Source organism: Aeromonas aquatilis (assembly GCF_054052405.1).
In genome coordinates, this window is the sequence record NZ_JBSTYP010000009.1 from 57,050 (window position 1) to 104,122 (window position 47,073).

Genomic DNA, 47,073 nt, shown 5'->3' on the forward strand with positions numbered 1-47,073 from the left:
GCCGCCGAAGAGCGCATTCTCGACGCCCTGCTGCCCAACCCGCGCAACACCTGGGGTGAGGAGGAGAAAGCCGACAACTCCAACACCCGCCAGATCTTCCGCAAGAAACTGCGGGAAGGTCAGCTGGATGAGAAAGAGATCGAGCTGGAGCTCTCCGCCTCCCCGATGGGGGTCGAAATCATGACCCCGCCGGGCATGGAAGAGATGGCCAACCAGCTGCAGGGGCTGTTCCAGAACCTGGGCCAAGCCCAAAAGAAGAAGCGCAAGATCAAGGTCAAAGAGGCCATGAAGGCGCTGATCGAAGAGGAAGCGGCCCGTCTGGTCAATCCGGAAGAGTTGAAGCAGAAAGCGATCGCCGCGGTCGAGAACAACGGCATTGTCTTCCTCGACGAGATCGACAAGATCTGCAAGCGCGGCGAGAGCTCCGGTCCCGATGTCTCCCGTGAAGGGGTTCAGCGCGACCTGCTGCCACTGGTTGAAGGTTGCACCGTCAACACCAAGCACGGCATGGTCAAGACCGATCACATCCTGTTTGTCGCCTCCGGCGCCTTCCAGATCGCCAAGCCGTCAGACCTCATCCCCGAGCTGCAGGGTCGCCTGCCGATCCGGGTCGAGCTGACCGCACTGACCACTGATGACTTCGAGCGGATCCTGACCGAACCGAACGCCTCCCTGACCGATCAGTACAAGGCGCTGATGGCCACCGAAGGGGTCAACATCGAGTTCACCCAGGATGGCATCCGCCGTCTGGCCGAAGCGGCCTGGCAGGTTAACGAGCGTACCGAGAACATCGGTGCCCGTCGTCTGCACACCGTGATGGAGCGCCTGATGGAAGATATCTCCTATGACGCCTCCGAGAAGTCCGGCGAGACCTTTGTCATCGACACCGACTACGTCAACGCCCACCTCGGTGCGCTTGTCGAGGATGAGGATCTGAGCCGCTTTATTCTGTAAGCGCAGTTCTGTTTGTAAAAAAACGCCTCCAGAAATGGGGGCGTTTTGCATTTTAAGACCCAGCCCCTGCTCTCTATGTCCCACTCGCACCCAGCAGCAAAACACTCAACTGGTATACCTATTTTTGTATATCTTTGAATTTTATCGAATTACCCCTGACGAGATATATAAATAGACGCTTGATTTACATCAATTGCCCGCCCCGACTGACTGGGTAGCCTAGCCCCAGAATGATGTTTTATTACTCCAAACTAGAGGCAATCATGAGCAAAGTCAGACTGGTCGTTGTGGGCAACGGCATGGTGGGGCACCGCTTCATCGAAGAGTTGATCGAGCGGGCCGAGCCGGGCCGCTACGAGATCACCGTCTTCGGTGCAGAACCCCGTCCCGCCTACGATCGCGTCCATCTCTCCTCCTACTTCTCCCATCACACCAGCGAAGATCTCTCCCTCGTCAAACCCGGCTTCTACGACAAGCACGGCATCCGCCTGCTGCTCGGCGAAGCGGTGAAAACAATCGACAGGGCCAACCGCGAAGTGCACTCCAACAAGGGCACTGTGGTCAGTTACGACAAGCTGGTGCTGGCCACCGGCTCCTACCCCTGGGTGCCGCCCATTGCGGGCAGTCAGCACCACGAGTGCTTCGTCTATCGCACCATCGAGGATCTGAAAGCCATCCGCAGCGCCGCCAAGAGCGGCAAGAACGGGGTGGTGATCGGGGGTGGCCTGCTTGGTCTCGAAGCCGCCGGCGCACTCAAGGCGCTGGGTCTTGAGACCCACGTGGTGGAGTTTGCTCCTGTGCTGATGGCCGAGCAGCTAGACGGTCAGGGCGGCCAGTTGCTGCGCCGCAAGATTGAATCCATGGGCGTGCAGGTACACACCAGCAAGAGCACCAGCGAGATCCTGATGCATGGCGGCGAGCAGGCGAAACACCGCCTCGCTTTCGCCGACGGCAGCCAGCTTGAAGTGGACGTGGTGGTCTTCTCCACCGGCATTCGCCCGCAAGATACCCTGGGCCGTTACGGTGATCTCGCTATCGCCGAGCGCGGCGGCATCGTCATCGACGATCACTGCCTGACCTCCGACCCCGACATCTACGCCATCGGCGAGTGCGCCGCCTGGCAGGGCCGCTTCTTCGGACTGGTAGCGCCGGGCTACAAGATGGCCCAGATCACCGTCGACCATCTGCTCGGCGGCGACAGCCGCTTCGAGGGGGCGGACATGAGCGCCAAGCTGAAACTGCTCGGCGTCTCCGTCGGCTCCATCGGCGATGCCCACGGCCGCACCCCGGGCAGCCACAGCTATGTGTTTCAGGACGATCAGGCCGGCGTCTACAAGAAGATCGTGGTGAGCGAAGACAACAGCCGATTGCTCGGCGCCGTGTTGGTGGGTGACGTGGAAGATTACGGCAACCTGCTGCAGATGATGCTCAATGCCCTGCCGCTGCCGAGCCACCCGGATACCCTGATCCTGCCCGCCTACGCCGGTGCCAAGCCGACGCTGGGGGTGGATGCCCTGCCGGAAAGCGCCCAGATCTGCTCCTGCTTCGACGTCTCCAAGGGCGACATCGCCAAGGCGGTGGCCGAGGGTCACACCACCCTGGCAGCCATCAAGCAGCACACCAAGGCCGGTACCGGCTGCGGCGGCTGTGTGCCGCTCATCAGTCAGGTACTCAACGCCGAGCTGGTGAAGCAGGGCATCGAGGTCAACAACCACCTCTGCGCCCACTTCCCCCACTCCCGTCAGGAGCTGTTCCATCTGGTCAAGGTGGAGGGGATCAAGAGCTTCGACGAGCTGCTGGCCAAGCACGGTCAGGGTTATGGCTGCGAGGTGTGCAAACCGACCGTCGGCTCCATTCTCGCCTCCTGCTGGAACGAACATGTGCTGAGCCCGCGCAATATCCCGCTGCAGGACACCAACGATATCTTCCTCGGCAACATGCAGAAGGACGGCAGCTACTCCGTCATCCCGCGCATGGCCGGTGGGGAAGTGACCCCGGAAGGGCTGCAGGCGGTGGCCGAAGTGGCCCGCGACTACAAGCTCTACACCAAGATCACCGGCGCCCAGCGCATCGGCCTGTTCGGGGCCCAGAAGGATGATCTGCCCGCCATCTGGCGCAAGCTGCTGGCGGCGGGCTTCGAGACTGGTCAGGCCTACGCCAAGGCACTACGCATGGCCAAGACCTGCGTCGGCAGCACCTGGTGCCGCTTCGGCGTGCAGGACAGCGTCGGCCTCGGGGTCTTCCTCGAGAACCGCTACAAGGGCATTCGCACCCCGCACAAGATGAAGTTCGGTGTCTCCGGCTGTACCCGCGAGTGTGCGGAAGCGCAGGGCAAGGACGTCGGCATCATCGCTACCGACGCGGGCTGGAACCTCTATGTGGGCGGCAACGGTGGCATGAAGCCGCGCCACGCCGATCTGCTGGCGTCTGACCTCGACCGCGAGACCCTCATCAAGCTGATAGACCGCTTTATGATGTTCTACGTCACCAGCGCCGACAAACTGCAGCGCACCTCGGTCTGGCTCGGCAATCTGGAAGGGGGCGTCGACTACCTGCGCGAGGTGATCGTCGATGACAAGCTGGGGCTGGCCGAGACGCTGGAGCGCGATATCCAGACTCTCATCGACAGCTACGAGTGCGAATGGTCGCGCACCCTCAATGAAGAGGAGGCGCTCAAGCGCTTCAGCCACTTCATCAACAGCGACAAGCGCGATCCGGACGTTCAGTTCGTTGCCGAGCGAGACCAGCACAGACCCGCCACTCCGGCCGAGCGCATCCCCGTCTACCAGATCGAGGTGGAAACCAAATGATGAAACTTGCCTGCCAACTCAACGGCATCCTGATGGGCTGCATGGACGTTTGCGCCCTGCTCGATAGCCAGTCCATCCAACTCGAGGTGGAGATTAAGCGATGAAACTTGCCTGCCAACTCAACGACATCCTGCCGGGAACCGGCGTCTGTGCACTCATTGAGGGTCGTCAGATCGCTCTGTTCCGCCCGAGCGCGGCGGCCGAGGTGTTCGCCATCGACAACCGGGATCCCTTCTTCGCCGCCAACGTGCTGTCGCGGGGCTTAATCTGCGAACACGACGGCGAGCTCTGGGTCGCCAGCCCGCTCAAGAAGCAGCGCTTTCGTCTGAGCGATGGCCACTGTTTCGACAATCCTGCGATGTCGGTTCAAAGCTACCCCGTTGAAGTGCGCGACCAGCAGGTCTGGGTCGCCGTCTAAAACCGATTTCACTCTCTTTCGGGCTGCCTGTGGGCAGCCCTTTCAAGGACTCACAAGATGTACACGGAAACCATTAACAAGTGCGCCGCCAACGCGGCCCGCATCAACCGCTTCGAGCGCAGCGACAAGCTCGGCTTCTGGCTCAGCTCCGCCATGGCGGGGGCCTATGTGGGCCTCGGCATCATCCTCATCTTCACTCTCGGCAATCTGGTGGATCCGAGCATCCGACCGCTGGTGATGGGGGCCACCTTCGGTATCGCCCTGACGCTGGTGATCATCGCGGGCTCCGAGCTCTACACCGGCCACACCATGTTCCTCACCTTCGGGGTGAAAACGGGCAAGATCACCATGGCCGACCTGCTGCGCATCCTGCCCCAGACCTGGGTGGGCAACCTGCTGGGCTCCGTCCTGGTGGCGCTCATCTACTCCTACGGCGGCAGCCTGCTGCCGGATGCGGGCAGTCTGGCCCACAAGGTGGCACTGGCCAAAACCCAGGCCCCGGCGCTGACCCTGTTTATGAAGGGGATCCTCTGCAACTGGCTGGTCTGCCTCGCCATCTGGATGGCGCTGCGCACCGAAGGGGCGGCCCGCTTCATCGCCATCTGGTGGTGCCTGCTGGCCTTTATCGCCTCCGGCTACGAGCACTCCATCGCCAACATGACCCTGTTCGCCCTCTCCTGGTTTGGCGCCCACTCCGATGCCTACACCCTGGGCGGCATCGGCCACAACCTGCTGTGGGTAACCCTGGGCAACACCGTCTCCGGCGTCCTCTTTATGGGCCTCGGCTACTGGTATGCCACCCCGAAAGCTGAGCGCCCAGTCGCGGTGAGCGAGACCACCAGCACCGCCAACCAGACCCGAACCGCCTGATCCGGAGGCCCCATGGACTACTTGCCCATCTTTTGCCGACTCGACAACAAACCCGTGCTGCTGGTCGGCGGCGGCGAGGTGGCGGAGCGCAAGGCACGCCTGCTGCTGGATGCCGGCGCCCACCTCACAGTCGTAGCGCCCGAGCTCGCCCCCGAGCTGGCGGAACTGGCTGCCAACGGCGACATCGAGTGGCTGGCCGGTGAATTTGCACCGCAGCAACTGGCGGGCAAGTGGCTGGTGGTGGCCGCTACCGATCGGCGCGAGGTGAATGCGCTGGTTTACCAAAGCGCCAATCAGGCGCGGATCTTTGCCAACGTGGTGGATGACCCGAAACGCTCCAGCTTCATCATGCCGTCGATCATCGATCGCTCACCGCTGATGGTGGCCATCTCCTCCGGCGGCAAGGCACCGGTGCTGGCCCGCTTGCTGCGGGAAAAACTCGAAGCTCTGCTGCCGCAACATCTGGGGGCCGTGGCGACCTTTGCCGGCAGCCTGCGGGAGCGGGTCAAGGCCCGCTTTGCCACCATGGGGGAGCGGCGCCGCTTCTGGGAGCGGCTGCTCGGGGCCGATCGGCTCGGTCAGGCGCTGGCGCGGGGCGATAGCGCCTCTGCCAACCAGCTGGCCGACAACCTGTTTGCCGACGAGAGCCAGAGCGCTGGCGAGGTGGTGCTGGTGGGAGCCGGCCCCGGTGATCCGGGCCTGCTCACCCTGCACGCCCTGCGCCAGATGCAGCAGGCTGACGTGGTGGTCTATGACCGGCTGGTCTCCGACGAGGTGATGGCGCTGGTGCGCCGGGATGCCAAGCGGATCTTCGTCGGCAAGCAGGCGGGCAACCACTGCGTGCCGCAGGAGGGGATCAACCAGCTCTTGCTGGAGGAGGCGCAGAAGGGGCAACGGGTAGTGCGGCTGAAGGGGGGCGACCCCTTTATCTTCGGCCGTGGCGGTGAGGAGCTGGAGACGCTGGTCGGCAGCGGCATCGGTTTTCAGGTGGTGCCGGGGATCACCGCGGCCAGCGGCTGCGCCGCCTACGCCGGCATTCCGCTGACCCATCGCGACCACGCCCAGAGCGTGCGCTTCGTCACCGCCCACGGCAAGGGGGGCGCCCGGGATCTCGACTGGCCGCTGCTGGCCAAAGATCGGCAGACGCTGGTCTTCTATATGGGGCTCTCCTCCTGCGCCACCATCCGCAAGCAGCTGCTGGCCCACGGCAAGGCGAGTAATACCCCGGTGGCGCTGATCGAGCGCGGCACCCAACCCTGCCAGCGGGTCATTCGCGGCACCCTCGATGAGCTGCCCGCGCTGGCGGTGGGGGTCGCGAGCCCGGCGCTGATCATGGTGGGCTCGGTAGTGACCCTGGCCGACCGACTCGCCTGGTTTGGCGAGGCCCCGCAGCGCCAGCGAGCCCTCGCCTGAGGGAGACTCGGCAACTCACAATGAGGCCACCAGCAGGTGGCCTCACTTTTACCCCCTCTTCTCACATCACGGTCATAACCTGTTGTTTTAAGTCTGGTATCCTATGGGCATTGAGCCCTTGGCTACCATCTCAGGAATTCATCCCATGTCTCTTCCCATCAAGAACAGCGCCCGGCAGCGCGCGGATGACAGATCCCGCATTCTCACCCTGCTGCTGCGCGATGATGCCCTCACCGACAGCCTGCTCGACCCGCAGGTGATGCAGGATGCCGAGCAGCGCGATCAAACCAGCGAACTCACAATGCTGGTCAACGGGCTGCCCGCCGCCGACGTCGCCGATGCGCTGGAGTCGCTGCCGCCCGATGAGCGTCATGCCCTGTGGGCACTGGTGGAAGAAGAGAAGCGCGGCCAGATTCTGGTCGAAGCGTCGGAGACGGTGTGGGACAGCCTCATCAGCGGGATGAGTGACAAGGAGCTGCTGCACGCCCTGCGCACCCTGGATATCGACGACCAGATCTATCTGGGCCAGTACCTGCCGCGCAACCTGATGGGACGGCTGCTCACCTATATGGCCCCCGAAGAGCGGGATCGGGTGCGGGAGGTGATCCGCTACGGCAAGCACACCGTCGGCGCCATGATGGACTTCGAGATCATCACCATCCGCCCCGAGGTGACGCTCGCCACCGTGCAGCGCTATCTGCGGCTGCGCGGCAAGATCCCCGCCAACACCGACAAGCTGTTCGTCATCGATCGCCGCAACCACCTGCTGGGGGAGCTGGCCCTAACCACTGTACTGCTGCACAAACCCGCCACCTTGGTGAGCAACGTGATGGAGCGGGATCCGGTCACCTTCGATCCGGAGGATAACGACGAAGCGGCGGCCCGTACCTTCGAGCGGGATGACCTGCTCTCCGCCGCCGTGGTAGATGGCAAGGGCAAGCTGATGGGCCGCCTCACCGTCGAAGAGGTGGTGGATCTGGTCTATGAGGAGAGCGACACCGACCTGCGCCGGATGGGCGGTATCAGCGAGGATGAAGACGTGTTCGCCCCTGTCAACAAGGCGGTCAAGACCCGCTGGGCCTGGCTCGCCATCAACCTTTGCACCGCCTTTGTCGCCTCGCGGGTGATCGGCCTGTTCGAGCACACCATCTCCCAACTGGTGGCACTGGCGGCGCTGATGCCCATCGTCGCCGGGATCGGCGGCAACACCGGCAACCAGACCATCACCATGATAGTGCGGGCGCTGGCGCTGCAGCACATTCAGGCGGGCAACCTCTCCTTCCTGCTGCTGCGGGAACTTGGCGTCGCCTTTATCAACGGGCTGGTGTGGGGCGGCACCATGGGCATTGCCACCTATCTGCTCTATCAGGATGCGGCGCTCGGCGCCGTGATGACCCTGGCCATGATGCTCAACCTGCTGGTGGCGGCGTTGATGGGGGTGATTATCCCCATGACCATGACCCGCCTCGGCCGCGACCCGGCGGTGGGAGCCAGCGTGATGATCACCGCCATCACCGACACCGGCGGCTTCTTTATCTTCCTCGGGCTGGCGACTATTTTCTTGCTGTAACCAGCCACCCAATCCATAAAAAACAGGCCCACCGAAGTGGGCCTGCTGTTATCTGGGTGGTCGGGAATATCGCGATAAAGGGCGCTACTCCCGCTCCTTCACATAGGGTGTGCCGAGCGCCTTCGGCGCCACCGCACGGCCGATAAAGCCGGCCAGCAGGAACACGGTCAGGATGTAGGGCAGCGCCTCGATGGCCTGTACCGGGATCGGGAAGTCGCCGATGGTCACCCCTTGCAGACGGATGGCGACCGCATCAAGGAAGCCGAACAGCAGGCAGGCTGCCATGGCATTCCAGGGGCGCCACTTGCCGAACACCAGCGCCGCCAGCGCCATAAAGCCCTTGCCCGCACTCATGTTGGGGATGAACTGGGCCGTCTGGGCTACCGCCAGATAGGTGCCACCGATGCCGGCCAGCAGGCCGCCGATGATGAGCGCGGTGTATCGCATCCGCACCACCGAGATACCGGCGGTATCTACCGCTGCCGGCGCCTCGCCCACCGCCCGCAGCCGCAGACCGAAGCGGGTACGGAACATCACCCACCAGGCCAACGGTACGGCGGCGAACGCCACGTACTCCAGCAGGGAGTGGCCGCTCAGCAGCTCGCTGTAGAGCTGGCCAATCACCGGCACATCCCACAGCTCCTTGGCATAGGGGAAGTCGATGGGAGCGAAGCGGGCATCACCGGAGAGCGCCGGGGTCTGGCCACCCTGATCGAACCAGTAACGGCCCAGAGTGACGGTCAGACCGGCCGCCAGAATGTTGATGGCCATCCCGCTCACCACCTGATCACCGCGGTGGGTGATGGTGGCAAAGCCGTGCATCAGGGCAAACAGCACCGAGATGGCAATCCCGGCTCCCAGTCCCACCCAGGCGGAACCGGAGACCGCAGCCGCCGCACCACTGGCGAACGCCGCCGCCAGCAGTTTACCTTCCAGCGCAATGTTGACCACCCCGGAGCGCTCGCAGAACATGCCGGCCATGGCGGCCAGAATGAGGGGTGGCGCGGTACGAATGGTCGCATCCAGCATCAGGATCAGAATTTCAAACATGATCAGGCCCCCTTAACTTGCGCAGAGCGGTTGGCAAACGCCAGATAGAGCTGCTCGATGCGCGGACGCATCATGTGCTCCAGCGCGCCGCAGAACAGGATCACCAGACCCTGCAGCACCACGACGATGTTGCGGTCGACACCGAATTCGAAGCTGAGCTCGGCGCCCCCCTGATAGAGAAAACCGAACAGCAGGCTGGCGATGATGACGCCGACCGGGTGGTTGCGCCCCATCAGCGCCACCGCGATACCGGTGAAGCCGAACCCTTCCACGAAGTTGAGCTTGATCTGGTGCAGTTCACCCTGCAGCACGTTGAGGGCGAAGAAGCCCGACAGCATGCCGGAGATCACCATCGCCAGGATCACCACCTTGGGATAGGAGATACCGGCGTAGGCGGAGGCACTCTGGCTGGCGCCGACCGAGCGGATCTCGTAGCCCCAGCGGGTGTGCCAGATAAAGACCCACACCAGCGCCGCACAGATCAGCGCCCAGAAGAAGCTGATGTTGAGCGGGCTGTTCGGCATCTCGACGCCAAACAGGCTCGCCAGCCCGGTCATCTTGGGCAGCCAGCTCGCTTCGGCAAACACACGACTCTCGGTCGCCATCGAACCGGGCGGCTTGAACACCTCCACCAGCAGATAGGCCATCAGCGATGCGGCGATGAAGTTAAACATGATGGTGGTGATAACGATGTGGCTGCCGCGCTTGGCTTGCAGCCAGGCCGGAATAAAGGCCCAGGCCGCACCAAACAGACCACCGGCAATGATGGAGAGCGGCAACAGCAGGGAGAACGGCAACACATCGCCGAGGGTCAGGCAGACCAGACCGACACCCAGACCACCGATATAGGCCTGACCTTCACCGCCGATGTTGAACAGGCCGGCGTGGAAGGCGACCGCTACCGACAGACCGGTGAAGATAAAGCCGGTTGCGTAGTAGAGGGTGAAGCCAAACCCTTCACCGGTACCGAACGCGCCGTACCACATAATCTTGGCGGCATCGACCGGGTTGATCTCGAGGTAGTAGAACAGGATGGCCGACACCAGGAAGGCCAGCAGGATGTTGACCGCAGACACGACGCCCACGGAGACCCAGGCAGGAATACGTACTTGGCTCATCAGTGGGCCTCCTTGGCAACTTCATCCGGCACTATGTTCGCCATCATCAGGCCGATAGTGCGCTCGTCCGCTTTGGCGGCATCCAGCTCGCCGACGATGCGACCGTCGGCAATAACCAGAATGCGGTCAGAGAGACTCATGATCTCGTCCAGCTCCACCGAAACCAGCAGCACAGCCTTGCCCTTGTCGCGCATGGCAATGATCTGCTGGTGGATATACTCGATGGCGCCGATGTCGACCCCGCGGGTCGGCTGGCCGATCAACAGCACATCCGGGTCCTGCTCCACTTCACGGGCGATCACCAGCTTCTGCTGGTTGCCACCGGAGAAGTTGGCGGTCTTGTGATCGGGATGAGGCGGGCGCACGTCCCACTTCTCCATCTTGGCCTGACAATCCTGCTGGATCGCCTCCTTGTTTTGCAGCCACCCCTTGTTGTACTGCGGACGGCGGTGATAACCGAGGATGAAGGCCTCTTTCGCCTCGAAGCGGTTGATGAGACCCATCTTGTGGCGATCTTCCGGCACATGGCCGAGGCCAAAGTTGCGTACCATCTCGGGATCGGCCGCATGATCGGCGCTCACCTTGTGCACGCCGCTGCGGCTGCTGATGGTAAAGCCGCCCTTGCTCGGCTTGATGATGCCGCCAAGCAGGCTGAGCAGCTCGGACTGGCCGTTGCCGGAAACCCCGGCGATGCCCACCACCTCACCGGCGCGCACCTCGAAGCTGACCGATTTGACCCGCTCCACCTTGCTGGCGTCGAAGTAGCTGAGCCCCTCGACCTTCAGCTTGGCTTCGCCCGGTTGGGTCGGCCCCTTGTCGACCTTGAGGCGCACCTTGCGGCCCACCATCAGTTCGGCCAGCTGCTCCTTGTCGGTATCCTTGGTAGCAACGTGGGCCACCATCTCGCCGCGGCGCATGATGGAGACCTGATCCGTGATGGCCAGGATCTCGCGCAGCTTGTGAGTGATGAGGATGATGGTCGCCCCCTGATCCCGCAGCTTCTCCAGCACCTTGAACAGGTGATCCGCCTCTTGCGGGGTCAATACCCCAGTCGGCTCGTCGAGGATCAGGATGCGGGCGCCGCGATAGAGCGCCTTGAGAATTTCGACCCGCTGTTGCAGGCCCACCGGCAGATCTTCCACCTTCTCGTGCAGCGGCACCTCGAGACCATAGTCCCGCGCCAGCTCGCCGAGCAGCTTCTCTGCCGACGCCACGCTCTGCTGAAGGTGCCAGCCATTTTCAGCGCCGAGGATGACGTTTTCCAATACAGTGAAGTTATTCACCAGCATGAAGTGCTGGTGCACCATGCCCACACCTGCGGCAATCGCATCTTGTGAACCGTGGGGTTTGAAAGGTTTCCCGTCGATCAGCATCTCGCCTTTATCGGCATGATAGAAGCCGTAGATGATGCTCATCAGAGTGGATTTACCGGCGCCGTTTTCACCAACGATGCCGTGTATACTGCCTTTGCGAACCTTAAGGTCGATCAGCTTGTTGGCGTACACTTCGCCGAACCGCTTATCGATACCTCTTAATTCGATGGCATAGCGATCTGTCTGGTCCATGATGCAGCCCTGCGTTTCATGAAATAAGACTAAAAACCGGCCCGTGCGGGCCGGTGGTGCGTTGAGAGTCGTAGCAACTATCTAATTAGTATTTGCAGGTGTTATCGCTCATGTAGTCATGAACCTTGACCTTGCCAGCGATGATTTCAGCCTTGATGGCATCCACCTTGGCTTTCATCTCCGGGGTGATCAGCTTCTCGTTGTCTTTATCGAGCGCCCAATCCACACCGCCTTCGGCCAGACCCAGGTTCTTGATACCCGGCTTCCACTCGCCTTTGGCAGCGTCATCCCAGGTTTGGTAAGCGGCCAGACCCACAGACTTGACCATGGAGGTCAGCATGGTGCCCGGTTGCAGGTGGTTCTGGTTGGAGTCTACGCCGATGGCAAACTTGCCGCTGTCCTTGGCTGCCTGATAGACACCGATACCGGTGCCACCTGCGGCGGCATAGACAACGTCAGCGCCCTTGGCGAACTGGGACTTGGCCAGCTCGGCACCCTTGGCCGGGTCAGCAAACGCGGCCGGGGTGGAGCCCGCCATGTTCTGGAACACTTCGATCTTCGGATTGACGTACTTGGCGCCCTGCTCGTAACCGCACTGGAATTTGCGGATCAGCGGGATATCCATGCCGCCCACGAAGCCGACCTTGCCGCTCTTGGAAGCGATGGCAGCCAGTGCGCCCACCAGGAAGGAACCTTCATGCTCCTTGAAGATGACGGACTGGACGTTCGGCTTGTCAACCACCATGTCGATGATGGTGAACTGGGTTTTCGGGAATTCGGTCGCAACCTTCTCTACCGCAGAACCCATGTTGAAGCCGACCGCCACGATCGGGCCGTTGCCACGGCTGGCCAGACGACGCAGACCCTGCTCGCGCTGGGCTTCGTTCTGGGGTTCAAACTCTTTGACCTTTACCCCTTTGTCCTTGTTGTAAAGCTCAACGCCGTTACGGAACACGGCTTCGTTGAATGATTTGTCATACTTGCCCGCGGTGTCATAGATCACAGCCGGCTCGGAAGCGGCCTGAGCAGAGAGAGCAGCGAGAGTGAGGGAGGCCACAGTGGCCAGCTTGAGCACTTTAGTCACGATCGTATCCTTGATTGTTATTAAGTGAGGGAACTTGCTTGCCTGTCAGAGCAGGCTATCTAGCACGCAGGCTTACTCTAAGTCAGCCCCGATGCGGGTCAAGCAAATGATAAGGGAAAAACGTTTGCGTTAACGGTTTGAATTATAAGCAAATAACCTTATAAGCAGTTGTTTTTTAGCTACTTTTCAGTTTTTTATGCTACCAATCAAAAGACCCAAACGACATTTCTCTTATTGTTCAGCAAGTTACTGTAAACCGTTTTCCCCTCTTATTCATCCGCCCCCCCTGTCAGCCCGTGATCCGGCTCGCAAAATCGCCACAAACAGCGCGAGCAAGGGTTGGCTACAGCTGGAAACCTCCTCGCCATCCTCTTTCTGCGCCAGCCAAAAATGGCTGCACCGGCGCTCCCGCGAGCGCCCATCTCACCCCTCCCCCCGAGTTTGGATTTGGTCTGGCAGGGGGATGGCCGTATAATCCCCGCCTGTATAAATAAACAGGAGTGGTGATGGACGTTTCAACCCTGCTCGACGGGCTCAATGACAAGCAAAGAGACGCGGTGGCGGCCCCCCGCAGCAACCTGCTGGTGCTGGCCGGTGCCGGTTCGGGCAAGACCCGGGTGCTAGTGCACCGTATCGCCTGGCTGATGCAGGTGGAACGCTGTTCACCCTTCTCCATCATCGCGGTCACCTTTACCAACAAGGCGGCGGCCGAGATGCGCGGCCGGGTCGAGAAAGTGATCGGCGACTGCGTGCGCGGCATGTGGATTGGTACCTTCCACGGTATCGCCCACCGATTGCTGCGGGCCCACCATCTGGATGCGGGCTTGCCGCAGGATTTCCAGATCCTCGACTCAGACGATCAGTACCGCCTCATCCGCCGGGTGCTCAAGGCGCTCAACCTCGACGAGAAGCACTGGGCCCCGCGCGCCGTGATGAGCTACATCAACGGCAAGAAGGACGAGGGTCTGCGCCCCGGCGACATCGATCTCTACGGCGACCCCGTCACCCGCACCTATCAGCAGATCTACAAGACCTATCAGGAGACCTGCGATCGTTCCGGTTTGGTGGACTTCGCAGAACTCTTGCTGCGCGCCCACGAACTGTGGCTCAACAAGCCGCATATCCTCGAGCACTACCGCGACCGCTTCCAGAACATCCTGGTGGACGAGTTTCAGGATACCAACGGCATCCAGTACGCCTGGCTGCGGATGCTGGCGGGCAACAGCGGCAAGGTGATGATCGTCGGCGACGATGACCAGTCCATCTACGGCTGGCGCGGCGCCAAGATCGAGAACATCCAGCGCTTCCTGACCGACTATCAGGGCGCCGAGACCATCCGCCTCGAGCAGAACTACCGCTCCACCGCCAATATCCTCAAAGCAGCCAACAGCGTGATCGCCAACAACGCCGAGCGCCTTGGCAAGGAGCTGTGGACCGAAGGGGCCGAGGGTGAGCCGATCTCCCTCTACGCGGCCTTCAACGAGGTGGACGAAGCGCGCTTCGTGGTCGGCCGCCTCAAGGATTGGAAGGAGAAGGGGGGCTTGCTCGCCGACTGCGCCATCCTCTATCGCTCCAACGCCCAGTCGCGGGTGCTGGAAGAGGCGCTGATGCAGGATGCCATGCCCTATCGCATTTACGGCGGCCTGCGCTTCTTCGAGCGGCAAGAGATCAAGGACGCCATGGCCTACCTGCGGCTTATCAACAACCGTGGCGATGACGCCAGCTTCGAGCGGGTGGTCAACACCCCGACCCGCGGCATCGGCGATCGCACCCTCGAGATCCTGCGCGGCAACGCCCGGGATCAGGGGCTCAACCTGTGGCAATCGGCCAAGGCCCTGCTCAATGACAAGGTGCTGACCGGTCGCGCCGGCAATGCGGTGCGCGGCTTTGTCGAACTGATCGACGCGCTGGAGGAGCAGGTCTCCCTGCTGCCGCTGCACCAGCAGGCGGATATCGCCATCCAGAACTCCGGCCTCAAGGCGATGTATCTGGCGGAAAAAGGCGAGAAATCCCAGGCACGGGTAGAGAACCTGGACGAACTTGTCACCGCCTGCCGCCAGTACCAGCGCCCGGATGAGCTGGAAGATATGAGCGATCTCTCCGCCTTCCTCGCCCACGCAGCGCTGGAGTCCGGCGAGAATCAGGCGGACGAATATGCCGACGCGGTACAGCTGATGACATTGCACAGCGCCAAGGGCTTGGAGTTCCCGTTGGTGCTGCTGGTCGGTGTCGAGGAAGGAATGTTCCCCAGCCAGCAATCGACCGAGGAGTCGGGCCGGCTGGAAGAGGAGCGCCGCCTCTGTTACGTCGGCATGACCCGCGCCATGGAGAAGCTCTACATCTGTTATGCCGAGAGCCGCCGCATCTATGGCCGTGAGATGTTCCACAAGCCGAGCCGCTTTATCCGCGAGATGCCTGCCGAATGTCTGGAGGAGATCCGGCTGCGCACTCAGGTTAGCCGCCCCACCCAGTACGGCCGCTTTAGCCAGAACGAGGTGCAGCAGAGCTTTGACGCCAGCGGCATCAAGCTCGGCCAGCGGGTGCTCCATCCGAAATTCGGCGAAGGGGTGGTACTCAACTTCGAAGGGGTTGGCCAGCAGAGCCGGGTGCAGATCCAGTTCGATGACGTCGGTGCCAAGTGGCTGGTGACGGCGTATGCCAGATTGGAAGCGCTTTGATTTTTCCCGTCTTTTGATACAACCAACCCGGCTTAGGCTGGGTTGGTGTAGCTAGAGCAGAAGATGCGAACATCCGAATACTCTGTGAGAGTCGAATGTTCCATCCTTTCCCCGAACAACACCAAAACTATGTCTATAAAAATAAATCCCGATCACATCCGTCGTATTCTCTCGAAATCCAGCTTTATGAATGCGAAGGCAATCAGTGGTGAGCTTTGCGCCTGCTGGCCAGAGCTATACCCACCAGAGCTACGCACTAGAATCCAAACGGCAGTTGACCAACTTTTAATCAGCCGCCCCAAAATGGTCGCACCAAATCTCCGTAACGATTGGCGCGAAGGGTTAAGTAACCGTCGTATTTTTTGGCTAGATACGGGGAACTGTTTAAAGCCGAATCGTGGATTTAAGATAACAAAACCCATACGGTCACTCGCAGATAAAATTATCAACACAGAACATGAAAAGTTCGATTCAAATAATATAGATACTCATGAGCGTCACAATAAAAATATACAAGATGCAATCACACAGACTAAGTCAAGTAACCCCAAAACCGTCGCAAAAGCAATGATCAAGGCTGATCGCCATTTTTATGCAGGATTTGATATTGAAGGATTAGTTGAAAATATCTGTCTCACTTTACATCGATGCCAAGGTGATAAAAAGAGCATTACTAAGTCATCCGTTAATATGGAAAAAAATGCCTACCACCAAAATAAGAAATTACAAATAGTCCCTGATGCTAAGCCTGATATTACTAAGTTAGAAGATATCACTGAAGCTCCAAAGCTTGATAGGTTGATCAAGCCTATAGCCGCAAACCAGTTACTCTCATATCCTAAAAATGAAACAGCTAATGCTAGCAAATCAGAGCGCCTACGAATTGAGACGACCGGAAAAGCGATCCTCACTCAAGCAGAGCAGGAGCGTTATAATCTATTTTGGGTCGTATCAGGTATGTTAAACCGTGTTGTTGGTTGGTCGGTATTCGATGTGGATCATGCAGAATCGATATTTAGTTACGGGATAGCGGCGATACATCCTGATAACCTTCAGATCCTTGAAAACGGCCTTAACCGCTCTAAAAATTGGCGAAGTCACCGTAGATTTACAATGATTGAACAGGTAGATCATATCCGTATGACTGTGGCTAGACGTTCAGATCCACTGACCAGTGCAGAGAGACAGAGCTTAGAACTTGCGCTGAACATGTTAAACCTAATCTGGAATACAAAGGCTGTAGTATAAAACCTGATTATATTCATCCTTACTGTTAGCTTTATAACATTTAAAATCAAAGCGATACAGTTATATTTTTATAATGATGTTATAGCCTGTATTCGCAAATTTATTTTCATACAGCCAGTATTATGGTACTCGTCAAGTAATTCTGTAATAGGTTTGTTATAATTTCCCTTACCGCTAATCAACCAACTTCTCCCGACCTCTAGTGCCCCTTGGCCATAGAAATAAAAATAGCGGGGCACTCCTACCATTTTATCAAGTGCTTTATTGATCTGGGACAGATAGTAATTACATATCAAAACCTTAATATATCACATATTTGAAATTCAAAAGTAACTGTGCTTCCATATGTATTGGTTATATAATCCCACACATCAGCCTCTTGAAGGTTATTTTCTTTTATAAGCTCACCAATCCTTTCACAATGCTTCCTAATTACAAATTGGTGATTTTTATTGTCGTCCATTTTATACATATCAAAACGAAATATAATGGTTTTAAGACATTTTATAATTTCATTCATACAAAAAGCCTCCTTATTAATCACGAACAGCACTATAGATTGAATTTTTAACAAAAATTTTTCTGAGCAAGGAATAGTTGATATAACTATCCCTTGTTCTACAACCCGCTCATTTGACCAGCTTGCTCTCCATCACCCCTTGCTTGCCCTCCTCTTCACTGACCTGACTAAGCTTGGAGCGGGCCATTAGCAGGCCCATCTTGACCTCTTGCCAGACGTAGTAGTTTTTACCCGCCTCGGTGCTGAGGGTCAGGGTGGCATCGTTCTCCGACTTGGAGGTGATGGTGTGGCTGCCCGGTGTCACCTGCTTGAGGATGTAGGTGTGGGCCACGGTATCGCCGACCGCCACGCCATCCACCAGCAGCGGCATTTTGACGGCAGCACCGAAGGTCTCATTGCGATAGATATAGAGGTTGGCCGCATCCTTGGGCGCCACAAACTGCTTGGCCTGCGCATCTGCGGTGGCATCGGCCATGGGTACGGAAGCACAACCGGAAAGCAGCGCCGCCGACAGCAGGGCGGCACTCATCATTATTTGCCTGAACATAGTTTTTGTTTTTAGTGAGTTAACGGGAAATAAAGGGTCGCATGAGGCTTTATGGCCGGGCAATCACTCAAACCACCGCCGGTGTGACGGGATTCAATATTCCGACAATTAACCGGCATGGTGTGGCACTTTGACTGTGCTACGAGCCGCGGCATACTGCCCCGTCAAAGATGGGAGTCATTAATGTCTAAATGGATACCGACACTGCGCCGGATGGGGCGCTGGTTTTTGCGAAAAACGGCGCTGGCGCTGCTGACCAGCCTGCTGTTTATGATTTCGTTCACCCTGTTTCAATACGTATCGTGGTGGCCCGCACTGACCGAGGATACTTCCCTCCAATGGGGCGGCTTCTCCTCCAGTCATACCTTGGCTGAGCTGATCCCGGCCATGCTAGAATTCAGCGCCGTGCTCGCCTGTGTTTACTTACCCCTTTTTTTGCTGATACCCCGCCCGCTGTTGTTGCCGCTCTTTGCCGGACTCTGGTTGTGGCAAACCTATGACCTCGCCTTTATGACGGCAACCGCTTCGACCTGGCTGCCATACGAGATCATCTGGAGCTTTATCCTGCCCCACACCCACTGGCTGCTGCTCACGCTGCTGTCGCCTCTGCTGCTGATCCGCCATGCAGACAGCCGGCTATTTGCGGCGGCTCCAGCCAGCCAATCAGAAATGAGCCTCCATGCTGGCAGGCCGTAAGCAACGGGATCTTTCGATGACGCTTCGCTAATCGAACCTACACGATGACTCAAAGCAGCTTGAGGCGATGTAATTGATGGGTGGGTAAAGCAGAGAGGGGAAATCAGAAACCCGGCCGCCAGATGGGCGCGACGGCCGGGTGAATTGTAAAGAGTAGGGTGACAGGGAAAGGGATCAGCCTAGTCTAATCAACTCGATGGGGGCGTAGCGCTCACCGGAGTTTGCCAGCAGCACGCACTTCTCATGCTCCGCCTGATAGGGGGTCATGTGGTCGGTGTGGGCCTCTTTCAGAAAATCGACTGCGCCAGTGGCGGCAATCATCACGCGCTGACCCTGGTTCAGCACATTGCGGTTACGGTCATAGATCTTCATCTCATTCTCCTTTTCTTGTGTCCTGGCGGATGCGCAGGCGTCTGTCCAGGACAACGGCATTCAGCCTACGCCCCTGAAAAAAGGTGATTTATGTCACAGATCAAAAAAGGGGAGATAAGGGACTCACAGGTTCAAAAAGCGAGCATGGCCGCTTGGCCAGCGGTTGTCGCGCGAAGTAGCGCTGCCCTGCCCTTTTTGTCACCAAGGGCTCGAACCCGCCAGCGGTTGGGGTATATTGGTGGCCGATTAGCCAGTTTCATTCACCGTGGCCGCGCACGCGGGCCGCTGTTTCAACAAGATGGAGAGTGCTCATGAATCGCGATATCACCGCCCAGTTCATCAAGATGCTGACCAATCTGGATCACTGTCTGGCCAAGGCCGAGGCCCACGCCGCGGCGAAGCAGTTCAACGTGGACAACTTCTTCGGCGATCGGCTGATCGTCGATATGCTGCCGCTAGCCAAGCAGGTGCTGATCTGCTGCGATTCGGCCCGCACCGTGGTCGCCACCGCCAGCCACAGCGAGCTGCCGGCCATGGGCGATGAGCCCAAAACCATCGCGGATCTGCGCGCCCATATCGGCAAGACCATCACCTATCTGCAAGGCAAGCTGGACGCGGACTACAGCCAGTATGCCAGCGGCCGTTACGTGCCCCACTGGGCGGGCGGCAAGGGGATGGATGGCCATACCTGCGTCCACGAGTACGGCATTCCCAACTTCTACTTCCACCTCACCATGGCCTACGCCCTGCTGCGCCGCGCCGGGGTCGATCTCGGCAAGCGTGACTATCTGGGCGGGCTCAACCTGCAATAAGCGCTGCACGCCACAGGCGGCGAACAGATAGCAAAAGCCTGCCACGCGGCAGGCTTTTTTATATCGGGTGGTGCTGGGCTAGTGCGCAGAAAGGCTCCGCCCTAGAAGGGGCCGTTGCGCTCGCGCAGCTTGTCGGGCAGGCCGTCGTGATCCCCCAGCTCGCGCTCGGGCACGTCGTCCCAGTTCAGCTTGCCGAGGGTGATATTGCGCTCGGGATGCACGGCGTAGTGGATGCGGTTGTCCTCCCGATCGGTGTCGCCGATGCAGAGCAGGCGGACAGTCTCTTCGGTGTTGTTGATAAAGGCGTGGGCCAGCCCGTCACCGGCCTTGAAGCCGACCGAGTCGCCCGGTTGCAGCCGATAGAGCACGCCGTCGAGCCAGACATCGGGGGTGCCTTCCAGCACGTGAACAAACTCGTCCTCGGTCTTTTCGGCATGGGGCCAGCTGGTGCGATGGCCGGGCTCGACGATCTCGTGGTGGATGCCGATGCGGCTGAAGCCAAAGTGCTTGCCGAGGGCACAACCGCGCGACAGGGGCTCCTGACTGCCGGAGTAGTAGCGCGGCGTCTGCTCTTGCAGCTCGCTCCAGTGTTTGATGCAGGGGTGGCGATTCATCGTAATTCCTTATGCTGTGGGGGCGCTCAGAAAGGGCCGTTGCTTTCGCGCAGCCGGTCGGGCAGACCATCGTGATCCCCCATGTCGCGCTCGGGCACGTCGTCCCAGTGGCGCTTGCCGATCTGGCGGTTGTACTCGGGGTGCAGGGCATAGTGGATGCGGTTATCGGCGCGATCCCTATCCCCCACGCAGAGCAGCCGCACCGGCTCATCCGTGTTGTTGATAAAGGTGTGGGCCAGCCCGTTACCGGCCTTAAAACCGACCGAGTCGCCCGGTTGCAGCCGATAAAGCACGCCATCGAGCCAGACATCGGGCGTGCCTTCCAGCACGTGGACGAACTCGTCTTCGGTCTCTTCGGCATGGGGCCAGCTGGTGCGATGGCCGGGTGCCACCAGCTCGTGGTGAATGCCGATGCGGCTAAAGTCAAAATGCCGACCCAGCGCGCTGCCGAGGGACATCTGTTCCTGACTACCGGGATAGCATCCCGGCTCCGGTTCTTGCAGCTCGCGCCAGTGTTTGATGTTGGGGTGACGGGTCATAGCGATTCCTTTTCTATGAGGATGTGGTCACGGAAGGGTCATCCTAACTGCCAAAATGTGGGGGAGAAAAGCAGAAATCGGTCGGCCCGTTGCACAGCGGATGGTGTGGTGGCGGACTCGGCTACGGGCTGAGCGCCCTGCTGGCAAGGGCTGCGAGCCATTGGCGGCGGCCCGCCAACGGGCCAATAAAAGAGGGAGCCACTGGCTCCCCTCTCGATGATGTCGGTGCTTACTTGCCAAGATTGTCGGCCAGCTGCTTGGCACGATTGGCCGCCCACTGGTCGATCATCTTCTCCATCTCCCCGGCGGTGATGGGCTCATCCTTGTGGGTGGTATCCGTGCTCTCGCGGGCATCCATCACCCGTACCAACAGCTTGCCGCTTTGGGAGTCGAGCAGTTGGGCCATGCTGCCCACCTTGAGCAGATAGGGCTCCTTGCCGATCACTTCGCGGGTGACGTTGATGGCGATCTTGGCGGGCAACAGGTCACGCAGCTTGGGGTCGGGGCGGGTCAGGTCGAAGTTGGTGACGGCGGCCTGGATCCGCATGACTTTCGGGCCGGGGGCGGTGGCAATCTTGACGCCCTGCTTGATCAGTTCGCTCTGGAACTTGTCGTGGTAGTAGCGGCCAATCTGGTTCTGTGCGTTGGCGGTCAGCAGATACCACTGACCGTTCTCCTGACGAATAAACTGCAGCGGATCGAGCAGCACCTCATTGTATTGGCGCAGATCAGCACCCGGCTCCTTGTAGACCCGCTGATTGGGGTTGCTCTCGTTCGGCTGGAAGGCGCTGAAGGGGACAGTTTGCAGCGACTGCAAGCTGTAGGAGACCTGATTCTTGACAGCGCAGCCGCCCAGAAGGGCCGCCGCCACGGCAACCATCACGACCTTTTTCATATTTGCTCCTGCATTTTACTGTTTGTTTTTGCTGTGGATTTCGCACCAAATGGCTGGAGAACCCGTGCCGGATGCAGCCAATGTCACAGACAAATAACCTATTCATCACCTTCCCACAAGGGACAGATCAGGATTGTTCAGCTCACATCCAAGTTGTCACAATTGCGGAACTTTTGTACAGGATCAGCCAGGGTATGAGCGGCAGTCTGGCGAGGGTTCGGTTGTTTAATCCGGCTACTTGGGCTGCGGAAAGCGCTCAGTTTTTTCAAACGATGGGGGCCCGTGAGCGGCGTGAGTTGAACGGGGGAATGCCCTGGAACGCGAGATGACCGATCATCAGCCATCTTGCGCAAACTTGCCTGCCGCCGGACAAGCGGCAGGCTCATTCATCAGTTATCGAGATCCCAGGGGCACTGCTTGACCAGCCCCTCTTTGCCGCTGGCGACGATCGCCTGCTGCACCATCCGTTTGTAGCGATTCTTGATATGGGCGGGCAACGCGGGCACCAGCAGCCGCTCGTCGAACTCCGGCAGCGGGCGATCCGGCAGCACCGCCTGCTCCTGCGGGCTGAGGGGCGGCCGGGAGGCCATATTGCTGGCCGAGATGGTGGGTGTGCCCACCAGCATCTGGCGTTGCAGCGGTGCGCTCAGCAGAAAATCCACAAGCAGGTAGGCGGCCTTGAGCCGTGCGGGATCATCGCCAACATGGCGAGCGATGGAGATCGCATCGAGGGCATAGATAGCCCCCTCCTGCACCATGGCGATCCGCCACTGCTGCTCGTTCTGCTTGTTGCACGCCACCAACTCCAGCCCCCAGGTGGTGGCAAAGGTCTGCTGGCGCAGATCCTCACAGCGGTTGGCCTGATTGAACCAGAAGCCGCGACTGGCTCGCAGCCGCTGCGAGAGTTGCTGCTCCACCTCTTGCTGCAAGGTCTTGTCGGCCAGCATCTCGCCACTGGCAAACAGGGCGGGCGACTTGCCCAGCGAGAGCAGCACCGAAAAGAGCAGCGGCTCGAACTGGTCGCAGAACTCGGCAAACTGGCCCGGCGGCGAGCTGTTGGCGAGCACCTGCCAACTGGTGGGCGCTTGCGGCACCTGCTTGCTGTCATAGGCGAGGCTGAACATGGCATAGGAGAAGGGTACCGAGTAATTGCGCTCCCCCTGCTTGTCATACTCGGTGTTCTTGAGGGCGGGCTTCACCTCGGCGTAGTGTTGCAGGCGGCTGAAATCGATGGGGAGCAGCAGCTTGAACAGCGGCTGGTGATGGGCCTTGTAAAAGTAGCTGGTCGGCAGCACCACATCGGCGCTGCGGGTGCGCAGGGCGCGGTAGACGCTGTCGAAATCGGTCAGCAGCGGCTCGATCCGGCTGACCGTCGCCTCCACCCCATGGGCTTTGGCATAGTCGGCAAACTGTTGTTCATAACCCGCTGGCAGATAGCCCCACTCCAGCAATTTGAGCTGAACCGGGGCCGCCAGCGCCGGGGTCATCCCCAACAACCAGCAAAGAGGCAGTAGACGCATGACCGGGCACTCCTGACAGGTAAACCTTGTTGGAGTATAGGCCCATGCGCCGACTCGTCAGGCCACCAGCTCGGCCCCCATGCTCGCCAGAATGGAGAGGCTGACCACCGCAAACAGCACGCCGGTCACCAGATTGAGCGGCCGCTGCACCCGCAGCAGCAGGCGCTGGGCGCGATCGGTGGAGAGGCTCCACGCCAGCAACCCGAACCAGCAGAGGGAGATGATGAAGAGCTCGCCCACCAGCAGGCTGCGGGTCATTCCGTCCACCTCTGGCGTCACCATGGCGGCCAGCAGACCGATAAAGAACACCAGCGCCTTGGGGTTGAGCAGGTTGGTGGCAAGGCCAGTGCGCACGCCCCTGCCCCAGCCGCGCAGCTCGTTGGCGGCGCTGGCCATCAGGGTACTGCTCTGTTGGCGAGCCGCCATCAGAGCACCCCACCCCAACCAGCCCAGATAGAGGGCGCCGCAGCACTTGATCACCATAAACAGCAGCGGGTGGCTGGCGATCAGCATGCTGATCCCGGTCAGGCTCAGGGTGGCGTGCACCATGATCGCCAGCGAGATGCCCAGCGCCGCGCCAAGGGCGGTCGGCCGGTGCAGGCTGGTACGCAGGATCAGGGCGAAATCGGGGCCGGGGCTGGCCAGTGCAATCAGGTGCATCAGGCCGAGAGTAATGAACAGATTGGTCAGCATAACAACTCTCGCTTTAACGACGGAGAGCCAGCATGGCGGATCAGCGGGGGGCGCGGCTTGTAAAAGATTGCATCTGGGCACGAAATTCGGCAGGTGTCAGACCGAATGCCTGGCGAAAGCCGTGGTGGAAGTGACTCTGATCGAAAAAGCCAACCGCCAGCGCCACCTCGCTCACCGCCATCCCGCTCGCCAGCAGCCGCTTGCCCTGCTCCAGCCGCAGCCGTTTCAGCCAAGCGTAGGGGGTCATGCCGCTACGCTTCTTGAACTGGCGCAGGAAGGCGAAACGGTCGAGCCCGAGCAGCCCCGCCAGCTCTTCCAGCGAGTGGGGCTCGTCGAGGGCGGCCATCAGGTAGTCGCGCAGGAATCGCAATTGGGGATCCGCCAGCTGGTGTACCTCGGGCGCCAGTTGCAGCAGCTCCCCGAGCAGGGCAAGCAGCTGCCCCTCGATCAGCAGGCCATCAGCCTGCGGGTTGTCGAGGTAGCTGTGCAGTTGGGCAAAGCCCTGATAGAGGTCGGGGCGACTCTGCAATCCCTTGTCGAAGAAGGGTTCCGGCTGCTCCGGCAGCCAGAACGCCAGCTGCTGCGGATCGATGGCGAAGACCCGCACTTCGTACCCTTCCGGTAGCAGGCTGAGGCCGTCGTGCACCTCGTCCGGGTTGACGGTAGAGAGCACCCCGCGCACCAGGGTGTGGCTGTTTCCTTTGTGGATAAACTTCTGGCCACCCCGCTGCACCAGCCCGATATGGTAGTCGAGATGGACATGGCGGCCGTAGCTGAACGCCCTGTGATGGGAGTGTGACAGCTCGACCCCCGGCAGAAGCGGGGATTGCCAGTAGCGGATCAGGGAATCAGTGGTACTCATGGGCTATAGATACACCGCAAGCAAGCCGGGGAGCTTGTAGATTATTGCACGCATCCCCCTCTCAACGCCCCCACAGCCGTGGGGTCGACTCCACCAGCGAGGCGAGCGGCACCTGCTCCACCACCTGGCGCATACGTGCAGCCAGCTCGGGGTTGCTATCCCCCAGCGATCTGGTCAGCACGATATGCACCTGCAGCGGAGTGACCGGCAGGTAGATGAGGCGGGTCGCCGCAGGGAGCCTGTCGCGAAAATGGTTGGCGGAAATATCGTTGGAGAAGAGCGCAGCATCGATGCGCCCGCGCAGCAACTTCTGCATGTTGCCATGCTCCCAGCTGAGCTGGGAGAGGGTGTCGATATGGATCTGCGGATGCTGCAAGAGCGGCGGCACGATCGCCTGACTCGACCAGCCGATGGTGGTGCCGAAGAGATCTTCCTGCCGTTCGACCGCATGAAGTCGCGATGGTACCAGTACCACCAGCACCGGCCGCAGCAGCAACAGGTGGGGGTCGATATAGCGAAAGTGACGAGCACGCTCGGGACTGTAACTCAGCAGCGGAGTCAGATCGCACACCCCGGTCTCGAGGTTACTGAGCAGCCGCGCCACATTGAGCCCCTGCCACTCGATGGTACGCCCGATCGCGGGTTCGATATGGTGGCGAAAGTAGTCGATCACCGGCCCGGAGACCTTGCCCTGCTGATCGATGGTGACCAGCGGCGCCAGCTGGAAGACACATCCCCGCAGTGGCGCGTTGGCCGCCACGGCCTGGCTGATGGTCATAAGAGGGAGAAGAAGTGCAGATAGCAGTAATACCAAACGCGTGCCCGAACGAGAGATGCCCATAGGTGCCGACCCGATGCCCTGATAGCCATCAGCATGGCACAAGGCAAAGGGGCGGGCTATCCGCTCCCGCCGCGCTTCGACCTCTTGCCCCCCCAACTCCCATGACCAATGGGCCCCCGTTTTATTGTGGTGAAAATCAATAATTCCGCGGCTTTGATGGATTTTGGTCTCTTGAGATATAGTGCGGCCCCATTCATTAAACCGGCGGGTGAGCGCCCCGCCGGACAGGTAGATTCATGAGACTGTTTTTGCTGTTGTTGTCGTTGTTTGCCACGACTGTAAGTTCTGATGAAAAGCCGCGCCTGCCCTATTACGACTGGAGTCGCTGCCCGTTTGAGGGTTGTACCTATCAGACATGGACCACCAAGCAAGAGGTGATCGTCAGAGCCGAGCCATCCCTGACGGCCAAAGCGCTGTTCCGGCTACCCCGCGGCCAGCAGGTGGAAGGGCTGACCGGGGTCGTCATTACCGAACAACCGGGGATCGTCGAGATACTTAGATCGGTCAAGCTGGGCTACAGCAAAGAGGGAAAAGGGCCACTGTTGAATATGAAGGCAGGGGAAACGCTTTATATCCTCGGCGGACTGGGCGAAGGCAATAGCCTGTTCTGGTACAAGGGCAAAACCTACATTCTCGATTATGACTATGCGCGCAAAGAGATCAGATACGGCCGGTCACCGCAGAACCAGTGGTGGGTAAAAATTCGGGACAAGCAGGGGCGTGAGGGTTGGGTTGCCGAAGCCGACAACTTCGCCCATATGGATCGCTTCGAGTAATAACGACAGCCTGCCCCAGCTAGGGGGCAGGCTGTTGATGAGAGTTACTGCCCGGGTTGCAGCTTCATCTCCTGCAGATACTCCTGCACCTGGGTTTTGTAATCCGCCTGATAGGAGAACTTGGTGCTGTCGCACGCCGCAATCAGGTTCACCGCGGTGCAGAACAGAGTAGCCGCCAGCAGCCCCTTGCCAAGCCACTGCGGGTAACGACTGCTCCAGCGCACCAGCAACAGCAGCATCGGGAACAGGGCATAGGGGAAGATCAGCATCAGGTGCCAGTAGTTGAAGATAATGGGCGAGAGCGCCGCACTCACCAGCACCGCCAGCACCGCCGCCAGCGCATAGAGACCGAGCCAGCTCTCGCCACTCACCTCGGACCGATCACTGCGCAGCAGGCGCGGTTTGAGTTCACGCCACAGCTGCCAGTTGGCCTTGGCTGCCAGCAACACGGTCGCCGCGCCTACCCCGTAGATCACCACCCGCCACAGCCAGACTGCCGCCATCTGCAGGTATTCGTGGCCTGCCAGCCAGATGAACTGGGTGTCATTGACCAGCTTGCTGGCAAACAGCCAGGAGCCGTAGCGCAGCCAGTAGAGCACTGATTTCAACACCGGATAGACATGCACCAGCCCCCAGCCGATATAGCGCTGGCGCGCCTCGGGATCGACGTTCTGGGTGATGTGGCTGTTGCTCATCACTTCCATGGCGTAAGGGATCAGGGAGGCACCGATCAGCAGGGTAGCCACCACCACCCCGCTCCAGCTCACCTTGAGAATGCGGCGCCAGAACAGATAGGTGGACATTACCGCCAGCAGCGGCCAGGAGTAGTGCAGCTGCATCGCCATGCCGATAGCCAGCAGGTGAACAATCATGTGCCAGAAGGAGGCCCGCTCGCGCATATGCCAGGCAGACCAGCAGTGCATGGCCGAGAAAAGGAACAGATAGGAGGGGTTGTAGAGCAGACTCTCGTACTGAAACCAGGGGTTGAGCCAGCAGAGCACCAGAAACAGCAACCGCGCATTACCCTTCGATACGGGGTCAACAAACACCTGACGGATCACCGCATCAAACAGCAGGAATCCGACCAACCGCATCGCCAGCAGCAGCACCATGGGAGCGTAAGGTGAATCCCACAGCAGCAGCGGCCCGCCGATCAGCCAGGCCGACAAGCTGCCCGGTACATTGCCCACCGCACTCGCCGCATTGCCATAACTGAGCCAGACCCCCTCATAAGCCCCAAGGTAACCCTTGTAGAGCATCTGGGTCTGATCGCCGGTGAGGAGTTGCAACTGGAAGAAAATCAGGGAGACCAGCAGCCCCCCACCAAGGCCCAGATAAAACAACCCTTTGGATCCGCTCCTCTTTTGTAATTCGTTCAATCCCTGTGGCTCCTGTTATGTAGGGTTCTTGCTATTCATCGAGGCAATCCATCTGACGAAGGTCTGCTCGAACTCGTTCATATCCAGCGAATTGATATCCTGACTGGTCAGCGACTTGGAAAACAGCGTCATGGCATCCCGGGTATTGGGGTGCCACTCAGCGTAGTTTTCGCCTCCCCCGCCCAGATCCGGGTTATAGAGTCCCAGGATCGGCAAGTTCAGCCCCGCCGCGATATGCACGGTGGCGGTATCCACCGACACCAGACCAACCGAGTGACGCAACTGGGTAAAAAGCCCGCCAAGCGATGGCGCCTCTGGCGACAGCAGGATCCGTGCTGGCTCGCTGGCTTTATCGCGCAATGTGGCGACCTCCTGCTCCATCCCTGGCGGGAAAAGCAGGCAGAGGGTTTGCTGGCAATGGGCCAGCATCAGCTCCAGCATGCGGGCAATCATCTCCGGCCGCAGACGGCGGGCACCGCCACTGCCATACGGGTTAAAAGCGATCACCTGTTGCGCGGCAGGCCACCATGCTGCCAGATTTTGCTCCCACTCGGGACTATGGGGGATCACATATCGGGTATCGGGATCGTGAATCCCCATGCTGTCCAGCAGCGCCGCAAACTTGTCGGCGAAGTGACGACCAGCAGTGCGCTCGCCAAGCTTGATATCAATGGAAGCCAGCGCATCATCCATGCCCGCAATGTGACAGGCATCGACCTGATTCAAAAAGTAGATATCTTTCATCTTCAACGACTTGCCAAGATGAACCAGATATCCGACCCGCCCAAGAGAGTGCGCCAGCGCTTTAAGCTCGCCATAAGCCGGGCGCTTGGGTATCTCGATGACCCGATCAGCTCCCAGATGATCGCGAAATAGCGGGGCCATGGCATGAGTCGTCACGACCCACACTTCCCGCCCAGGCTGGGCCCGGCGAATTTCCCGTGCAACCCAGGAGGAGACTATGGCATCACCCAGCTTGGCATCCCAACGAAGCAGCACCACTTTGCCACAGCCATCGTCAGCCGGACGACTGCGCGCTCGGTCAAACAAAAAAAGCCCCACTCGACGACGAACTGTGTCACGCGCTAGTTGTAGCTTATTAATCAGCCCCATGGAGACCTCAGAATAAAAATATAGGGGAGCAGAATACCAAGATATCGAACAGATTGGCAGCACTCTCCCAACCCACTCGATGCTCACAGTGAAAATAGAAGGCTTCTTTATAATATCCCCCAAAACGCATACTTCTGGGAAATAGAATTACTTAAAAATTTCATTATATACATTAGTAACGATAGTAAGCTGTCAGTTTTTTAAATATTGCCAATCCAATTAACTGCCCATCTCAATGACTCATATATAAATTTATCACCAATCCCCCAAACAAAAAAACCACCTTCATTAACTTTACTGCCATGATTATTTAGTCAGGCCTAACCTCTCTACTCTCAACTATAATCCTTTCATAAATATGATAAGAACGTAGAATACTAGAATATTAAGTTGAAAAATGCTATAGTTTCCAAATAGCCTATGAGAGCCACTATTAATATGAACCTCAAAATTTACATTATCAGTCTTGAAAAAAATAAAGAACGCCAGCACCTCATTACAAAAAGGATGATGCAACTTGGTCTGGATTTTGAGTTTTTCTTTGGCGTGGATGGTTCATTACTAACCCAGACTGAACTCTCTCAGGTAGACCAACAATATTGCCGCACGCATTTTAAACATGAAATGAACCCATCTGAAGTTGGATGTGCAATGAGCCATATTCGCATCTATGAAAAAATGATCTCAGACAATATACATCATGCTCTAATTTTAGAAGATGATGCTTATGTTCTTTCATGCGTACCAGATATTCTATCATCTATAATGCAGCGATCTAATTTTGATATGCTATATCTATTCCACGGAAAAGCCAAACGCTGGCCATTGTCACATAAACTACCACACGACTACCGTTTGGTCAGGTACAGATCGCCATCCAAAAACTCTAAGAGATGTATTATAGGTGCGGTTGCTTACCTCCTATCCATCAATGGGGCAAAAAAACTTCTCAACCATGCCTATCCAATAAGAATGCCGGCAGATTATCTTACCGGATTGATACAAAAAAATAGGCTTATAACATATGGCATTGAGCCTAACTGTGTGGATACGGGTCATCTTGATACAACTATACCAAATAGAAACTATGGTTCACATATCGAGAATAATGAAAAATGAAAATCTCTTTTCTTATTAATAGTCTAGATATGGGGGGTGCTGAAAAAGTACTACTCACATATGTTCAGGCATTATCCAGACTTGGATTATATGATATTTCGGTTATCACAAACAAACCATCAGCCTCAAAAATACAGGCCAAGATGGAGGAGTATGCGAATTGTCATTCAATATTTAGTCTCGATGAATACAATAATACGAACCCAATTATTAAAGTATATAAATCCATAAAAAGACGGATTATGCTCCATCTTTTTTTAAAAAAGAAAGATGTTATAATCGATTTTTTAGATTGCGACTTCGACAGATATATAAAATCCTTCAAGCAAAAAAAAATAACGTATCTTCACTCCAGCTTCCAGCATCTTATGAGAAGGAAAAAAAATATCGCTGAACGCTGCAATATATATGATGCAATCATTACTATTTGCCAAGATATGCATGCTGAGATCCATAGTTTTTCTCCTCAATGGATCGATAAGGCCCATATCATATATAACCCCTTCAATTTCGAAGACCTGAAAAATAGCAGTATTGACTACTCACTGCTAACAGAGTCCACACTGAATATATTGAATGGCGAATATATACTCACCGTATGTCGACTAAATGAAGAAACCAAAGATATAGCTACCTTGTTAGATGCTTACTATCTGGCTAGAAAACAAGGCTGCAATCAAGACTTGGTAATTATTGGAGATGGCCCCGATAAAGTTAATCTTGAGCAGAAAGCAGCAGCATTAAATTTGGAAAAATATATTATTTTTATTGGGGAGTGTGAAAATCCATATGTATGGATGAAGCATGCCCAAAAATTTGTATTGAGCTCTAAAGATGAAGGCTTTGGCTTAGTCATAGTAGAGGCGTTATATTTAAATGGTAACGTTATCTCTAGCGATTGCTACATAGGTCCCAGTGAAATATTACAACGTGGCATGCTTGGCGAACTCTTTGATGTAGGAAATAAACAGGCTTTATCTCATCTCCTGAATCAACCATCAACTCGGCTGCCATTACAGGATGGTCAGTTAGATATTTATCGTGCTGATAACTCTGCCCTAATGCTGCATAAATTAATATCAGGTATATCAAATGCTATCAATTAGTCAGCTGTTTTATAGAAATATTGTTAAGATACATAGAGGAAATTATTTTGATTGCCTCGGAAGAATGCGCTTATGTCAATTGACAATAAAAGGTAACAACAACATTGTCAATATATCAAAAAATACGAAAATGCGCAGATGTAAAATAATAGTAACCGGTAATAACAATAGTGTTAATATTGGCGAGGGATGTGATTTACACAACACCACAATCCATATTGATAACGTTGGCGGTAAAATAGTAATAGGTAGTTGCTCCAGTATTGCCGGCGCAACGATAGTATCATACGAACCTCACGAAATAAATATTGGCTCAGACTGTATGCTGTCTTATGGGATAGAAATACGTAATACTGACTCACACAAAATAATCAATGTTGACTCTGGGGAATGGCTTAACCAAGGAAGGCCTATCTATATAGAATCACATGTGTGGCTGGCTGCGCGTTGTACTATATTAAAGGGAGCACATATTGGTCATGACTCTATCATTGGAGCAAATAGCGTAGTTTCAGGTAAGATACCATCTCATGTAATAGCTATAGGACAGCCAGCCAAAATAATTAGAGAAAATGTATCATGGAATAGAGAATCTGTTATTCCAAATAAATAGGGCCTCTAGCAAGGCCCCATCTTACGCCTTAACATTCAGCTTCTATATCTCTAACCAAGGTCGCAAACAACAGAGAGAATAAGAAGATATATAGGGTTTCTTTTTGTTCCAATGGCACATCGGTCAAACCGGATACCAAATATGCAGATGATAAATATATACCTAACAAACCAAACTGTTCTCTCATAAATATGGGAGATACTAATAAGATCATCATGGGGATAAATCCCACAAGCCCTCGCATCACCAACTGATTTAGGTATTGATTGTGGGCATGTGGCATACCTAAACCACCATCCCCCACTAGTAAAATAGGATTGACCTTGTGCTCAGAGACTTGCTGTTTTTTTAGTCCATCAATACCATCCTTGCCAACCCCAATGAATGGATATTCCAAAAAACCTAGCCATGCACTTTTCCATACGACAAGACGCAACCCTATAGACGTTTGATAATTTCCTTGCTCCATTTTGATAAAATCATATTTTACATCATCCACCCGCTGGATTAATATCCTCGAGTTATAGCTAAACGCAACAAACAAAATAATTACACCAGGGAGTATCAATCTTATATTTTTAACAAGAAGAGCCATATTAAAAAATAAATACACAGCCGTAACCACGGCTAATGACAACCATACACCGCGACTCTGAGACAAATATATCGCTATTAATGATAGTCCAGCCCCTATTATAGTGATAAATTTCTTGGTGGCAGCTGTACTTTCATTAAAAAGAACATGCAGATTTAGAATAAAAATAACTAACGCCCCCTGAGCAAAAAGAATGGCGTTTGTATATCCCTCAACACGCACAACTCCTTTACTTGCCTCCACGATAGCTAAAGACCCTACGACCCAGCCACCGGCAATGACACCATATATGGCATAACTTTTTATCAATGCTGTTTTAGGTACAAAAAAGACAAAGGCTGTTAAAAAAAGTGTGATTCTGACAAGCGCGCTATCTTCCCCATGTGATAGCCTATTGAAAATCATCACAATTCCATACAGTAGTATGGTCTTTAATAAGACGCCACAGCCATTATTTAACGCAGTATTTTTTTTATTACAAGTAAAGTTAATCAACCCCAATATAATGGAAATAACAACAAGAATAGATAAATAGCTATGGCCTCTTGCTGAAGCATATAAAAAACCGAAAGCAAAAAATATTGTTAGTGCGAAAAAATATTCTGTAACCTTCTCAATACTCGAGTTAACTGTCATGTGCCATTCCGACGAAAAATATAATTCCCGCGAATTTTGCGCCACAGTCCAAACACATCTGTGCGGGGAAAGATGGCGATCCGGCGGATCTGGAAAGGGTCCTGGTGCATTGCTTTGGGGCCACTATTGGTAGCGACGGCAAAACGATACCCGGCGGCGATAGCCTGCTCCTTGGCACTCTCGTTCATATCTCCGTAAGGGTAGGCGAACGAGAGCAACGAATGACCAAGCAGGGCCTCCAGTTGGCGTTTATTCTCCTGAATTTCATGGGCTTGCTGTTCGGGTGTGAGCTTGCTCAAGCGGGGGTGAGTCAGAGTATGACCACCAATTTCCACATGACCGCTGGCGGCCAACGCCTTGACATGCTCACCACTCATCAATGAGACCTTGGTATCCGGATTGGTCGGATGCTCCACATCCCAACGGTTATAACCTTCGCCGGTGACCACGTACACCACTGCTTTGTAACCATATTTTTCCAGCAGCGGCAGCATGCGGGTCAGATTGTCCTGATAGCCGTCATCGGCGGTGATCATCAGGTACTTCTTGCCGTATTGCAGACGGTGGATAAAGCCTTTGTCCGCCAAATCGCGGAAAGTCAGGGTTTCGTAGCCTAGCCACTTCATCAGTCGCAGATGCTTCTCGAACATGGTGATCGGCATCCAGGTGCCATGCACCCCTTTCTCGCTATCCTGCTCGATAAAACGGTGGTACATGATGACGGGCATCTCGCGGCGCAGGGTTTCGACTACGGCATCCTGATAGATGGTTTCGAGGCCAGATACTACCTCCTGCAAGCCATACTCATCCTGAATGCGTTGGCGAATGACTTCCGGCACCGTCTTGCTGGCCAGGGCGGGCTCGATTTCTCCCTTAAGGGCAGCAAAATCGATAGCCAGATCCTTGGGGCCGATATCGCCGAAGTTGCTCGCCAGAGCATCATCCAGATTCTGTTCGGTCACCAGACCAATGGCCCTGGCTTCACCAATAGCAAAAGCGGGCCGGCCACACAGCAGTGCCTCCATCGCCACCCGACCAGCGCCGATCACCAGATCGCAACTCGCCAGCAGCCCGGGCACATCATCGACATAGCCAACAAACTCGGCGCGTCCTTCGAAACGGGCAAAGCGCTCCGGTACCTTGGTACCGCTGACAATCCGCACCTTGTATGCATCGAGGTCGAGCACTTCATCGAGCAAGCGGTAACAGAGCTCCCCTTTGGGGCCGCTCAGGCGCCCGATGATGGCAATCACCGGCTTTGGGTTGTCCGGCGCTGGCACAGGCTGGAATTTGTCGGTTTCGATACCGTTGCGCAGCACCTGCACTATCGCGGGATCGACCCCCAGATTGTCGACTATCTGATGGGCAATATCTTCACAAACGGCAACCGCCCGATAGCCGAGAGCATGGAAGGCTTTGCGCGAAGCGTGCACCGGCTGGCGACCATGAACCGTAGTGATCATCGGGGTGCCAGTCAACTTGCAGGCCACATAACTGCTCCAGCCGGAGGCGCGGGAGTGAGCATGCACCAACTGAATATGATGCTTCTTGATGAGGTAGATGAGGTAGAAGACGTGCCAGAAGCGGCGCAGAATGCTGCGCTTATTGAATCTCAGCTTGAAGACGGGGCCAAGCGTCGGCTTGGTCAGGGTATCTGACACATAAAAGACATTGTGACCACGCCGGGTCAGTTCGTTACCGACCGTGGTGGCATAGACCTCAGCTCCCGTTACCTCGAGCTGGGAGAGTGCCATCAATATATTCATCGCGCGGTTACCCGGTAGAGAAGAGAGGAACGGCAAGCAGCCACAGAGACCAGAAACCGGAAGCAGGCGAGTGCCCACTTCCGGTTTTGCGCTCAAACTGCCGCGTTGTGCTCACCCGTTAGCGGTTGAGCCAGGCCATGTAATCCGCTACCCCTTCGGCAACGGTTTTGAACTCGGCGTCATAACCCACGCTGCGCAGCTTGGTCATATCAGCCTGGGTGAAGCTCTGGTAGCGGCCCTTGAGGTGATCCGGGAAGGGAATGTACTCAATGGCTCCCTTCTGATGATGCTTGATCACCGCTTCGGCCACGTTCTGGAATGGCTCGGCACGGCCGGTACCACAGTTGAAGATGCCGGAGTGCTGCGGGTTCTGCCAGAACCAGAGGTTTACCTTGCAGACGTCGTCGATATAGATGAAGTCACGCATCTGACCACCGTTCGGGAAGCCATCGCAACCTTCGAACAGCTTGGGATTCTCGCCCTTCTTCACCTGGGTATTGAGGTGGAAGGCAACGGAAGCCATGGAGCCTTTGTGCTGCTCGCGCGGGCCGTAGACGTTGAAGTACTTGAGGCCGACAACCTGAGAGTTGATCTCCGGCATCCAGCGACGCACGTACTGGTCAAACAGCTGCTTGGAGTAGCCGTAGACGTTGAGTGGCTGTTCGAACTTGGGATCTTCGATGAAGTTGTCGTTGCGGCCACCGTAGGTCGCAGCAGAAGAGGCGTAAATGAACGGGATTTCACGCTCGATACAGTAGTGGAACAGATCCTTGGAGTACTCGTAGTTGACCTCCATGATGAACTTGCCGTTCCACTCGGTGGTGGCAGAGCAGGCACCTTCGTGGAAGATCACCTCGATGCCGTTGTCCCACTCTTCAAACTCGTCACCGGAGACGATGCGAGCCTGAAACTCGTCTTTGTCCATGTAGTCAGCGATGGTCAGATCGACCAGGTTGACGAACTTGGTGCCGTCGGTCAGGTCATCAATGACCACGATATCGGTCCGTCCTTGAGCGTTCAGCTGCTTGACCAGATTGCTGCCGATAAAGCCAGCACCGCCAGTTACTACGATCATGGAGTTTGCCTCTCGTACGTTGATGGCTACATGTGACTGCTTGTTAAAGCTGTGTATAGTGAGCCAATTTGAAATTGCCGAAAAGTTTATCACGGGCCGCTCGGGGATTCGACCTTGTTCAAAATGCCCCGAGCGGAACCTGTTGGAGGAATGAGTGATGAAAACCAGAGACAGGATCATTCACAGCGCGACCGAGCTGTTCAACGATCAGGGTGAACGCAACATCACCACCAACCATATTGCGGCGCACATGGGCATCAGCCCGGGCAACCTCTACTACCACTTCCGCAATAAAGAAGACATCATCCACTCCATCTTCGACCAGTATGCCCGTCACCTGAGCGAGAGCTTCGTGCCGACCCGCAACCGTGAAATCACCCTGCAGGATCTGATGGGTTATCTGGATGCCATCTTCTATCTGATGTGGCAGTTCCGCTTCTTCTACGCCAATCTGCCGGACATCCTGAGCCGTGACGAACCGCTGCAACAGAAGTACCTCAAGGCCCAGGAGCAGATGCGCTCCTCCGTGGTCGCCCTGCTCAGAAGCCTGCGCGAAGGGGGCATCATAGATGTCAGCGATGAAGACCTGCCGGATCTGGGCCAGACCATCAAGATGGTGGTGACCTGCTGGATCCCGTTCCAGATTGCCCAGGCCCCCAACACCCGCATCACCAAACCGCTGCTCTATCAAGGCGTGTTGAAGGTGCTGTTCCTGCTGCGTCCCTATGTGCAACCCCAGGTTGCCGGACAGATCCAGCAACTGGAACAACACTACCGCCAGCTGGCCCAACCAGTTGGGTGAGATCTGTTTCACATTTGTTGAATATCAGCACAATCATTTGAATTTACCGCAACAGATTGCAGTAAAATGTCGCCCTCTGTTGATACGCAGCTGAAATAGCCAATAAGGATCGAGGATGTCTAACGGATTCTATCGTCACCTGACCGAGCAACTGAACCAGGTGCAAGCTGAAGGGTTGTACAAGCAGGAGCGCATCATCACCTCCGCCCAGCAGGCCAGCATCGCCGTCGGCGGTGAGCAGGTACTGAACTTCTGTGCCAACAACTATCTGGGACTGGCCAACCACCCGGATCTGATCGCCGCCGCCCATCAGGGACTCGACAGCCACGGCTTCGGCATGGCCTCGGTACGCTTCATCTGCGGCACCCAGGATCAGCACAAAGCGCTGGAGCAGAAGATGTCTGCCTTCCTCGGCACCGAAGACACCATCCTCTACTCCTCCTGTTTCGATGCCAATGGCGGCCTGTTCGAGACCCTGTTCGGCGCCGAAGATGCCATCATCTCCGATGCCCTCAACCACGCCTCCATCATCGACGGCGTGCGGCTGTGCAAGGCCAAGCGCTATCGCTACGCCAACAACGACATGGCCGAACTGGAAGCCCAGCTCAAGCAGGCTGATGCCGATGGCGCCCGCTTCAAGCTGATCGCCACCGACGGTGTCTTCTCCATGGATGGGGTCATCGCCGACCTCAAATCCATCTGCGATCTGGCCGACAAATACGATGCGCTGGTGATGGTGGATGACTCCCACGCTGTCGGCTTTATCGGTGAAAACGGTCGTGGCACCCACGAATATTGCGGCGTGATGGATCGGGTCGACATCATCACCGGCACCCTGGGCAAGGCGCTCGGCGGCGCATCCGGCGGCTATACCTCCGGCAAGAAAGAGGTGATCGACTGGCTGCGTCAGCGCTCCCGTCCTTACCTCTTCTCCAACTCGCTAGCCCCCTCCATCGTTGCCGCCACCATCAAGGTGATCGACATGCTGGCGGAAGGTCACGACCTGCGTGCTCGCCTGAAAGAGAACAGCCGTTACTTCCGCGAGCGGATGAGTGCCGCCGGCTTCACCTTGGCAGGCGCCGACCACGCCATCATTCCGGTGATGCTGGGGGATGCCAAACTCGCCTCCGAAATGGCAAGCCGCATGCTGGCAGCCGGCATCTATGTGGTGGGCTTCTCCTTCCCGGTCGTGCCCAAGGGTCAGGCGCGCATTCGCACCCAGATGTCTGCCGCCCATACCCGCGAGCAGCTGGACAAGGCGATCGACGCCTTTATCCGCATCGGCCGTGAACTCGGCGTTATCTGACTTGAATCAAGGGGCCGGCGCCCCTTTTTTCTGCATTCATATTGAAGGAACAGCCATGAAAGCACTCTCCAAACTGCACAAAGAGGTCGGCATCTGGATGACGGATGTGCCGGCTCCCGAGCTCGGCCACAACGACCTGCTGATCAAGATCCGCAAAACCGCCATCTGCGGCACCGATATCCATATCTACAACTGGGACGAGTGGTCCCAGAAGACCATTCCGGTACCCATGGTAGTCGGCCACGAATATGTCGGCGAAGTGGTCGCCATCGGTCAGGAGGTGCGCGGCTTCGCCATCGGCGATCGGGTCTCCGGTGAAGGGCATATCACCTGCGGTCACTGCCGTAACTGCCGCGCTGGCCGCACTCACCTCTGCCGCAACACCATTGGCGTTGGCGTCAACCGCCCGGGCGCCTTTGCCGAGTATCTGGTGATCCCCGCATTCAACGCCTTCAAGCTGCCGGACAACATCCCGGACGAGCTGGCCGCCATCTTCGACCCGTTTGGCAATGCGGTGCACACCGCCCTCTCCTTCGATCTGGTGGGTGAAGATGTGCTCATCACTGGTGCGGGCCCCATCGGCATCATGGCAGCCGCCGTCTGCCACCATGTGGGTGCGCGCCACGTGGTGATCACCGACGTCAACGAATACCGGCTGGAGCTGGCCCGCAAGATGGGCGCCACCCGCGCAGTCAACGTGGCCAAGGAGAAGCTGGCCGACGTAATGAGCGAGCTGGGCATGACCGAAGGGTTTGACGTGGGGCTGGAGATGTCCGGCGTCCCGAGCGCCTTCCAGGAGATGCTCGACAAGATGAACCACGGCGGCAAGATCGCCATGCTCGGCATCCCCCCCTCCACCATGGCCATCGACTGGAACAAGGTGATATTCAAGGGGCTGTTTATCAAAGGGATCTATGGCCGCGAGATGTTCGAGACCTGGTACAAAATGGCCAGCCTGATCCAGTCCGGGCTGGATCTCTCCCCCATCATCACCCACAGGTTCCATATCGACGAATTCCAGCAGGGGTTCGATGCGATGCGCTCCGGCCACTCCGGCAAGGTGATCCTGAGCTGGGATAAATAACCCATGTCACCCTTTGTTTACCCAAAACCCGGCGAATGCCGGGTTTCTTTTTATCTCCACCACCCAAATTGCCGTGATATCGGCCAAAACTTTGTACGCAGAGTGTTTAACACTTCACACACAAGCGTTTAAATGGCTGTAACTATTCGGTTATAATCCCGTCGTTTACATGGATAATAAAAGACTGCTGGGAGTATATGAGCGTGTTGAAAAAACTGAGCTATTTGCTGGCTGTCGGGATGACGGCCGCCAGCTTGTCTGGGGCAGTGCTTGCTGCCGATGAGATGTCACCGGAAGCCATTGCCGAGCGGATCAAACCAATCGGTCAGGTCTATACCGCCAAGGATCTGGAAGGTATTGCCGGCGCGAGTGCTGCACCGACGGCGGCCGCCTCTTCCGGCCCCCGCGATGGTGAAACGGTATTCAAGGGTGCCTGCTTTGCCTGTCATGATACCGGTGCCGCCGGTGCCCCCAAACGGGGTGACAAGGCAGCTTGGGAGCCTCGCATCGCCCAGGGCATTGATACTCTCAAGAAACATGCCATTGAAGGCTTCACCGGCAAGTCCGGCATGATGCCTCCGCGCGGCACCTGTGCGAACTGTAGTGATGAAGAGATTGAAAACGCCATCCACTACATGATCGACAAGCTGTAAGTATTTGAAAGGGCCGCAATTGCGGCCCTTTCAATCTATCGGCTTCCGACTACTCTTGTAAGGTAGACATATCGGGAGTTGCACATGTCGTCCCAATCCATCGAACCCCACTACTCAACTCCTCTGTTGGCGTTGGTCTCTGCCATTATGGACTTTCCGGCGCCACAATCGGCCACGTCTGACGATTACGACACACTGATCCAGCAGATTGACCAACTCTGCCCGCTGCAACATTTCGGCATGCTGGGCCTCTCCGATACCGGTCTGAACTGGCTTTACGCCTACAAGGTCAGCGACATCTTCAAACAACAGCTGGGCCGGGAGCAGTCCCGCATCACCGATCAGCTCACCCAGCTGGATGAAGCCGAAGGGTGGTGCGTCTTTCCCATCGAGCATGGCCAGATACAGTGGTTGCTGGCGCGTGGAACCCCAGCCGACCTGCCGACCCTGCGCCTGCTGCTGGAGTGTCTGGCCAAACGGCTGACCGAAACCCAGGCGGGCTCCCATCTCACCGAGCTCCCTTCGCCCCTGATCCGCAAAGACCCGAACTGGAAAAAGAAAATCGAGAGCATCAGCCGCATCATGCGGCTGGCCAACACCCTGCCGGGTCAGGCGCTCTTTTCCCAGCTGGAGGCGGTACTGCGCCAGATGCTGGCCATCGAGGATATGCTGCTGATCAGGCTCACCAGCCAGAAACTGGAAAAGATCTACCCTGCCCATCCTCATCAGAGCGATGAATTCATCAGCGGCTTGTGCCACAGCACCAGCAATATCGAGGTGAACAGGGAGTCACGTTACTGGCACAGCATGCCGCTGCGGCTGCAGCAACAGTACTTCGCCCACTTCATCATCAGCACGACCCTGCCGCTGGAAACTGACGACAAACTGTTTCTCGACTTCCTGCGCGGCCAGCTAACCCTGTTGCTGGAGCTGAGACGGATCCGCCAGCAGCTCAACGACATCAATACCGAAGACTCCATCAATCAGCGCCTGCAACAGCTGCGTCAGACCAACCTCAGGCTGCAAAAGCAGCTCAAGCAGCATCAGGAGCTGGAGCGGCGGTTGCAATTCGATGCGCTCCACGACCCGCTGACTCAATTGCCCAACCGCGCGCTGTTGATGAACCACCTCAACCACGCCATGACTCACTACAACCGCTACAAATCGCCGGGATTTGCGGTGATCTTCATCGATGTGGATCACTTCAAGCAGATCAACGACACCCTGGGCCACAGCGCGGGGGATCAACTGCTCAAGGAGGTAAGCCGCCGCCTGCAGACCTGCATCCGGCAAAACGATCTGGTGGCCAGACTGGGGGGCGATGAGTTCGTCATCTATCTGGACAGCAGCAAGAGCGACGATGACATAAGCCCGGTGCTCAACCGCATTATCAGCCGTCTCTCCTACCCGTTCCGGCTACTCGGCAACGAATTGAGCATTACCGTCAGCCTTGGGGTATCGACCGTATCCGAGCAAACCTCAGATATCAGCCAGCTGCTCCATCAGGCTGATTTGGCCATGTATCAGGCCAAACGCAATGGTCGCAGCCGCATCGTCAGCTACTCGGATGATTGCATCAACCAGAACTGGAATTCGCCGGAAGAGATGCTGGCCAGAGCCTTGCGGGAAGGGCGTATCGTCCCTTACTTCCAGCCGGTGATCCGGCTGCAGGATAGCCGCCTGACCGGACTGGAGGTGATGGCGCGCTGGCTGACCGAGGAGGGCATTCTCAAAGATGCGTTCGACTTTATTCCGCTGGCAGAGCAGTGCGGCCTGATTCTGGAGCTGGATTACCAGATCCTGCGCCACACCTGTCAGCAACTGAAGAACTGGCTGCCAATCTCCGGGCAGAGCAAGTTCAAGGTCGCCATCAATCTGTCGGGCAAGCATCTGGTCAACCATGACCACATCATGCGGCTGATGGGAATTATCGAAGAGGAAGGGGTCGCCCCCGGCTATCTGATTTTTGAATTCAACGAGCGGGAGCTGTCGCGGCAAGATTCCGATGCGCTGGCATCCCTGCATGACCTGAGGGCCAAGGGTATCCAGATCAGCCTGGATGATTTTGGCACCGGCTTCTCCTCCCTCAACGCCTTGTTCCACTTCCCGGTGGATTACATCAAGGTGGATGACAGCTTTACCCAACGGATGCTGCAATCGCCCAAAGATTTGGCGCTGATCCGCGCCATGCGGGATATCTGTCAGGATCTCGATTACACCCTGGTGGTCGAGGGGATCGAGAACCAGCAGCAATTGCAGAAGCTGATTGATATCGGCTGCCGGATGGGGCAAGGGCGCTATATCTCACCGCCCATGCCGGGAGCAGACATAGTACCGCTACTGACCCCAGCCAATCCTTAGGGTTAATCCTTCTTGAACAACGCCCGCAGGTTGGCAACACCGACCTGCCCCTTCTGCTGGCGCTCCTCGGCAGTCACCTTCTTCTGGTTTTCCCATTCAAGGTCATCCTGCGGCAGCTCCAGCAGGAAGCGGCTCGGCTCTGGCCGTACCGACTCGCCAAACTGACGCCGCTCCTTGCAGAGGGTGAAGGTAAGTTCGGTCTGGGCCCGGGTGATCCCCACGTAGGCGAGACGTCGCTCTTCCTCCACATTATCTTCATCGATGCTGGTCTGGTGAGGCAGCAAGCCTTCCTCCATCCCCACCATGTAGACATAGGGGAACTCCAGTCCCTTTGAGGCATGCAGGGTCATCAACTGCACCTGATCCGCATCGTCCTCCCCCTCGTTGCGCTCCATCATATCGCGCAGAGTGAGGCGAGTGACCACCTGAGCCAGCGTCATCGACTCCTCCAGCTCATCCCCCTCCAGCATCTCGGTGATCCAGCGATAGAGGGTGGAGACGTTCTGCATCCGCATCTCGGCCGCTTTCGGGCTGGGGGAGGTCTCGTAGAGCCACTCTTCGTAGTGGATCTCCTTGATCATGTCCCGCACCGCCTCCACCGGATTGCCGCGCAGCGCCTGATCGCCAAGGCGAACCAACCAGTTGGTAAATGCCTGCAAGGCCACAAGGCCACGGCCGGAGAGGTGTTGCTCCAGCCCCAGCTCGAAGCTGGCGGCAAACAGGCTCTTGCCGCGCTGATTGGCATACTGACCCAGTTTTTCGAGGGTGGTGGGGCCAATCTCGCGGCGCGGCAGGTTGACCACCCGCAGGAAGGCGGTGTCCTCGTCCGGATTCACCAGCAGCTTGAGGTAGGCCATGATGTCCTTGATCTCGGTGCGGGAGAAAAACGAGGTGCCGCCGGAGATACGGTAAGGAATCCGGTTGGTCATCAGCGCCTTCTCGAAGATGCGCGACTGATGGTTGCCCCGATAGAGGATGGCGTAATCCTTGAACCGGGTGCGGTTCATAAACTTGTGGCCCATCATCTCGGCAGCGATCCGCTCCGCTTCGTGCTCCTCGTTCTTGGCGAACAGCACCTTGAGCTTCACCCCCTCATCCAATTCGGAGAAGAGCGCCTTGTCATAGACGTGGGGGTTGTTGGCGATCAAGATGTTGGCGCACTTGAGGATCCGCCGCTTGGAGCGGTAGTTCTGCTCCAGCTTGATGAGCCGCAGGTTCAGAAAGTCTTCGCTCAGCAGCACCAGATTCTGCGGCTTGGCACCGCGCCAAGAGTAGATGGACTGGTCATCGTCCCCCACCACGGTAAAACGGGCCCGCTCGCCAACGATCTGCTTCACCAGCTCGTATTGGCTGGTGTTGGTGTCTTGGTACTCATCGACCAGCAGATAGCGGATCTTGTTCTGCCAGCGCTCGCGAACCTCCTGATTGCTCTTGAGCAGCAGGGTTGGCATCACTATGAGGTCGTCAAAATCCAGCGCGTTATAGGCCACCATCTGGCGGTGATAACGTTCGTAGAGCTGGGCCATCAGCACCTCTTCCGGCCCGCGGGCGATACGCATGGCGCGGGCGGGCAGGATGAGGTCGTTCTTCCAGTTGGAGATCTGGGTAATGAGGGCCGAGAGCTTGTCCTTGTCGTTGTCGAGCTCGTCTTCAGTCAATTCTTTCAGCAGCGCCAGCTGGTCGGTGTCATCGAACAGGGAGAAGTTCGCCTTGAGATTCAGGCTCTTGTGCTCACGACGAATAATATCAAGCCCCAAGGTATGGAAGGTGGAGACCATCAACCCCCGCGCCTCCTTACGTCCCAGGGTCTGGCCGACCCGCTCCTTCATCTCCCGCGCCGCCTTGTTGGTAAAGGTGACCGCAGCGATATTGCGCGCACTGTAGCCGCACTGCTGTACCAGATAGGCAATCTTGTTGGTGATGACGCGGGTCTTACCCGATCCGGCACCCGCCAACACCAGGCAAGGGCCGGAAACATACTTGACCGCTTCGTTCTGATTGGGGTTGAGCTTCATGGGCCGGATCTCTTGGCTTATGATGAGGGGCGGCATTGTACCAGAAATCACCCGACGAGCCGTACCTGCTGCACGGCAGGCAACCGCCAATCGGGCTTATCGCGCCTTGTGTTCGGGCGCTATTTTCAGGATCATGGCCGACCTTTTGAGATGATGACTTTTTCCGGATGATGAGGGAAGCATGAATCAGCAACAGCACAACCAACTGCGCAGCCAGTTTCCGGCCTTGGCGCAGGAGGTAAACGGCCACCCTCTGGTCTATCTGGATAACGCCGCCACCACTCAGAAACCGCAAGCGGTACTGGATGCCATCGCTCACTACTATCGGGCCGACAACGCCAACGTGCACCGTGCCGCCCATGCTCTGAGTGGCCGCGCTACCCGCGCCTTCGAGGCCGCCCGCGAAACGGTCGCCCGCTTTATCAATACCCCCCGCAGCCAAGAGGTGATCTGGACCCGCGGCACCACGGAGGCGATCAATCTGGTGGCCCAGAGCTGGGGGATGAGCGAGCTCAAGGCAGGGGACGAAATTATCCTCAGCACGCTGGAACACCACGCCAATATCGTCCCGTGGCAACTGGTCGCCCAGCGCATAGGAGCGGTGATCCGGGTCATCCCCCTTGATGAACGGGGCGATCTCGATCTGGCCGCCTATCACGCCATGCTGGGGCCACGGACCCGGCTGGTGAGCGTGGCCCACGTATCCAATGCCCTTGGCACCGTCAATCCAGTCAAAGAGATGGTGGCAGCGGCCAAGGCAGTCGACGCTCTGACCCTGATCGACGGCGCCCAGGCGGTGGCTCATCTCGAGGTGGATGTGCAGGCCATCGGTTGCGACTTCTACGCCTTCTCCGGCCACAAGCTCTATGGCCCGACCGGCATCGGTGTGTTGTGGGGCCGCACCGAGCTATTGGAGCGGATGCCGCCCTGGCAAGCAGGTGGCGAGATGATCGATCGGGTCAGTTTCAGCGGCACCACCTTCAATACCCTGCCTTTTAAATTCGAGGCGGGCACCCCCCATATCGCTGGCGCTATCGGCCTCGCCGCTGCCATCGACTTTGTGATGGCACAAGATAGGGAATGGCTCGCCCAACATGAGCAGGCACTGACCGACTATCTGGTAGCTGGCCTGCAACAGGTGCCGGGGTTGCGTCTGGTCGGCGAACCCGGCCAACGTGCCGGAGCAGTCTCTTTCTTGCTCGACGACATCCACCCGCAAGATGCTGCTACCCTGCTCGACATGCAGGGTATCGCCCTGCGAGTCGGCCATCACTGCGCCATGCCGCTGATGGAATCGCTCGGGATCGGCGGCACCATGCGTGCCTCGCTGGCCTGCTACAACAATCGGGATGATATCGACGCCCTGCTGGCCGCCCTGCACAAACTCAGTGACTTCTTCTAAGGCAGACTACCGAATGAGTGACCTCGCAAACTATACCCTGATTGGCCTTGAGCCCAACGCCGACCGCGTCCGCCAGCAGTTTGCCGCCGCTCACGGCTGGGAGAACCAGTACCGGCTCATCATCCAGCTCGGCAAGCAGTTGCCAGTACTACCCTGCGAATGGCAGCAGGAAGAGTTCCGCCTCAAGGGGTGTGAAAGCCAGGCTTGGCTGAAGGGAGAACAAAGCGAGGATGGCTGCTGGCATTTTGCCTGTGATTCCGATGCCCGCATCGTGCGCGGGCTGATCGTTATCGTGCTGGCGGCGCTTAACCACCAATCGTCTGCGGCGATCCAGGCTTTTGATATGGAAGGGTATTTTACCGAACTGGGACTTGAGAAACATTTGAGCCCGTCACGGGGTAACGGGCTCAGAGCGATCGTGCTGGCGATCCGGGAACAGGCGGTCTAACCCACCTCGTCCAGTGGTCGATTAGGCTTCGCTAGTCGACCCGGCATCTTCATTCCCGGCCTCTTTCTCGGCGCGGGCCCCCCGCTCGGCAATCTTCTTCAAGACCCGGGACGCAGCGACCAGCCCAAAGGTTGCCGTCACCGGCGTCACAGCGCCAAAGCCGGAGGCGCAATCCATCTTCATTGTGCCATCGCTGGCTGCCTTGGCCTGACAAGTGCCGCCATTGCCATCCGGATAGCTCAGCTGCTCGGTTGAGAAGACACACTCCACCCCGAATTTGCGCGCCGGATTCTTGCTGAAGTTGTGCAAGCGGCGCAGGTCGGAGCGCACCTTGGCAGCGAGCGGATCTTGAATGGTCTTGGCCAGATCGGCCACAGTGATCTGGGTCGGATCCATCTGCCCGCCCGCGCCTCCCGCCACAATCACCGGGATCTTGTTGCGCTTGCAGAAGGCAATCAGCGCCACCTTGGCCTTGACCGAGTCGATGGCGTCCACTACATAGTCAAACTCCCGCTTGATATGCTCGGCCAGATTGTCGACAGTAACGAAATCGTCCACCTCGATCACTTCGCAATCCGGATTGATGGCGCGAATACGCTCAGCCATCACCTCGGTTTTGAGGCGACCGACCGTACCCTGCATGGCGTGGATCTGGCGATTGGTGTTGGTGATGCAGATATCGTCCATGTCGATCAGGGTGATCTGGTTGATGCCGGCACGAGCCAGCGCTTCGGCCGCCCAGGAACCAACGCCGCCGATCCCCACCACACAGACCTTGGCCTGGCTAAAGGAACGCAAGGCGTTCTGACCATAAAGACGGGCAATGCCCCCGAATCGCTGTAGATATTCTGCTTTCATACCACCACCTTGCTTGAGGGCGGCCATTATAACGGCAACCAGAGCCAGCGGCGATGGCATAACCGGAGAAAATCGGGGAGGAAAAATGGAGAATACGGCCGGGAAGAGGGAATAAAAGGTCGATATTTAGGCAGCTTACCGAATTGCAGGCAATAAAAAACCCCGCTCGATGAGCGGGGTTCTTAAATTGGGTGCCTGGCAGTGTCCTACTCTCGCATGGCGAATGCCACACTACCATCGGCGCTACCGCGTTTCACTTCTGAGTTCGGCATGGGAT

42 protein-coding genes and 1 rRNA gene (1 of these 43 running past the window's edge) are annotated in these 47,073 nt (G+C 57.2%); 21 read left to right on the forward strand and 22 right to left on the reverse strand.

Annotated elements, in window-relative coordinates:
- From hslU to mgtE, 6 genes are all read left to right on the forward strand, one after another.
- Positions 1-954: the 3' portion of an ATP-dependent protease ATPase subunit HslU gene (gene hslU, locus ACW5W8_RS05030; RefSeq protein WP_498626718.1), read on the forward strand. Its footprint begins 375 nt before the window's first position; only the last 954 of its 1,329 coding nucleotides appear in the window; its start codon lies beyond the left edge, outside the window; the stop codon is at positions 952-954.
- Positions 955-1,217: 263 nt separating this feature from the next.
- Positions 1,218-3,764 (forward strand): nitrite reductase large subunit NirB, encoded by a 2,547-nt coding sequence (nirB, locus tag ACW5W8_RS05035; RefSeq protein WP_498626720.1) that lies wholly within the window; start codon positions 1,218-1,220, stop codon positions 3,762-3,764.
- A gap of 100 nt (positions 3,765-3,864) precedes the next feature.
- Entirely contained in the window at positions 3,865-4,182 is a 318-nt protein-coding gene (gene nirD, locus ACW5W8_RS05040; protein ID WP_041202829.1) for a nitrite reductase small subunit NirD, read from the forward strand.
- A gap of 57 nt (positions 4,183-4,239) precedes the next feature.
- Positions 4,240-5,052: a nitrite transporter NirC gene (gene nirC / locus ACW5W8_RS05045; protein ID WP_498626722.1), complete on the forward strand. Its 813-nt coding sequence runs from the start codon at positions 4,240-4,242 to the stop codon at positions 5,050-5,052.
- Positions 5,053-5,064: 12 nt separating this feature from the next.
- Complete coding sequence (cysG, locus tag ACW5W8_RS05050; RefSeq protein ID WP_498626723.1) at positions 5,065-6,465, forward strand: siroheme synthase CysG; 1,401 nt, start codon at positions 5,065-5,067, stop codon at positions 6,463-6,465.
- Positions 6,466-6,610: 145 nt separating this feature from the next.
- Positions 6,611-8,035 carry a magnesium transporter gene (gene mgtE / locus ACW5W8_RS05055; RefSeq protein ID WP_498626724.1) on the forward strand — a complete coding sequence of 475 codons (1,425 nt, stop codon included), beginning with the start codon at positions 6,611-6,613 and terminating at the stop codon, positions 8,033-8,035.
- Positions 8,036-8,119: 84 nt separating this feature from the next.
- Here mgtE and ACW5W8_RS05060 read toward each other — a convergent pair whose 3' ends face one another.
- From ACW5W8_RS05060 to ACW5W8_RS05075, 4 genes are all read right to left on the reverse strand, one after another.
- Complete coding sequence (locus ACW5W8_RS05060) at positions 8,120-9,085, reverse strand: ABC transporter permease (RefSeq protein WP_498626725.1); 966 nt, start codon at positions 9,083-9,085, stop codon at positions 8,120-8,122.
- Positions 9,086-9,087: 2 nt separating this feature from the next.
- A complete protein-coding gene (locus tag ACW5W8_RS05065; RefSeq protein ID WP_498626726.1) occupies positions 9,088-10,203 on the reverse strand; it encodes an ABC transporter permease in 1,116 nt (371 codons plus the stop codon).
- Positions 10,203-11,768 carry an ABC transporter ATP-binding protein gene (locus ACW5W8_RS05070; RefSeq protein WP_498626728.1) on the reverse strand — a complete coding sequence of 522 codons (1,566 nt, stop codon included), beginning with the start codon at positions 11,766-11,768 and terminating at the stop codon, positions 10,203-10,205. Before ACW5W8_RS05070 ends, ACW5W8_RS05065 begins: the two co-directional genes overlap by 1 nt.
- 85 nt (positions 11,769-11,853) lie before the next feature.
- Positions 11,854-12,852 (reverse strand): BMP family lipoprotein, encoded by a 999-nt coding sequence (locus tag ACW5W8_RS05075; RefSeq protein WP_429156567.1) that lies wholly within the window; start codon positions 12,850-12,852, stop codon positions 11,854-11,856.
- A 506-nt stretch (positions 12,853-13,358) separates the two neighbouring features.
- Here ACW5W8_RS05075 and uvrD point away from each other — a divergent pair.
- Positions 13,359-15,530, forward strand: a complete 2,172-nt coding sequence (gene uvrD / locus ACW5W8_RS05080; RefSeq protein ID WP_498626729.1) for a DNA helicase II — start codon at positions 13,359-13,361, stop codon at positions 15,528-15,530.
- A gap of 63 nt (positions 15,531-15,593) precedes the next feature.
- Positions 15,594-16,778, forward strand: coding sequence for a hypothetical protein (locus tag ACW5W8_RS05085; protein WP_498626730.1), 1,185 nt, complete (start codon positions 15,594-15,596; stop codon positions 16,776-16,778).
- A gap of 292 nt (positions 16,779-17,070) precedes the next feature.
- Here ACW5W8_RS05085 and ACW5W8_RS05090 read toward each other — a convergent pair whose 3' ends face one another.
- Both ACW5W8_RS05090 and ACW5W8_RS05095 read right to left on the reverse strand, forming a co-directional pair.
- The gene (locus tag ACW5W8_RS05090) at positions 17,071-17,298 is read right to left on the reverse strand and encodes a hypothetical protein (RefSeq protein WP_498626731.1); all 228 of its coding nucleotides are present in this window, start codon (positions 17,296-17,298) and stop codon (positions 17,071-17,073) included.
- Positions 17,299-17,407: 109 nt separating this feature from the next.
- Positions 17,408-17,845 (reverse strand): DUF2846 domain-containing protein, encoded by a 438-nt coding sequence (locus ACW5W8_RS05095; protein ID WP_362785704.1) that lies wholly within the window; start codon positions 17,843-17,845, stop codon positions 17,408-17,410.
- A 213-nt stretch (positions 17,846-18,058) separates the two neighbouring features.
- Between ACW5W8_RS05095 and ACW5W8_RS05100 the strand changes: the two genes are divergently transcribed.
- Positions 18,059-18,541 carry a hypothetical protein gene (locus tag ACW5W8_RS05100; protein WP_498626764.1) on the forward strand — a complete coding sequence of 161 codons (483 nt, stop codon included), beginning with the start codon at positions 18,059-18,061 and terminating at the stop codon, positions 18,539-18,541.
- Positions 18,542-18,715: 174 nt separating this feature from the next.
- Here the strand turns inward: ACW5W8_RS05100 and ydfZ are convergent, their stop codons facing one another.
- A complete protein-coding gene (ydfZ, locus tag ACW5W8_RS05105; protein ID WP_498626732.1) occupies positions 18,716-18,913 on the reverse strand; it encodes a putative selenium delivery protein YdfZ in 198 nt (65 codons plus the stop codon).
- A gap of 311 nt (positions 18,914-19,224) precedes the next feature.
- Here ydfZ and ACW5W8_RS05110 point away from each other — a divergent pair, with 311 nt between their 5' ends.
- Entirely contained in the window at positions 19,225-19,725 is a 501-nt protein-coding gene (locus tag ACW5W8_RS05110) for a DUF1993 domain-containing protein (protein ID WP_498626733.1), read from the forward strand.
- Positions 19,726-19,826: 101 nt separating this feature from the next.
- Here ACW5W8_RS05110 and ACW5W8_RS05115 read toward each other — a convergent pair whose 3' ends face one another.
- The 7 genes from ACW5W8_RS05115 to ACW5W8_RS05145 all read right to left on the reverse strand — a co-directional run bounded on the left by ACW5W8_RS05115 (position 19,827) and on the right by ACW5W8_RS05145 (position 25,626).
- Entirely contained in the window at positions 19,827-20,339 is a 513-nt protein-coding gene (locus ACW5W8_RS05115; protein ID WP_498626734.1) for a cupin domain-containing protein, read from the reverse strand.
- Between the two features lie 26 nt (positions 20,340-20,365).
- Entirely contained in the window at positions 20,366-20,878 is a 513-nt protein-coding gene (locus tag ACW5W8_RS05120; RefSeq protein WP_139437876.1) for a cupin domain-containing protein, read from the reverse strand.
- Between the two features lie 229 nt (positions 20,879-21,107).
- Positions 21,108-21,773: a DUF3313 domain-containing protein gene (locus tag ACW5W8_RS05125; RefSeq protein ID WP_498626736.1), complete on the reverse strand. Its 666-nt coding sequence runs from the start codon at positions 21,771-21,773 to the stop codon at positions 21,108-21,110.
- A 389-nt stretch (positions 21,774-22,162) separates the two neighbouring features.
- A complete protein-coding gene (locus tag ACW5W8_RS05130) occupies positions 22,163-23,293 on the reverse strand; it encodes an ABC transporter substrate-binding protein (protein ID WP_498626738.1) in 1,131 nt (376 codons plus the stop codon).
- A 57-nt stretch (positions 23,294-23,350) separates the two neighbouring features.
- Positions 23,351-23,986: a LysE family translocator gene (locus tag ACW5W8_RS05135; RefSeq protein WP_498626739.1), complete on the reverse strand. Its 636-nt coding sequence runs from the start codon at positions 23,984-23,986 to the stop codon at positions 23,351-23,353.
- Between the two features lie 40 nt (positions 23,987-24,026).
- Positions 24,027-24,848 carry a helix-turn-helix transcriptional regulator gene (locus tag ACW5W8_RS05140; protein WP_498626741.1) on the reverse strand — a complete coding sequence of 274 codons (822 nt, stop codon included), beginning with the start codon at positions 24,846-24,848 and terminating at the stop codon, positions 24,027-24,029.
- 61 nt (positions 24,849-24,909) lie between these two features.
- Positions 24,910-25,626, reverse strand: coding sequence for a substrate-binding periplasmic protein (locus ACW5W8_RS05145; protein ID WP_498626743.1), 717 nt, complete (start codon positions 25,624-25,626; stop codon positions 24,910-24,912).
- A gap of 299 nt (positions 25,627-25,925) precedes the next feature.
- Between ACW5W8_RS05145 and ACW5W8_RS05150 the strand changes: the two genes are divergently transcribed.
- The gene (locus ACW5W8_RS05150; protein ID WP_498626745.1) at positions 25,926-26,465 is read left to right on the forward strand and encodes a hypothetical protein; all 540 of its coding nucleotides are present in this window, start codon (positions 25,926-25,928) and stop codon (positions 26,463-26,465) included.
- 44 nt (positions 26,466-26,509) lie between these two features.
- Here the strand turns inward: ACW5W8_RS05150 and ACW5W8_RS05155 are convergent, their stop codons facing one another.
- Both ACW5W8_RS05155 and ACW5W8_RS05160 read right to left on the reverse strand, forming a co-directional pair.
- Positions 26,510-27,724, reverse strand: coding sequence for a 3-deoxy-D-manno-octulosonic acid transferase (locus tag ACW5W8_RS05155; protein ID WP_498626766.1), 1,215 nt, complete (start codon positions 27,722-27,724; stop codon positions 26,510-26,512).
- 135 nt (positions 27,725-27,859) lie between these two features.
- Positions 27,860-28,894: a glycosyltransferase family 9 protein gene (locus tag ACW5W8_RS05160; protein WP_498626746.1), complete on the reverse strand. Its 1,035-nt coding sequence runs from the start codon at positions 28,892-28,894 to the stop codon at positions 27,860-27,862.
- A gap of 501 nt (positions 28,895-29,395) precedes the next feature.
- On the opposite strand from ACW5W8_RS05160, the gene ACW5W8_RS05165 reads away from it, so the two are divergent.
- From ACW5W8_RS05165 to ACW5W8_RS05175, 3 genes are read left to right on the forward strand one after another with little or no spacing between them, the layout of a single operon-like run.
- Positions 29,396-30,076, forward strand: a complete 681-nt coding sequence (locus tag ACW5W8_RS05165; RefSeq protein WP_498626747.1) for a glycosyltransferase family 25 protein — start codon at positions 29,396-29,398, stop codon at positions 30,074-30,076.
- Complete coding sequence (locus ACW5W8_RS05170) at positions 30,073-31,182, forward strand: glycosyltransferase (RefSeq protein WP_498626749.1); 1,110 nt, start codon at positions 30,073-30,075, stop codon at positions 31,180-31,182. Before ACW5W8_RS05165 ends, ACW5W8_RS05170 begins: the two co-directional genes overlap by 4 nt.
- Positions 31,169-31,795 (forward strand): acyltransferase, encoded by a 627-nt coding sequence (locus tag ACW5W8_RS05175; RefSeq protein ID WP_498626750.1) that lies wholly within the window; start codon positions 31,169-31,171, stop codon positions 31,793-31,795. The genes ACW5W8_RS05170 and ACW5W8_RS05175 overlap by 14 nt, the downstream gene beginning before the upstream one ends.
- A gap of 28 nt (positions 31,796-31,823) precedes the next feature.
- On the opposite strand, the gene ACW5W8_RS05180 is transcribed toward ACW5W8_RS05175, so the two are convergent.
- The 3 genes from ACW5W8_RS05180 to rfaD form a co-directional block, all read right to left on the reverse strand.
- Complete coding sequence (locus ACW5W8_RS05180; protein WP_498626751.1) at positions 31,824-33,026, reverse strand: O-antigen ligase family protein; 1,203 nt, start codon at positions 33,024-33,026, stop codon at positions 31,824-31,826.
- Entirely contained in the window at positions 33,023-34,792 is a 1,770-nt protein-coding gene (locus ACW5W8_RS05185; protein WP_498626753.1) for a bifunctional glycosyltransferase family 4 protein/polysaccharide deacetylase, read from the reverse strand. The genes ACW5W8_RS05180 and ACW5W8_RS05185 overlap by 4 nt, the downstream gene beginning before the upstream one ends.
- A gap of 118 nt (positions 34,793-34,910) precedes the next feature.
- On the reverse strand, positions 34,911-35,867 hold the full coding sequence (gene rfaD / locus ACW5W8_RS05190; RefSeq protein ID WP_005340846.1) for an ADP-glyceromanno-heptose 6-epimerase: 957 nt from the start codon (positions 35,865-35,867) through the stop codon (positions 34,911-34,913).
- Positions 35,868-36,024: 157 nt separating this feature from the next.
- On the opposite strand from rfaD, the gene ACW5W8_RS05195 reads away from it, so the two are divergent.
- The 5 genes from ACW5W8_RS05195 (at position 36,025) to ACW5W8_RS05215 (ending at position 42,073) form a co-directional block, all read left to right on the forward strand.
- The gene (locus tag ACW5W8_RS05195; RefSeq protein WP_042057022.1) at positions 36,025-36,669 is read left to right on the forward strand and encodes a TetR/AcrR family transcriptional regulator; all 645 of its coding nucleotides are present in this window, start codon (positions 36,025-36,027) and stop codon (positions 36,667-36,669) included.
- A gap of 115 nt (positions 36,670-36,784) precedes the next feature.
- Positions 36,785-37,975, forward strand: a complete 1,191-nt coding sequence (locus tag ACW5W8_RS05200; protein ID WP_005342487.1) for a glycine C-acetyltransferase — start codon at positions 36,785-36,787, stop codon at positions 37,973-37,975.
- 55 nt (positions 37,976-38,030) lie between these two features.
- The gene (gene tdh / locus ACW5W8_RS05205; RefSeq protein WP_498626755.1) at positions 38,031-39,059 is read left to right on the forward strand and encodes an L-threonine 3-dehydrogenase; all 1,029 of its coding nucleotides are present in this window, start codon (positions 38,031-38,033) and stop codon (positions 39,057-39,059) included.
- 197 nt (positions 39,060-39,256) lie between these two features.
- Complete coding sequence (locus ACW5W8_RS05210) at positions 39,257-39,712, forward strand: c-type cytochrome (protein ID WP_236351160.1); 456 nt, start codon at positions 39,257-39,259, stop codon at positions 39,710-39,712.
- An 84-nt stretch (positions 39,713-39,796) separates the two neighbouring features.
- Entirely contained in the window at positions 39,797-42,073 is a 2,277-nt protein-coding gene (locus ACW5W8_RS05215; RefSeq protein WP_498626756.1) for a putative bifunctional diguanylate cyclase/phosphodiesterase, read from the forward strand.
- 2 nt (positions 42,074-42,075) lie between these two features.
- Here the strand turns inward: ACW5W8_RS05215 and rep are convergent, their stop codons facing one another.
- On the reverse strand, positions 42,076-44,088 hold the full coding sequence (gene rep, locus ACW5W8_RS05220) for a DNA helicase Rep (protein WP_498626757.1): 2,013 nt from the start codon (positions 44,086-44,088) through the stop codon (positions 42,076-42,078).
- Positions 44,089-44,269: 181 nt separating this feature from the next.
- Here rep and ACW5W8_RS05225 point away from each other — a divergent pair, with 181 nt between their 5' ends.
- On the forward strand, positions 44,270-45,490 hold the full coding sequence (locus ACW5W8_RS05225; RefSeq protein ID WP_498626758.1) for an aminotransferase class V-fold PLP-dependent enzyme: 1,221 nt from the start codon (positions 44,270-44,272) through the stop codon (positions 45,488-45,490).
- A gap of 13 nt (positions 45,491-45,503) precedes the next feature.
- Entirely contained in the window at positions 45,504-45,938 is a 435-nt protein-coding gene (locus tag ACW5W8_RS05230) for a SufE family protein (RefSeq protein WP_498626759.1), read from the forward strand.
- Positions 45,939-45,959: 21 nt separating this feature from the next.
- On the opposite strand, the gene tcdA is transcribed toward ACW5W8_RS05230, so the two are convergent.
- Both tcdA and rrf read right to left on the reverse strand, forming a co-directional pair.
- Positions 45,960-46,796, reverse strand: a complete 837-nt coding sequence (tcdA, locus tag ACW5W8_RS05235; RefSeq protein ID WP_498626760.1) for a tRNA cyclic N6-threonylcarbamoyladenosine(37) synthase TcdA — start codon at positions 46,794-46,796, stop codon at positions 45,960-45,962.
- Positions 46,797-46,989: 193 nt separating this feature from the next.
- A 5S ribosomal RNA gene (gene rrf / locus ACW5W8_RS05240) occupies positions 46,990-47,073 on the reverse strand; the annotation flags it as partial.

Coding starts and splice junctions, on each gene's coding strand:
- nirD (WP_041202829.1), top strand. CDS start 3,865: ATGAAACTTGCCTGCCAACTCAACGACATCCTGCCGGGAACCGGCGTC.
- ACW5W8_RS05095 (WP_362785704.1), bottom strand. CDS start 17,845: ATGTTCAGGCAAATAATGATGAGTGCCGCCCTGCTGTCGGCGGCGCTG.
- uvrD (WP_498626729.1), top strand. CDS start 13,359: ATGGACGTTTCAACCCTGCTCGACGGGCTCAATGACAAGCAAAGAGAC.
- ACW5W8_RS05150 (WP_498626745.1), top strand. CDS start 25,926: ATGAGACTGTTTTTGCTGTTGTTGTCGTTGTTTGCCACGACTGTAAGT.
- ydfZ (WP_498626732.1), bottom strand. CDS start 18,913: ATGAAGATCTATGACCGTAACCGCAATGTGCTGAACCAGGGTCAGCGC.
- ACW5W8_RS05060 (WP_498626725.1), bottom strand. CDS start 9,085: ATGTTTGAAATTCTGATCCTGATGCTGGATGCGACCATTCGTACCGCG.
- ACW5W8_RS05120 (WP_139437876.1), bottom strand. CDS start 20,878: ATGACCCGTCACCCCAACATCAAACACTGGCGCGAGCTGCAAGAACCG.
- rfaD (WP_005340846.1), bottom strand. CDS start 35,867: ATGATCGTAGTAACTGGCGGTGCTGGCTTTATCGGCAGCAATCTGGTC.
- ACW5W8_RS05135 (WP_498626739.1), bottom strand. CDS start 23,986: ATGCTGACCAATCTGTTCATTACTCTCGGCCTGATGCACCTGATTGCA.
- nirC (WP_498626722.1), top strand. CDS start 4,240: ATGTACACGGAAACCATTAACAAGTGCGCCGCCAACGCGGCCCGCATC.
- ACW5W8_RS05110 (WP_498626733.1), top strand. CDS start 19,225: ATGAATCGCGATATCACCGCCCAGTTCATCAAGATGCTGACCAATCTG.
- cysG (WP_498626723.1), top strand. CDS start 5,065: ATGGACTACTTGCCCATCTTTTGCCGACTCGACAACAAACCCGTGCTG.
- ACW5W8_RS05130 (WP_498626738.1), bottom strand. CDS start 23,293: ATGCGTCTACTGCCTCTTTGCTGGTTGTTGGGGATGACCCCGGCGCTG.
- ACW5W8_RS05200 (WP_005342487.1), top strand. CDS start 36,785: ATGTCTAACGGATTCTATCGTCACCTGACCGAGCAACTGAACCAGGTG.
- ACW5W8_RS05230 (WP_498626759.1), top strand. CDS start 45,504: ATGAGTGACCTCGCAAACTATACCCTGATTGGCCTTGAGCCCAACGCC.
- ACW5W8_RS05225 (WP_498626758.1), top strand. CDS start 44,270: ATGAATCAGCAACAGCACAACCAACTGCGCAGCCAGTTTCCGGCCTTG.
- ACW5W8_RS05125 (WP_498626736.1), bottom strand. CDS start 21,773: ATGAAAAAGGTCGTGATGGTTGCCGTGGCGGCGGCCCTTCTGGGCGGC.
- ACW5W8_RS05215 (WP_498626756.1), top strand. CDS start 39,797: ATGTCGTCCCAATCCATCGAACCCCACTACTCAACTCCTCTGTTGGCG.
- ACW5W8_RS05115 (WP_498626734.1), bottom strand. CDS start 20,339: ATGAATCGCCACCCCTGCATCAAACACTGGAGCGAGCTGCAAGAGCAG.
- ACW5W8_RS05140 (WP_498626741.1), bottom strand. CDS start 24,848: ATGAGTACCACTGATTCCCTGATCCGCTACTGGCAATCCCCGCTTCTG.
- tdh (WP_498626755.1), top strand. CDS start 38,031: ATGAAAGCACTCTCCAAACTGCACAAAGAGGTCGGCATCTGGATGACG.
- ACW5W8_RS05175 (WP_498626750.1), top strand. CDS start 31,169: ATGCTATCAATTAGTCAGCTGTTTTATAGAAATATTGTTAAGATACAT.
- ACW5W8_RS05090 (WP_498626731.1), bottom strand. CDS start 17,298: ATGAATGAAATTATAAAATGTCTTAAAACCATTATATTTCGTTTTGAT.
- ACW5W8_RS05170 (WP_498626749.1), top strand. CDS start 30,073: ATGAAAATCTCTTTTCTTATTAATAGTCTAGATATGGGGGGTGCTGAA.
- rep (WP_498626757.1), bottom strand. CDS start 44,088: ATGAAGCTCAACCCCAATCAGAACGAAGCGGTCAAGTATGTTTCCGGC.
- ACW5W8_RS05065 (WP_498626726.1), bottom strand. CDS start 10,203: ATGAGCCAAGTACGTATTCCTGCCTGGGTCTCCGTGGGCGTCGTGTCT.
- ACW5W8_RS05165 (WP_498626747.1), top strand. CDS start 29,396: ATGAACCTCAAAATTTACATTATCAGTCTTGAAAAAAATAAAGAACGC.
- ACW5W8_RS05155 (WP_498626766.1), bottom strand. CDS start 27,724: ATGCTCTACAAGGGTTACCTTGGGGCTTATGAGGGGGTCTGGCTCAGT.
- nirB (WP_498626720.1), top strand. CDS start 1,218: ATGAGCAAAGTCAGACTGGTCGTTGTGGGCAACGGCATGGTGGGGCAC.
- ACW5W8_RS05070 (WP_498626728.1), bottom strand. CDS start 11,768: ATGGACCAGACAGATCGCTATGCCATCGAATTAAGAGGTATCGATAAG.
- mgtE (WP_498626724.1), top strand. CDS start 6,611: ATGTCTCTTCCCATCAAGAACAGCGCCCGGCAGCGCGCGGATGACAGA.
- ACW5W8_RS05185 (WP_498626753.1), bottom strand. CDS start 34,792: ATGAATATATTGATGGCACTCTCCCAGCTCGAGGTAACGGGAGCTGAG.
- ACW5W8_RS05195 (WP_042057022.1), top strand. CDS start 36,025: ATGAAAACCAGAGACAGGATCATTCACAGCGCGACCGAGCTGTTCAAC.
- ACW5W8_RS05145 (WP_498626743.1), bottom strand. CDS start 25,626: ATGACCATCAGCCAGGCCGTGGCGGCCAACGCGCCACTGCGGGGATGT.
- ACW5W8_RS05100 (WP_498626764.1), top strand. CDS start 18,059: ATGGGGCGCTGGTTTTTGCGAAAAACGGCGCTGGCGCTGCTGACCAGC.
- ACW5W8_RS05180 (WP_498626751.1), bottom strand. CDS start 33,026: ATGACAGTTAACTCGAGTATTGAGAAGGTTACAGAATATTTTTTCGCA.
- ACW5W8_RS05210 (WP_236351160.1), top strand. CDS start 39,257: ATGAGCGTGTTGAAAAAACTGAGCTATTTGCTGGCTGTCGGGATGACG.
- tcdA (WP_498626760.1), bottom strand. CDS start 46,796: ATGAAAGCAGAATATCTACAGCGATTCGGGGGCATTGCCCGTCTTTAT.
- ACW5W8_RS05085 (WP_498626730.1), top strand. CDS start 15,594: ATGCGAACATCCGAATACTCTGTGAGAGTCGAATGTTCCATCCTTTCC.